Origin of the sequence: Anabaena sp. 54 (assembly GCF_017355725.1) — a bacterium.
Taxonomy (GTDB): domain Bacteria; phylum Cyanobacteriota; class Cyanobacteriia; order Cyanobacteriales; family Nostocaceae; genus Dolichospermum; species Dolichospermum heterosporum.
On sequence record NZ_JAAVWA010000007.1, the window covers coordinates 57,672 to 115,342 of the forward strand.

Below are 57,671 nucleotides of genomic sequence, written 5' to 3' on the forward strand. Positions count from 1 at the left end.
CTTTCCGTTCTGGCTAATAATCTGAGTAAGGGAGGAATTAACCAAATCCCCGCTACAACCGCACCAGCGGCAAATAAACCAATCTTTAGCAATGCCATCAGCACAGCAATGCCAATCACCTCTCCTGGTGCATGGAGGGCTGGTAAGACAGCTAACATTAGTCCCAGTGCTAAATCCTGGACAACCAACATCCCCAGCATCACCTGACCGTGAGGTGTTTCCGTCTCATTGCGTTCCATTAAGCACTTGAGAACCACCGCAGTGGAAGACAGAGACAAAATCGAACCCAAAAATACACCTTTAGCGGGTAAAGTTCCCCAAGCGCCAGTGACACCGCAGACCAAAACAGTGATGAGAATAGTGAGGATAATTTGTAAAGTACCACCTCCGAGAGCGATCGCTTTAACTTTCCTAAGTTCCGTTAAGGAAAACTCCACACCCAAAGCAAACAACAAAAACGCCACCCCAAACTGAGCCAAGGTTTCCACTTGGATAAGTTCCTTAATCAGTCGCAGTCCAGAAGGACCAACAACCATCCCACCAATGATATATCCCAGCAAAACAGGTTGTTTTAACAGCGCAGCTAATAGTCCACCGCAAGCTGCAACAGCAAACACCAAAACTAAATCAATAATTAAACGAAAATCTTCTTGCACCAGTTTTAATTAAGAACTATAAACAACCATATAGATTCAGCATACAAACTTTTAGCAATTTGCGGGGAGGGCTGCGATACAAGAAAATATAGCAGGGGGGCAGGGGGGGAGGATTTATTTAAGATTCCTCTGCGCCTCTGCGCCTCTGCGAGAGCAAAAAATCTAATTCAAGTACCCAAAAATCAGCCTAAAACCCGATAACCAATATCTCGGCGATAATACATTTCATCAAATTGAATGCTCTTTATACCTGCATAGGCTTGAGCTAAAGCTGCTTGAAAATCCTCACCCAAACCAGTGACATTTAACACCCTACCGCCATCTGTCACAACTTCCTGGACGGCATTTAACCTTGTCCCCGCGTGAAAAACCGTCGCCCCTACGGTCTGGGCTGCGGCAAAACCAGTAATTACCTTACCCTTAATATACTCTCCCGGATAACCACCAGAAGCAGCCACCACCGTCGCCGCTGCCCCTTGTTTCCAAGCAATCGGCGGCATATTTCCTAACCGCTGTTCTATACAAGCCAAAATTAAATCTTCCAAAGGTGTTTCTAGCATTGGTAAAATCACTTGGGTTTCTGGATCACCAAAGCGACAGTTAAATTCTAAAACCCGAAAATCCCCATCTGGTGAAATCATTAACCCCGCATACAAAATGCCTCGGTAGTCAATGCCCCTAGCCTGTAAGGCGTGAATAGTTCTTTCTAATACTTCTGTTTGTACCCGTGCCATTAACTGCGGTGTGGCTATTGGGGCGGGAGCATAAGCACCCATGCCCCCGGTATTGTCTCCTGTATCACCTTCACCAACACGCTTATGATCTTGAGCAGGTAATAATGGACGAATGGTTAAACCATCGGTGAGAGCTAAAATAGATACTTCTTGCCCGACTAAACATTCTTCAATGACAACGGAACTACCAGCAGATCCAAATTGTCCTTGAAAAATTGCCTCAATTGCTGCTTCAGCTTGGGCAATAGTTTCGGCAACTGTTACCCCCTTTCCAGCCGCTAAACCATCGGCTTTAATCACAATGGGCGCACCTGCGGATTGAATGTAAGCTTTTGCTGGGACTGCTTCTGTAAATACCGCAGATTTAGCTGTGGGAACTCCGGCTTCTGCCATTAAGGCTTTAGCCCAGGCTTTACTTGCTTCTATTTGCGCCCCTTCCTTATTTGGACCAAATACCATTAAGCCTTGATTTTGCAAATAATCAGTAATTCCCTGAGCTAAAGGTACTTCTGGTCCAACAATTACTAGAGGAATATCATTATTTACCGCATATTCGCTAATACCAGCAAAATCATCCACTGCTAAGGGCAAGTTTTTACAACCGGGCATAGTTGCAGTACCACCATTACCTGGTACACAGACCACTTGCTCGATTTGATCAGATTGCAGCAATTTCCACGCTAGAGCGTGTTCCCGTCCCCCATTCCCGATAACTAAAACTTTCACTTATTTCCTCGCGCGTAATCCAGCAACACGAGAATATATGATACCATCTTCACTTGTCCAAGCTGGTAATCTGGCTAGATTTAGGGTTTGTGTGCCAAAAGAGCGAACTGCTTGCAGCAGCACTTTGCGATCGCACAATCATAATCTAATAATATGCTCTTAGTTTTATCCTAGATGCTATTTATTAGATATGTTGTGATAAGCTTAAATTATAGAAAATCAATAATACTTTTGATATTTATAACTTTTAGCAATTTGCCTTTAGATTTTCTTAATAATTAATTGAGAATCTTTTCTATTTATCAACGAGGTTGCTATACTTTCAGCGATTTGCTATAATTTCAGAGAATTTCATAATTGGCTTACTATTGTCAATTTTGGATCTTTCAGAAGATGTTAGTCTCAAACCCTTTATTGACAGTAGTTTCAGAAATTAATTTCCCAGGCTAATACAAAACTTTACAAAAATTTTAGCCATAAATTTGCTCAGAAATGATCTAATTTGAGCGATAGTAAAAATTTACTATTGACAAATTGACAAATAAGTGATTAGTAACCTTTCAACGTTATTAATTTTAGTGATATGAAGTCAATATGAATCACTTTAACTTCGATATATGGTAGGGGTTTAGCACTACTCATTGGTGTCAACTTGGGTTACAGATGGCTTATTTGTTTGGCTTCCACACCCGCCAGGGAATAAATTCCCTGTCTCATAGCTCAAGTCCGTTAAAACGGACTAATGAATTTTCCTAGTATTTAGTCATCTAAAAGATGACTTTCGCTATTAGCAAGGAACTTGAGTTCCTTGCGGGATGAAGATTTTGCGTTAAGTTGACACCATTAAGCTTTTGCTTTACCCCTACCCACAAAATCAAATTATTAAGGCGTGTTGAGTATAGCATATTGCAATGACAATGACATTACGGTATTTGGTGAAAAAATCGCTATTTCTGGTAATAATTATAGCTAAACCCCGTCTAAGATGAAAACCATAGTTATTGAAAGTAGTGGGAGCATCTTGCTCCCTGCTGTTAAGTAGCGAGCAAGATGCTCGCATTACTTCAGGTTTCAAAATGGATGAGGTTTATAGCCGCCGGAACGTCCTAACTACCCTGTCTGGTGCTATACAGCACTTCCTGATGTTATGAACCTGAGTTCGATGTAAGAAAACCAGCTAAAAATGAGTATTCAAAAGGGTTAGAGGCTTTTCTGGAAAGAGCCTATATTCTCAATAAGCCTTAATTATTGAGAATTAATAGGAAACCAGCCTAGATTTAAGTAAATTTTCATAACAAAATCTAAATTTATATTACGAATACTATTTGAATACAAACTCAAAGTACCTCAGATTAGGGACAATAGAAGAGGTTTAATTAAAGAAAATTAATGATTATAACTCATGGAATTAGAAACTATTTTCTGTGAAATTGATGATTTTTGTACCTATTTTGAGCCAATGTTTCAAGCTCAACTTATCCCATCCCAAATAAAAAAAAGAATTAGACCCAGCCGATTATGTCTAAGTGAAATTATGACAATAATTGTGTATTTTCATCGCTCTAGTTACCGCAATTTTAAAGATTATTACCTGAAACATATCTTCAAATATTGCCAAGGTGAATTTCCCAATTTAGTGAGTTATCAAAGATTTGTTGAATTAATGCCAAATGCTTTAATTCCCTTGATGTATTATCTGAATACACGAAAAGGACTCAATACAGGTATAAGTTTTATTGATAGTACCTCTATTCCCATTTGTCATTCTAAAAGAGCCAAGACAAATAAGGTCTTTAAAGATTTAGCTGGCTGGGGGAAAAGTTCTATTTGTTGGTATTTTGGGTTTAAACTTCATTTGATTATTAATGATCAAGGAGAGTTACTTGCGTTTCAAATTACTCCTGGAAATACAGATGACCGAAAACCTGTTCCCACTTTGACTAAGAACTTATTTGGGAAAATATTTGGAGACAAAGGATATATTTCTCAAAAACTCTGGCTTGAACTTTGGTCTAATGGACTCAAATTAATCACTCCTTTCAAGAAAAATATGCGGAATAAGCTCTTGTCCCTGGAGGAGAAATTAATGCTCCGAAAACGCTCTTTAATTGAAACTGTTAATGACCAACTCAAAAATATTTCACAACTTGCTCATTCTCGACATCGAAGTGTTACTAATTTCATGGTTAATGTTGTTGCTGCAATAATAGCTTATACTTGGCAACCTAAAAAACCTTCTTTAAGATTTGATGAAAATGAAATTGAAACCTTACCAGTTTTATTAGCTTAATTACCAATTAAATATCAATATTACCTAATAGTAAATACATTTCAAAAAATTAATTTTTTGAGAACTTTTTGGCGTGGGCTTTAATTCTCAATAACCAATACTTATTGACAGAACTGTTGCTGTTACGTACTTTTAGACTTTTTATTTACATCGAACTCAGGTTTATGAGGTACGGTTTTTTATCGCCAAACCCGTAGGGGCGCAGGGTCTGCGCCCTCCATTGCATTTCATTAGAGCGAGAATTGGGGGTTTTTGGCAAGGAAAGGTTAATATTTTTGATGATTTTGATCCGATTAGTAGGTCGCGGTTCGCTATCGCACTAACTTAATTGAGATTTGATATGTTCAGAAATTTGTCTTTTATGGATTTTTTGTAAAATATCTTTGCGTAGTTCGCATAAGCCGAACCATTCAAAAAAATCCATTTCATCTCCTAAATTTCCTGAGTTAAATTGTTCTAAAAATTGTTCAGAAGTGAGTTGATATTTTTTCTCAAATTTATCTATATCTAAGTTATAGATAGCGAGTTTTTGACGATAACGAGTTAAAATTAAATTTAAAAGTTGTCCAATAATTCTATCTAATTCTGTGTTGTCGCTACAGTTTTCACCCAACAGTTCTAATTTTTCTAATGTATTCATAATTATATATATGTTTTTAGTGAAGTTTTTCTTGATTATACAGTATTCGAGGCAATAAATACCATATATAGGTGCGGCTCTTTTAGGAAGACAAAATACTACATCCGCTTAATATTGAATTTTAAATGTTTATTGATGATTTCTGAATTTTGCTAAGTAGGTTGGCGTTAAAAATTGTCGTTATGACAAGGGAACAGGGAAGAGGTTTTGGGAGATTTTACTTTTCTTTACACAGTTTGGTTTTATAATTTTGACCTACTTATATTATTCATAATGGCTGTATGATAAGTTTAAATTATAGAAAATCAATAATACTTTTGATATTTATAACTTTTAGCAATTTGCCTTTAGATTTTCTTAATAATTAATTGAGAATCTTTTCTATTTATCAACGAGGTTGCTATACTTTCAGCGATTTGCTATAATTTCAGAGAATTTCATAATTGGCTTACTATTGTCAATTTTGGATCTTTCAGAAGATGTTAGTCTCAAACCCTTTATTGACAGTAGTTTCAGAAATTAATTTCCCAGGCTAATACAAAACTTTACAAAAATTTTAGCCATAAATTTGCTCAGAAATGATCTAATTTGAGCGATCGCAAAAATTTCCTATTGACAAATTGACAAAGAAGTGATACATAACTTGTCACCCGTTAAGGGGTAAAGCAAGAGCTTCATTGGTGTCAACTTAACGTAAAACATCTATCCCGCAAAGAACTCAAGTTATCTCATTCCCAGTCAGAGACTGGGAATGAATTCTAGAAGGCTCTGACTTCAATGATATTAGAGGCAGAGCCTCATTAACTGCATTCCTAGTCAGAGACTAGGAACGAGATGTGGTAGGGATTTGAGATTAAGTTGACACCATTAAGCTTTTGCTTTAAGTAGTGAGACAAAATTAATTACACAATGTCATTGCGTTAGCGCAGCGTGGCGTTAGCCATATGGAACGAAGTGAAATGAAGCAATCATAACCCTTGCGATTGCTTCCCTTCGCTCGCAATGACTGTAAATATTTTTGTCTAATTACTTAAAACATTTAATACAACAATCATGACTTTTCAAACACCCTCTAAGGTAGTATTCAGGAGGCATTCAATGTTGTTAAACTTAACTAATTCATAATTATTTAGTTTCCTTTCTTTCCTTACCAGATAATATATCGTGCATCTTAACGACTGCACCAATTACAGCTATTGCTGGGGCAAGAAATCCTTTTGTTTCCACTTGTTTGACAATTGTTCCTAACTCACCAATTAATTCTTCCTGTTCTGTCCGAGTTCCCCAGCGAATTAAGGCAATGGGTGTATCTAAACTCAATCCAGCTAGGGTAAATTGTTCAATAATGTAGGGTAAATTATGAATACCCATATAAATTACTATAGTTTCCGAACCGTGAGCTATGGCTTGCCAATTTACCTGGGGTTTATACTTACCAGCGGATTCATGTCCAGTTACAAAGGTGACAGAAGAACTATAAAGCCGATGGGTTAAGGGTATACCAGCATAGGCCGCTGCGGCGATTCCTGATGTAATCCCTGGCACAACTTCCACGGAAATCCCTGCGGCTATTAATTCCGCCATTTCTTCCCCACCACGACCAAAGATAAAAGGATCACCACCTTTGAGGCGGACAACTATGGCATGATTTTCTGCTTTTTCAATGAGTAATTGGGTGGTGACTTCCTGTAACAGTGAATGTCTACCCATGCGTTTACCCGCGTTGATTTGTTCGGCTTGGGGGTTAATCATTTCCAGCACTTCTGGACTCACCAAAGCATCATAAATAACCACATCTGCACAAGCTAATAAACCTTTTCCTTTGAGAGTCATGAGTCCAGGATCTCCAGGACCTGCACCGACTAAATAGACTTTACCCAACAACTTTTTCCTCTTCTTTGATGAAATTCTCGATTAAATTCGCAAATTCTCGACTTGTTCCTAATGGTTGTGCGAGTTGAAAACTGACTGATGGAAATTGTAATTTTAGCGTTTCTACTGCCAGAGCGATCGCATCAGTTATCCCACCTGTAAATAAAAAATAGGGGAAAATCGCAATTCGTCCATAACCAGCAGCGATTAATTCTTGTACTCTGACTTCTAAACTGGGAGGGACAGACCAATAGGCTGTAACTGCGCCGACAGTAGCTGCTATACTTTCGACAGAGGTATGAGAACCAGCCCGTCGGCTACCATGAGCTAAAATAATGGATACATCTGCTTTAATCGTAGTCATTATCCCCGCGAAAAACTTTTCTAAACCAGGATAACTACCAATATAAGGACGCAATTCTATTATCATTCCTTCACTGATAGCCTGTTCTGCCAGGGCGATTTCTGCGGGAATATCAGTCATCACATGAAATCCCGGTAACAAAAATAGGGGAATAATTTGCAGCTTTTTACAGCCAAAAGCCTGAACAAGATGAGCAAAATCTTGAATTTGCAGATGTAAAGGTTGGATATTTGCCTCTAGGGTAGCAACTTCTACGAAATTTTCCCCTGGGGGTAATATCTCTCTTAACAGCCTAGCTAATTGCTGCATAGCCATATCTGGACGAGGATCACGACTCCCATGAGATACTAAAAGATAAGCGGTAATGTTGTTAAGTTGCATATTAGGTAAATCAAACAAAAGCCGCAGCGGGGACTGTAAAGATTAAATCACAATTCGCCCTATACTCTGACTTTGTTCAAAATTCATTCTTGTTATAGGAAGGATAAAAATCATGAATAAACTTCTTTTATATTTTGCATTAACAACAGGTACAGCGTTAACCCTCGGACTCACAGGAATCATTCCCTCTCAGGTGGCAAATTTAATGCCAATTGGCAGCAATCCTGCTTTAGCGCAAACAAATATTGATTTGAATGTTCTTAGAAGCAATGCTTTGTCTAAACATAACGTTTATCGAGCTATCCATCGTAGTCCCAATATGACAATTAGTAATTCTGCTAATAACACTGCTCAAACCTGGGCGCAATACTTAGCAGCCAATGGATTGCTTCAACACAGTGCAGCTAATCAGCGCAATAATGCTGGAGAAAACTTATATGTTTACTACACTACAGCCCCTTCGATAAGTTCAGACAGCCTGGCTAACACAGCAGTTCAGTCATGGTACGATGAAGTCAAAGCTTATAACTATAATAGTCCAGGTTTCTCTTCTGCTACCGGGCATTTTACCCAGGTTGTGTGGAAAAGTAGCACCCAGTTAGGTTGTGGTGCGGCAAGAGGCACTAAAACTATGAATGGGACTAAATTCAACGCTTTCTATGTGGTCTGTCATTATATACCCGCTGGTAACGTGCAAGGGCAGTTTCCCGCCAACGTTCTAAAACCGTAGGGAAAAAGTCATTTTTCTGTTTTCTATACTCAAAACGGTTGGGACATAAGTAGGTGAACACAATAAAACCAATCTATGTAAAGAAAAGTAAAATAGCCCAAACCCTCTTCACTCTTGCCTTTTGCATGAGTGCCTCTTGCCTTGCCATAACGACGATTTTCAATGCTAACCTACTTAGACTTTTGCAAAATTATGAAAAACTTAGTAGTTCGTCAAATTTATTTTGACGGGTAATGATCGGAAAAAACTTCTGTTCTTCCCTTCCCCCTGCCTCTCTTCTCCCCCTGCTTGTCTTCTATTGGCTTCCACACCCGCCAGGGAATGAATTCCCTGTCTGATAGCTCAAGTCCGTTAAAACGGACTAGTAAAGCAGTGCGAAAGTCAAAAGTCAAAACGAAGACAGTATAGGCTTTTGGACGATTGAGAATAGTTGGTTTATTTATGCCGTTGTGTACTAGTGTTTAGTCATCGAAAGACAACTTTTGCTATTAGCAGTTTTACGTTAAGTTGACACCAATGAGCATTGCTATACTAAACACGGGTGAGATTTAAATTGCCAAATGACAAAGAACCCAGATGTGTAGGGGTAAAGCAAGAGCTTCATTGGTGTCAACTTAATCTCAAATCCCTACCACATCTCGTTCCTAGTCTCTGACTAGGAATGCAGTTGATGAGGCTTTGCCTCTAATATTATTGAAGGCAGAGCCTTTTAGAATTCATTCCCAGTCAGAGACTGGGAATGAGGTGAAAAATTTCCGGGTTATTTAGTCATCAAAAGACAACTTCTGCTATTAGACTGGGAATTCATTCCCAGGCGGGCTACAGGTTTTACGTTAAGTTGACACCTATGAAGCTCTTGCTTTACCCCTACGTTTAGAATCAAACAATCAAGCCGTTTTGAGTATAAATCTCTACTAATTCTTGATTCCTAACTTTTGATTATTTGCAATTTACCATTTTTAACTAGTTTAAATTTTGTCCCTCGCCATTCAATAGTATTACCAAAAAATCCACAACACCAAATTATAAATCTCACTATATCCGCAACAGGAATCAGCCAAAAGAATTTTTTAGTAACTGCGTCATTGAGAAGTTTTACTCCTATTACCCAAGCCATAATTAATCGCATTAGCAAAGTGATGGAGAAAACCAAGCAAGAAAAAATAGAACCACTGCTAGTTATTAATAATAGTAAACTAGAAACTGTGCCGAAAGTAAATATTAAGCCGATATAACCCCAGGGACGAGAAACACGAATACAACGCGCCCAACGAATTTGGCGATTGATAGAATCTAATAAACTACTATATCCTAATCCGTGTTCGACGATGTAGTTAGATAATACTACTTTGTCACCTGCTTGGGTTGGTAAATAGCCGAGTTGATAATCATCTGCTAAATAATCAGCTACGGCGGCAAAACCGCCAATTTTTGCTAATGTGGTTTTACGCATGACAATGGTTGAACCCAAAGCGAATTTTATTCCCTCTAATTGTTTGCTAACTAAAATACCCGGTTGAAAGTCTGTGGCTGTACAAATAGCTTCTAAAATCGTGGCTATTCCTTCGGCTGTAGAACGGTATAAACAGGTGACAACACCGACTTTTTGATCTTGTAGTGGTTGAATAACTGTTTGCAAATATTCTGAACTGACACGAATATCACTGTCAGAAATGAGGAAAATATCATGTTTGGCGGTGGTAACAGCATTAGCTAAGTTACTAATTTTCAAATTAGCACCGATAATATGATCTTTCACCACTAAACTAATATCTATTTCTGGAAATTGTTGAATTAGTTTCTCAACTACTTCTATACTAGGGTCTGTGGAACTGCGGACACTAAAAATAATTTGATATTGGGGATAATCTTGTTGACAAAATGAAGCTAGGTTGGCGTAAGTCCCCTTATCAACACCACACAGGGGTTTAAGGATAGTGACAGGGGGATGGAAATCGGGGTTTATGGGAGGAGAGTCCCGCAAAAAAGCGATTCCTACGGAGCGCTTCGCTATCGCTGTATAAACCCCATAGGTGTAAAATAAAACGGCTGATAAACAAAAAATTAACATCAGGAATAGGAAATCAGGGAGTAAAACAACTGACAACTGACAACTGACAATTGACATAATGAATCTAATTTACTTTCTTTTGCGTTCTTCTTGGACAATGGTAGCAATAGCCATTATTACAGGTTTTTTCAGTGGTGGTAGTAGCGCGGGATTAATTGCCCTCATTAGTAGTGCTGCGAGTAAAAGCAATGCTGCACCTCTGACAACTATAGCCTGGGGTTTCGTCGGTTTAGTCACCGTGGCCTTAATTACCGGCGTGATTTCCCAAATCATGTTAATTCGCTTATCTCAAAATGCCGTTTTGCAATTAAGAATGCAGTTAAGTCGGCAAATATTAGCATCGGAATTAAGTCATTTAGAACAATTAGGAAATCCTCGCTTATTAGCCACTTTAACAGAAGATGTCCAAGCCGTAGCAAATGCTGTCTATGTCATTCCATTTTTATGTATTGATATGTCCATGGCTTTAGGATGTTTACTATATATAACTTGGCTATCTTGGTTAGTATTTATCATGGTTGTGCTTTTAATGTTAGTAGCTATTGGTAGTTGTAAATGGTTATTAGATAGAGGAGAAAAATTATTAGCTTTAGCCCGTGAAGATCAAGATGCCTTATTTAATAACTTTAGCACTATTACAGCCGGAATCAAAGAACTTAAACTCCACTATCAACGCCGACAATTTTTCCTCAGCAATCGTCTAGAAGCCACAGCCAGCAGATTTAGAAATCACAATGTTCAAGGTTTAACTTTATTTGCGACAACTACCAGTTGGGGTAAATTAATATTTTTCTTTGCTATTGGTTTTGTCCTCTTTATTTTACCGCATTTATTCGCTATTGATGCCGAAACCTTATCCGGTTATATTCTCACATTTACTTATTTAATGTTGCCGATGGATAATATTTCCAATAATTTGCCCCTCATTAGTAAAGCCAGCGTTGCTTTACAAAAAATCGAATCTTTAGGTTTATCTTTAGCCAGTCGGGCTGAAGTTGCCACTACACCTCCTAATTCTCTCACAAATTGGCACAGTTTACAACTCAGAAATATTACTCATACTTATTACACAGATAAAGAAGATAGTAGTTTTATTCTTGGTCCTATTAATCTTACCCTGTATCCTCAAGAATTAGTTTTTATTGTTGGTGGCAATGGTAGCGGTAAATCATCTTTAGCTAAATTAATTACTGGTTTATATATTCCTGATAATGGCGAAATTATCCTAGATCAAAATTTGATTACTGAAGCTAACCGCGAATGGTATCGTCAACATTTCTCGGTCATATTTTCTGACTTCTATTTATTTGAAGAACTCTTAGGATTAGCTAATAATAACTTAGATATTCAAGCCCAAAAATATTTAGAGAAATTGCAACTTGATCATAAAGTCAAAATCAAAAATGGGCAACTTTCCACCACAGCCCTTTCTCAAGGACAAAGAAAACGCCTCGCATTACTAACAGCATATTTAGAAAATCGGCAAATTTATCTATTTGATGAATGGGCTGCTGATCAAGATCCCTTGTTCAAAGATATATTCTATACTCAATTACTGCCAGAATTGAAAGCCCAGGGAAAAACAATTTTAGTAATTAGTCATGATGATCATTATTTTCATTTAGCCGATAGAATTATTAAATTAAACTATGGTAAAATTGAATTTGATAAACTTCCATAAACTTAAAAAATCAAGACCTACGCAAAATATCTCTCAAACCCTCTTTCTCTGCGTCCTCTGCGCCTCTGCGGTTCGTTTTCCCTAATAAATTAAAATTGTGAGGAATTAATCATGACAGAAGCTAAAAACGTACTGGGTACAAAATTAGAAATTTGCTGCACTTCTCCCATGACTGGATTTTACCGTGACGGGTTTTGTACCACAGGTGGACAAGATACGGGAATGCACGTCGTTTGCGCTCAAGTCACAGAGGAATTTTTGCAATATACTAAATCCCAAGGCAATGATTTGAGTACACCTGCACCTTATTTTAGTTTTCCCGGTTTAAAACCCGGTGATTGTTGGTGTTTATGCGCTGCAAGGTGGCAAGAAGCCCTAGAAGATGGTGTAGCACCTCCAGTGGTTTTAGAAGCTACCCATGCTAGGGCGTTAGAAGTTTGTAATTTAGCAGATTTACAAAAACATCGGGTAATTCGTAATTAGGAAAATGGTTAATAATTATTAGTAAAACCGATAACCCAACTGGGAATTAATTCCCAGTCTAATAGCAAAAGTCATCTAAAGATGACTAAAGAATAGAAAATTGTAAAATTGGGTAGGGGTTTAGCATTGCTAAACCCTTACAGCTATGATCTCAAACTAATACCCTTATTTACCGCCCTTTACGATTTCACAGCTTTCTAAGAGTTCCTTTAATTCGTTTTTACTATCATTGGCAGATTTAAAACCCACCATACTAGAAATTACACCCATACCGATGTTAAGATGGGTTTGTTCAATTTTGCCAGTGTAAAATAAAACGACGCTTGCAAATGGTAAAATTGCTGATGTTATACTAAAAACTCAGATCAAGGTAGCTATGAATCAGAAAGTAGAAGAAAAAATTTCAGATTTAATCAAGTGGTCAAAACAGGCATTTTCTGATCCTATAGCTGAAGATGCAATGAATAATGCCAGGAAAGCAGGGGAGGCTTTGTGTAAAGCAATAATTTTTAAGCATTATGGCAAAACTTTTGGTGAAGAAATTATCTTAGGAAAAAAGAAATATACAGGAACAGAAATTTCATCAAGAAATAGAGAATTAGATTTTAATGGACTAATTAATATCGTTATCCAAGAACAGGATACACAATACATAATAATTAAACATAAAACAACCCGCCATAAAATTAAATCTTATCTCGAAGTAATCAGAACTAATGGTAATACTGGTTCACATGATCCTAATGACCCAAGAGATACAATAGATAGTAATGATTTATCATTTACGAAATCGGCTATTCATAATTTAATCATTTGGCTTTTTAAAGATTATTTATGTATTGCTATTTCACCTGAATTAATACCATTTGTATCTCTATCTCACTCCACTATTACCACAGAATTTACAACTTTAATCGCAGATAAAACCGAAATATTTTGTGGTCGAGAATTTGTTTTTAATGCGATTAATCAATTCATCAACAATAACCAAAGTGGATATTTTACTATTCTTGGTGATGCGGGAATGGGTAAAAGTGCCATAGCTGCCAAATATATAGTAGATAATCCCGGTACAATTTGCTTTTTTAATATTCGTACAGATGGTACAAACCGCCCTGATCAATTCCTTAAATCAATTCGTCAACAATTAGTAAATAGGTTTAATTTACAAAATGCAGAAAATGATAATTTATCTACTTTATTAACTAAAGCTAGTGAAAAATTAGCTGATTCTGAAAAATTAGTTATTGTTATTGATGCTTTAGATGAAGTTAATCAAGAAGGTAATAGTAATTTGTTAAATTTACCGATGTATTTACCAGATAATGTTTACCTGATCCTGACCAGAAGACCTTATAATTCAGATGATAAAAGATTAACTCTTTCCCCCGATACTAAATATGTAGAATTGGATTTAAGGCAATATCAAGATAATAGTAAGGATGATATTAAAGCCTATATTTTAGAATTTATGGCTTTACCAAAATATCAACCACGTTTAGACAACTGGATAAATAAACAAAATGGACTTAGTAAGGTGCAATTTATTGATACTATTGCCGCTAAAAGTGAAAACAATTTCATGTATTTACGCTATGTGTTAGAAGCTATTGCAGATGGAGTTTATAAAGATGAAAAACTAGAAGAATTACCCGCAGGTTTACAGGGATATTATGAGAGTCATTGGCGCATTATGGGAATGACTAAGAAACCCTTACCCAAGGATAAAATTAAAATTATTTATGTCATGTGTGCTTTAAAAAGTGCTGTATCCCGTGAGATGATTGTGAAATATTCCCAGGAAGATAATCTGACAGTGCAGGAAGTTCTCAAAGATTGGACACAGTTTTTACAGGAACAAAAAACCTATCAACCGCCTCGTTATCGCTTTTATCATGAGAGTTTCCGCGATTTTTTACAACGTCAGGATATTGTGGAAGCTGCTGGGGTGAGTTTACCACAAATTAGCGCGGAAGTTGCTAAGAATATGGCTGAGGGATTAACATTATGAGCAACTTTCAGACTTCGTTTAATCAGAATTCAGAGGAAGCAAAAGAACAGTTTTTAGGTGAAATTCTTCGATTGTTATTAGAGGGTAAGCAATATGAAACACTGTGTAAAATATTGGGAAACTTCTACTTTATTCAAGCAAAAATTAATCATCCCTCATTTGGATTACAAGCACTAATTGAAGATTATGATTTACTAAATAAACCAGAATTAAGCAGTAATCCAAAATATGCGGAAACTATCAAAGCATTAAAATTAATTCCAAGTAGTTTTTTATGGTCAGCACCTATTATTTATGAAGACCCAAAGCAATTAAATGGGCAGTTATCAGCACGATTGGCATATTTTGATGCGCCAGAAATTAAACAGTTACTAGCACAAATAGCAGCAGATAAAAACATTAATTTATATAGTTTAATAGGTAGCTTAACTCCTCCTGGTGCTGGTGGATTAATTCGCACCCTAAAAGGTCATAGTGACTGGGTGAATGCAGTGGCTATCACCCCAGATGGGAAGACCGTCATTTCTGCCTCATCTGACAAAACCATCAAAATCTGGAATTTAGTCACAGGTAAACAAAAGTTGACTCTTTCTGGTCATAGTAACTGGGTGAATGCAGTGGCCATCACCCCAGATGGGAAGACAGTCATTTCTGGTTCTAGGGACAACACCATCAAAATCTGGGATTTAGTCACAGGTAAACAAAAGTTGACTCTTTCTGATAGTGACTCGGTGAATGCAGTGGCCATCACCCCAGATGGGAAGACAGTCATTTCTGGTTCTAGGGACAAAACCATCAAAATCTGGGATTTAGTCACAGGTGAAGAAAAGTTGACTCTTTCTGGTCATCGTTTCTATATGAATGCAGTAGCCATCACCCCAGATGGGAAGACAGTCATTTCTGCTTCATCTGACAAAACCATCAAAATCTGGGATTTAGTCACAGGTAAACAAAAGTTGACTCTTTCTGATAGCGACTCGGTGAATGCAGTGGCCATCACCCCAGATGGGAAGACAGTCATTTCTGGTTCTAGGGACAACACCATTAAAATCTGGGATTTAGTCACAGGTAAACAAAAGTTGACTCTTTCTGATAGTGACTCGGTGAATGCAGTGGCCATCACCCCAGATGGGAAGACAGTCATTTCTGGTTCTAGGGACAACACCATTAAAATCTGGGATTTAGTCACAGGTAAACAAAAGTTGACTCTTTCTGATAGTGACTCGGTGAATGCAGTGGCCATCACCCCAGATGGGAAGACAGTCATTTCTGGTTCTAGGGACAACACCATTAAAATCTGGGATTTAGTCACAGGTAAACAAAAGTTGACTCTTTCTGATAGTGACTCGGTGAATGCAGTGGCCATCACCCCAGATGGGAAGACAGTCATTTCTGGTTCTAGGGACAAAACCATCAAAATCTGGGATTTAGTCACAGGTGAAGAAAAGTTGACTCTTTCTGGTCATCGTTTCTATATGAATGCAGTGGCCATCACCCCAGATGGGAAGACAGTCATTTCTGGTTCTAGGGACAAAACCATCAAAATCTGGGATTTAGTCACAGGTGAAGAAAAGTTGACTCTTTCTGATAGTGACTCGGTGAATGCAGTGGCTATCACCCCAGATGGGAAGACAGTCATTTCTGGTTCATATGACAACACCATTAAAATCTGGGATTTAGTCACAGGTAAACAAAAGTTGACTCTTTCTGGTCATAGTAACTTGGTGAATGCAGTGGCTATCACCCCAGATGGGAAAACAGTCATTTCTGGTTCATATGACAACACCATTAAAATCTGGGATTTAGTCACAGGTAAACAAAAGTTGACTCTTTCTGATAGCGACTCGGTGAATGCAGTAGCCATCACCCCAGATGGGAAGACAGTCATTTCTGGTTCTAGGGACAACACCATTAAAATCTGGGATTTAGTCACAGGTAAACAAAAGTTGACTCTTTCTGGTCATCGTTTCTATATGAATGCAGTGGCTATCACCCCAGATGGGAAGACAGTCATTTCTGGTTCTAGGGACAAAACCATTAAAATCTGGGATTTAGTCACAGGTGAAGAAAAGTTGACTCTTTCTGATAGCGACTCGGTGAATGCAGTGGCCATCACCCCAGATGGGAAGACAGTCATTTCTGGTTCTAGGGACAAAACCATCAAAATCTGGGACTTAACAACCAGAAAGGAAATAGCAACCTTCACCGGAGAAAGTCCGATAAAATGCTGTGCAGTTGCTCCCGATGGGGTGACAATCGTAGCAGCGGAAGAATCAGGAAGGTTACATTTTCTGCGTTTGCAAGGAAAGGTGAGAGATGAATAGTTTATCTTTCTCTGCTTCAGCAAAGAGTGAAAATTTTGTTGGTCGTGATTTTATCTTCACTGCGATTAATAATTTTCTCCACCGTTACCCCAAGGGTTATTTCACCATTGTGGGTGTACCCGGTAGCGGTAAAAGTGCCATTCTTGCCCAATTTGTGCGCCAAAATCCCCATACTATTTATTACAATGCCCAAATTGCGGGTAAAAATCGAGTTGAGGCATTTTTTCCAGAGGTTTGTACACAGTTAAATTTATTGTTAGAGAATTTATCTAGCACCCCTCCCCAACCCTCCCCGCAAACGATGACAGAGACAGGATTTATCAATGCACATGAGGGAAGTTGGTTATTTTCTACTTTATTGCAACAAGTCAGCGAGAATTTACCAGATCAGAAAATAATTATTGTGATTGATGGTTTGGATGGAATTGATATAAATAGTCAAGCTGTAGGCACGAATTTATTTTATCTACCGCGATATTTACCGGATCAAATTTATTTTATTTTCGCTCGTCGTCCCTATCAAAAATCTCATTCTGGCTTGTTAATTGAAGCACCTTCACAGATTTTAGATTTAGCAGATTATCCGGTGGAAAATCGGCAGGATATTAAAGCATATATTCGGAAGAAACGAACCGCAGAGACGCAGAGTTCGCAGAGAAATATAATTGAATTAATTAATGAAAATGAAGATAATTTTATGTATGTGCAGCAGGTTTTAAAAGCTATGGCTGATGGTTTTTATTCTGTCAATAATTTTGAGCAAATTCCCCCATATTTAGAAACCTATTATCAACAACATTGGCAAAAGATGCAAGGTGATGGTTTATCTGATGTTGCGATGGATATTTTGCGGGTTTTAACTGCTGAAGAAACTCAACCAATGTCAACGGTAGCTATTAGTAAAATTATCAAGGCTGATGTTTTTGATGTGGCGGAAATTATGGAAACTTGGTTAGAATTTCTGCAAGAAATACACACAAATAAGGAAACTAAATATCAATTATATCATCACAGTTTCCGGTTATATCTTCATGATTACAGCACTTTGCGTAACATTTAAATACAATAATTAAAGGAATAATTTGCAAAATCAAGATGAAACCTGTCTCAGTCGCGCAAAGTGTTGTATATCATTTTAGTTTTCCCGGTTTAAAACCCGGTGATTGTTGGTGTTTATGCGCTGCAAGATGGCAAGAAGCTTTAGAAGATGGTGTTGCACCGACCGTAGTTTTAGAAGCTACTCATGCTAGGGCTTTAGAGGCTTGTAATTTAGCAGATTTGCAAAAACATCGGGTAGTTCGTAATTAGGAAAATGGTTAATAATTATTAGTATTTGTAGGGTGTGTTAGGCAAAGCCGTAACGCACACTAAACTTGATTAATGGTGTTGTACTCATTTGTAGATTTAAAAATTATTAACCTAGAAAGAATACCCACATCAAATACTGTTAAAATTGCTGATGCCAGGGCTATTTCACAGTCCGTTCGCTCATTTTTAACCCGCAAGATTTAATTAAGCCCTACAGGGCTTGTAATCCAGGCAATTCAATTGATTCAGGCATTTTCATCTCATATAGAGCTTTTGCCATTTTATGATTGATGCTATCCCTGTGCCTTAAATAATCACCTCTGGAAGCCTTCTGTGATGGTCATAAATTTTACCTATAATTAACGAATTACTTGAAAATCACCTGTTTCCTTTTGCATTAAGGCTTTAATTCCTCTTGTCTCTTCAAAATCAGCGAACGGACAGATTTCATTCTAGATTTAAGCAACGAATTTAGGTATTTCCAGCCATCGTGAGATAGAATCCCACCAAGCCCAAAATGGCGCATTCTCGTAAATACACAAAATGTCAGATTTTAGAATGAAATAGCCCTGATCGCTTAGGTTATCTAACTTTCTTGCTTATCTCCTCTATTTTTCGGTATTCCCCACCCGCTCTCTACGCCCACTCAAGTGCATACCGCTATAAGGTATTGTTAAGTAAGTTGTCAGTTGACAACCTACTTTTTACAGACTAAGATTATAGGTGTCTAGAATAATGGCAAATAAACAACATCCTAATAAAGAAATACAAGCTGCATTGGATTATGCGGTTACGAAAGGCTGGTCTGTAGAAGTAGGAGGTTCTCACGCTTGGGGTAAAATTTATTGCCCTTACAATGATTCTGAATGCAGATGTGGACAATTTTGTATCAATAGTATTTGGAGTACACCCAGAAATCCTACTAATCACGCAAAACTAATTCGGAAAGTAGTTGATAAGTGTATTCGTTTAGAGGAAAAACAACCGACTACTTCTAATTAAGGATAATGCAAAATGCAAGAATATGAATTCACTCTAAAATTCAAACTTCCCAACCCTGTTACTGATCCTGATATGTACATTGAAGTCCTTTATGAATCAGGCTGTGATGATGCAATTATTGGTATTGGTATGAAAGGTTTTATTGGACTTGATTTTATTCGTGAGGCATCATCTGCGTGTGAGGCGATATCCAGTGCAATAAAAGATGTAAGAAAAGCCATTCCACAAGCAGAACTTATAGAAGCTTCACCTGATTTTGTTGGTATAACGGATGTTGCAAAACTTATAGGATGTTCGAGACAAAATATCCAAAAATTACTATCAAAAAGTAATTCAAACCTTCCTTTAACTGTTTACGAAGGATCGCAATTGGTCTGGCATCTTTTTGAAATTCTTACTTGGTTGATTGAGTCTAAGGATTATAATATTGATCAATCTCTGTTAGAAATTGCTAAAACCACGAGGAATTTAAATTTTATCAAAGAGTCCAAAAAGTTAGATCATGAGATGCAAAAACAATTCCAAGAACTCGTTTTTTCTAACAATATGTAATATCTATGAAAATACTGACACCCGATGGAAAAACCGTGATTTCTGGTTCACTTGACAAGACTATCAAAATCTGGAATTTAGCAATAGGAAGAAAAAAGTTAACTCTACTATCAAAATCTGGGATTTGGGAACAGGAACAGAAAATTTCACCCTTAAAGGTCATAGTAACTCGGTAAATGCGATCACCATTACCCTCGATGGCAAAAGATGCAAGGTGATGGTTTATCTGATGTTGCGATGGATATATTGCGGGTTTTAACTGCTGAAGAAACTCAACCGATGTCAACGGTAGCTATTAGTCAAATTATCAAAGCTGATGTTTTTGATGTGGCGGAAATTATGGAAACTTGGTTAGAATTTCTGCAAGAAATACACACAAATAAGGAAACTAAATATCAATTATATCATCACAGTTTTCGGTTATATCTTCATGATTACAGCACTTTGCGTAACATTTAAATACAGGAATTAGAGTAATAATTTGAAAAATCAAGATGAAACCTGTCTTGTAAAGGGGGGAAACAATAAAAGTCCAGTTCCCTCCCCTTTACAAGGGGAGGGTTAGGGTGGGGTAAAAAATATTTGATACATCAACTATAACTTTTCAAACACCCTCTTAATAATTATTAGCAAATCTTGAAATAATTTGCTAATTAAAATCCATCATCCCCCCAAATTCTTCCATCATTCTTTCCAGTAGTTCTTCCATCATATCTTCCTGTACAGAACGGAGACTTTCTGGACCTGCGAGAAATTCTTTAATAGTGATCTTTTTATCTTTAAAGTCTTGAACAAAATCACGAATTTCCGCAACTATCTTAGTTTGAGATTGGATAGTTTCCAGCATTAATTCAATACAATCAATCCCTTGTTTAGCTGCTTTTTTGTAATCCGCAACCATTGATCCTTCCGGGGTATTTTTTGCTAACCGGAGTTCCTGTTTCAACTTCTCATATTGATTTTTGAGAATTTGATTGTGTTGTTCTATATTTTTACATCTGCGACTTAAATCATCTTCGCTATTATTATCAATTGTTTCTCCGACTTCATATTTACGTTCAATTTCCAAAAGTCGCGCTAAATCTCCATCTTGGTAAGCTTTATTAATTTCCTTCATTATTTCCGTGTGAGTCATTTGGGTTTCATTATCTTTAACCTTATCAGGGTGAAAGATTTCCGCTAACCGCAAAAATGTCTGTCGGATTTTTCTAGATTCATCTGTTCTCGCTACTGTGGGAGATTCTGAATCTTGTTCTGCTTCCCAAAATTGACGACGACGTTGATGATTTTCTTGAGAATCATTATCTTCAAATAGTTCATCTAATTCTTCATCATCATCTTCTTCTTCTTCAATAGGTTTATAACTAATAATTCCTCCCATTTGTAAACTTCTGTACAATGATTGGATATTTTTCTGGGTTTGTTTACCCATTTTTTTCGTAGTTAAAATTTCTGCAAATAAAGCATTAATTTCTGCATCTAATTCGGCCATTGTTTGCATATTTGGACTAACTCGATGAAATACCTCTGTCGCTAAAGAACGCATTTTTTCGACAAAGTTATTTAATTCTGTCCGCTTTTTCTTAATTTGCTTTAATAGAGATTGGTGTTCTTTCTCTAAACCCTGTAACTGGAGATGTAAGTCAGAAAGCGCGAGAGGAGTGACTGTAGTTGAGGATACTGTTTTTGTTTTGCGTGCCATAATAGTAGATGCAAGTAAAATCAGGGTATTTATCTGTGTTTATCCGCGTTTATCTGCGTTTAATTATTCTCGAAGATTCTACACAAATTCAATAAAAGTTAGAATGGACAACAACAGACGCTGCTAAGGAATGTGGATTAAATAAAATGCAGAAGTTGTGACAGGGGTATAGTAGACTAAAGAAGTAGGTATTAGGGAACAATATCGTGATAGAAATCTACTCTCCAATGCTAGAAAAGCAGATGCAAGATTACTATGAATCTCTATCGGAGAAAGACCGTAGGCGGTATGCAGCGATTGAAGCAAAAAAGCTTGGGTACGGGGGGATTGGATACATAAGTAAATTGTTGGGATGTAACTACAGAACAATCAATAGAGGGATGGAGGATCTGGAACAGCCGAGTAAAACCAGCAGTCCAAGAATTCGCCGTCCAGGAGGAGGAAGAAAAAAAGCACTGTTAACGATACCTGGAATCAATGAAGCATTCCTGACGGTAATAGAAACACACACAGCAGGTTCGCCAATGGACGAGGATATTAAATGGACAAACTTAACTCGTCAACAAATAGCAGACTTATTAGCCGAAAAAGGCATAAATATCAGTGTTACAGTTGTAGACCAATTACTCTGGGAACATAAATTTCGTAAACGCAAAGCAGTGAAAATGATTGCGTGTGGAAGTAGCGAAAATCGTAATGAGCAGTTTGAGAAGATTGAAAGCCTTAAAACCCAGTATTTTGCTGAGGGTAACCCAGTGATTAGTATGGACAGTAAAAAAAAGAGTTAATTGGCAATTTATATAGAGAAGGAAGTATTTATACTGATGCTCCAATCAAGGTATTAGACCACGACTTTCCATCTTTGGCAACAGGAATAGCAATTCCACATGGGTTATATGATTTAAAGGATAACATTGGTTTTATACAAATTGGTACTAGCCATGACACCAGCGAATTTGCCTGTGATTCAATCCGTTATTGGTGGAATAATTATGGCAAAAACCGCTACCAATTGGCTACCTCTATACTACTGTTATGTGATGGTGGTGGTAGCAACAGTTCTCGTTACTATGTATTCAAAGAAGCATTACAAGCTTTGGTGAATGAAATTGGAATTGAAATTCGCATTGCTCACTATCCTCCTTATACATCTAAGTACAATCCGATTGAGCATCGGCTGTTTCCACATCTAAGTCGGGCTTGTAAAGGTGTTATTTTCGACAGTGTTAACACTGTAGCTAAACTGATGGCAAAAGCTACTACTCAGAAAGGGTTACAGGTTTTTACGACCATCATTGATAAAGCCTACCAAACCGGTAAGAAAGTTGCTGAGGGTTTTAAAGAAACAATGGAGATTTTCTTTGATGATTTTTTGCCACAGTGGAACTATACTGCTAAACCACAACAACATTTAGAATTGTAAGTTATTTAATCCACATTCCTAAACAACATTATATTTTATATATTAATATTTATACAAAATTGTTAATTAAATTAACTGATTATAATTACTTAATTTAAAATCTTTCACAGTCAATAATTGACGCACTTCCTGACTCAATAAAGCCGCTAATTCTACTTCACCACCGTTATTTGTCTCAGTATTTACTAAAGCCGGATGAGAATAAATTTCTACCAATTCAGATTCTATTTGTGGTATCAAACCTAGTAAATATTTTTCACTCATGTCACCAGTTTGTAACAATCCATAAACTCTATCAGCAAATTTAATATTATTAGCTTTTAATAAACCCTCTCCATAACGGCGTAATTGTCCAAAAACAATAGACCAAACTATTTTAGTGAGTAAATTACGGTTATCAATTTTGAGGTTTTTGCTTAATTCTTCTGAAGGTAGACGAATAAATTTAATCTGAAATTCTGCGGCAAATTCTGTTAAAATATTCAAAATAACAGGATGTACATGAAGGTGTAAATGTCCATCAACATGAGCCAGATTTAAACCAGAATCCCGAAATTTTTCTAATTGAGCAGATATTTCTAATCGCAATTCTGCACGGGTAGCTTGATTGAATTGATAACTTAATCCTGCTTGGGTGGGATTACTGGAAAAGTTACCTTGAGAGTCTACTAAATGGGGAATTTGCGAAGGTGGTAAAACTGATTTACCACAAACTAAAACTAGATGTAACCCAACTGCTAACTGAGGATGATCTTTTGCCAGTGCGATCGCCTCTTGTGCAGCATCACCACTTACCATTAAACTAGTGCTAGTTAAAACGCCTTCCTCATGGGCTTGAATAATCGCTGCATTCACACCCTGGGAAAACCCGAAATCATCAGCATTAATAATTAAATAAGACATTGGTATATAGATAATTAGGATTAAAAATGTCAGAATCAGGATAACCAGGATTAAAGGATTAACAGGATTAATTAAAAAATTCTCAGAAGATAATTAAATCAAATCCTCAACATCCTAAAATCTTGTAAATCCTGATTCTGACGATTTACCTAGCTAAAGCTTGAGTCCGACGGTCATTCAAATAACCAAAGAACTCTTTACCTTCTCGCAAACGACGCACTAACATTTGTCTATCAGCCAGCATTTCCCGCACAATCGGAATAATTGCTTTCGGACGGAAGTAAAACTTGCGATACATTTGTTCAACCGAATCTTCAATTTCCGCACTCGAAAGACTGGGATATTGCAAAGTTGAAGTTTGAATACCGGAAGTTGCAACTAAAGACTCATTCGCAAACCAACCTTTTTCTCTGGCTTGTTCATACAACTCTGTACCAGGATAAGGTGCAGCAATAGAAACTTGAATTGTATGGGGACTTAATTCACAAGCAAAGCGAATTGTTTCTTCTACAGTTTCCTTAGTTTCTATTGGCAACCCGATAATAAAAGTCCCATGGACAGTAATACCAAGTTTGTGGCAATTCTTCATGAATTCTCGCGCCACTTCTAGCTTAATACCTTTTTTGATATTATTGAGAACTTCTTGATTGCCAGATTCAAAACCTACTAATAACAATCTTAAACCATTATCTCGTAAAGTTTTGAGAGTATCATAATCTAAGTTTGCACGGGCATTGCAACTCCAAGTTAAATTGAGTCGCTTCATATGTTTGCTAATTGCGATCGCTCGATGTTTATCAATGGTAAAAGTATCATCATCAAACATATACTCCCGCACCTTATCTCCAAAGAGAACCTTAGCCTCTTCCATTTCTCTGCCTACGGCATCGGGGCTTTTATGACGGTATAAATGTCCACCAATAGTTTGTGGCCACAAGCAAAAAGTACATTTTGCTGGACAACCCCGCCCAGTATAAAAAGAAATGTAAGGATGTTGCAAATAGCCAATAAAATACTTGCTAATATCCAAATCACGAGCATAAACAGGCAACACACTGGGCATAGCATCCCAATCATGAATCAAAGGACGTTCCTCAGTTTGGTGGATATTTCCCAACTTATCCCGGTAACTCAAACCCTTGATTTCATCCCAAGGTTTTCCTTCTGCTAATTCCTTACAGGTATAATCAAACTCATTGCGACAAACAAAATCAATTACTGGATTTTCTCGCAAAGTTGCCTCTGGTAAAACCGCAACGTGCGCCCCCACAAAGCCAATTTGTACATTGGGGTTTTGAGCTTTGATTGTTTCTGCACACTTAACATCATTAGCCAACGATGGTGTACTGGTGTGCATAATTACCAATTCATAATCCTTGGCAATTTTCAACACATCATCCACAGTTTGCCCATGAGGAGGTGCATCAACTAACCTACTGCCAGGAACTAAAGCCGCTGGTTGTGCTAACCAAGTGGGATACCAAAAAGAAGTAATTTCTCGTTTTGCTTGGTATCGCGCCCCCGCACCACCATCAAAACCATCAAAAGAAGGTGGACTCAAAAATAAAGTAGTTTTCATGAATATTTTTCTTGTCAGTTGTTAGTTGTTAAGTAGGTTGGCGTTGAAAATTGTTGTTATGGCAAGGCAAAAGGCAAGAGGCAAGAGGCAAGAGTGAAGAGGGTTTAGGCGATTTTACATTTCTTTACACAGTTTGGTTTTATTGTGTTCACCTACTTAGTTGTTAGTTGTTAGTTGTCAACTTAAGCCAACCAGGGAATGAATTCCCTGTCTAAAAGCTAAACTCGGTTAAAACCGACTACTTTGACATAAATAGAATAGTTTTTGATTTTGAGTTAACCAGAGTGCGTTTTAACGCACTTTAGCTTTTAGACCGGAACTTAAGTTCCGGGCGGATTTGTTCCCCATACCCTATTTCCTAACTAGCTTTAGCGTTCACACCCATGAGGTTTTCAATCAGGGAAACAACATCACTACGGCTGAGTTTTTCCTTACCACTAGCCAAAGCATCTAGAGTACCATGAGCCAAAGCCAAAGGAATTTGGCAAAATTGCAAAGCCGGTCCATTGGGCAGAGAGTTCGTATAGGCATCTGCTAAGATAAGATTGCGACGGGCATATTCTTGGAGATTGTCATTATCCCAACCTGCTGGGTAAAAATTGACCCCACGAGTGAGGTCTTCACCATTGTTACGCAGAATATTGACCGCTTGCAAACCCCTACCAAATCCTATGGCTTGAGTGCGGTTGCTTTGAGTTCCATCATACCAGTTCCATAAATCTGAGAGTAACAAGCCCACAGCACCAGCCACCCCAAAGGTATAACGGTCTAGATCCGCTTCTGTTTCTATTTTCCAATTTTTATCTGCCCAATAAGCCATTCTATCAGCCATTGCCGCTGTTGCATCCCAAATTCGCGGAGCAATACTTTCAGGTGCTAATATTGACCATTCTCTAATCCGTAAACTAACTTCTTGTAAAGAATTTTCGTAACCTTTAAACCCTACAGAGAAAGCATCCAGCGAAAAACCATCTACTCCAGCTTGCAATGTGAGGCTAATATTCTGCAACAGGCGTTTTTTAGTCTCGTTATCCAAGTTTGGATCATCTTCAATTTGGTCAATGGCACGCATACACAAGTATGCTGATGCCACTGCTTCTTGTAATCCTGATGGTAAAATACTAATTGGGATATAAAAAGTTCTACTAGTGTCTTTAAGGATTTGCAACGCATCTCCACGTAAATCCATTTTGTTCACTCCTGTCTTGATTTTCACACCACACCTAATTTCCGACTTTTCGATAATACTAGATTTAGTCTTTATTAAACCTTAAAAACCATAAACACTCTAGTATTCAATCTAGAAACACATAGTTAATCGTGTCATATTTAACACAATTTTCGAGCTTATCAGAAAAATGCCCAAAACCCTTAAAGGTGCGCCCCACTCAAGAGGACACACCTGTGCTACTTCTACGCCGTGCAGGCTATCAAATAAGGGACGTAGCCTAAAGCCAGGATTTATTTTGCACTGAGATTCTGTGTATATTGTATAATGAATGGTTATCGAAAACAAACAAAGTTTATTAACAAGATTAAATCAGTGCTAGTTCTAGAATACAAGGTTGGGCAATGCGTTGACTCATAAATCACGGTATAAATTCCGTACAAGAAACCAGAATTCAGCCATGCTGTTAAAGCACGGTTGGGATGAATGCTGGTCAGTCCAGGGGACAAGAAAAAACGTTTAACTTTTTTCCTTTAATCCTTGTTCTTGATCATTGTCAAATAATTCTAATAAACCAAATATCCCTACAAAAAATGTATAAGCTGCATATTTGATTGATGCTTGATTGCGAGCAGGTGCATAATAAGCAGCAATTAAGGCTTCGAGAAAATGAGCCAACAGCACAATATGAGTGATAATTAAAGCTGGAGTTAAGATTCTCGGTAGTTGACTGTTAGTGATTGATGTTTGGATATTCCATAATTCTAAGCCTACTGCACTGGTTGTGAGTGTAATGGATATAATTTTGAAGATGGGGAATAGTTTTTGTTTAATATCTTTTAAGTTCATGTTGTTTGATTTTTTTTTAGCCAAGAGTATTTTACATTTTATTGCATTAAATTATTCATTAATTCATCTATTCTTAAAAGTCCCTCAGTAATTTGTTGAACCCTATTTAATTCAGTTGCAGGATCTAGCATTTGACTAGTCATGTACGATGTAGCTGAAGAATGTGCAACAAGACCTCGTTTTTCTCCAAATGTATTCATGGTATTAAGCCAAGCAGTATTAGTATTTAAGTCATTACTATTTATTCCTATGGGTAATAGTAATGCTAAAATATTTTTTTCTTTTACTCCATGATTATTATCAATAACCTTCTTAAAGCTCTTGATAGCTGAATTTATTTTTTCAGTTATTTTCAATCGCTTGTCGTGATTATCTTGACTTACATTGTTGGGTTTGTTAAGTGTATCTGGTGGTTTATCCATAGTTAAATCAGAGAAACCAAGTAAACATATCAGAGTGCGAGAGGTTTTACCTGTACTATCCCAAGCTCCTTTAGCATCTAAAGCTATTTTCCAAGCTCTTTCTTCAAGATAATACTCAATTTCAGCATGAGCAAGAACTCTGTATGCAGCAGTTCTAGATAACTGACTCTCGGAATATGAACCTGTCGGGCTAATTTCAGGAATAAATTCGTCTTTTAGCCTGTTTAGCTGCGTTCTTAAAGTAATAAATTTATCAGATTCTGGCATATCTTATTAAGAACCTACCTCAAACCATTGAAAATAATCCGATTCCCATCTAGTTCAGGTAAATTAAAGTTTACTTCTAAAACTTTTTGTAGACTTTCACCCCACAACCTCAGACGATTGTAAATTTCAGGAATATTTTGTGTTCTGCGTTCAACAGCTTCTCTAAAATCACTGTTTGATGAACATAATTCCTGAAAAGCAACTTTAACTTTTTCTTGATGATCTTCAGCAGATTTCCTGATTATTTCATCTGAAAAGTAAAAAACCATCACATCTAAAATTGCTCGATTGAATTGGCTTTGATATTTATTATTTCTGCTCGACCATAAACGAGAGAAGTTTTTCTCTTCAAATATATTAATAGTTGTTTGTACTGCTTCTTCAAATTGATTAACTACATTTGTAATATCATTACATCTCTGATTATTAAGCCTTTCACAAGTCATGTCAAGAAATTCCTTAAGATTTCCCCGATAATCAGATAAAAAATAATGAAATCCTATATAACGTAATAGTAATTCAACATCACGCATCCGAGAATCAGGATTTGATGATTTAAATATCTTTCTCAGAGCCTTACTTTCAACTGATTGATCATCTAACCAATTGATAAAATCACCTGGATGTAATGCTTGTCTTAGCTCTTGAGGAGATAATGGAGTGCCTCCTATATTCAGCCGCAGAAAAATTTTATATAGTAAGTTTTCGTTAGGCCAATTCCTAATTAATACTGTACGAATAGTTTGGTTATCGAGAGCATTAAGTTCAGAACTCAAAAAGACATCATTTTTAAAATCTTCATATTTTTTGCCTATTAAATCACGTCTAAATTCTAGATTTCTTAAAGCAAAGGCATTGTTATTATTCGATATATTTTCATCACTTCCACCATAAAATTGCAGAATAGTTAACAATCGTTGTTTACCATCAAGAACAATAAATTTACCTTTTTCCTGACGATTAGCAGCTAATACTATTTGTGGAACTGGAAATCCAAGTACAAGTGATTCGATAAACCTACTTTTACGAGTGATATCCCAAGCGTCTCGTCTTTGAAATCTTGGATTTAGCTCTATATTACCCCGATCAAGTTGATTAAAGATTGTCTCTGTTGTCCAGTCACTACCAGAAACAACAATTTCTGGAATTTGCTTTAATTCAGGAATTAATCCACTCAGCGGCTCAAATTCAATTTCTTGATCTTCCTCTTCTTCAAATAAGATTACTTCTTCGTTAGGCATAGTTTTAGTCTGCATAAAGATTTGAATTTAAATATAATATATCATATTATTTCTTTAGATTCTAGATTTTATCAATTTTTACTTTAAGCTTTCAACGCTTCTTTCTCCAAAAATGCCAAATCAAAACCAAACCCCCCTCATAGATGCCTTAAAAGCCTGTACAAGCCGTTCTCATGCACCTTTTTACACCCCAGGACATAAACGCGGTGCGGGAATTTCGCCAATCTTAACCGATTTAATTGGTAAAGATATCTTTCGGGCTGACTTAACGGAATTAGCAGAGTTAGATAATTTATTCAAACCAGAAAGCGTAATTCTTGCAGCACAAGAACTAGCAGCGGAGGCTTTTGGGGCAGAGAAAACATGGTTTTTAGTTAATGGTTCTACCTGCGGAATTGAAGCCGCAATTCTTGCTAGTTGTAGAATGGGAGAAAAAATAATTCTGCCTAGAAATGTCCATTCTTCTGTTATTTCTGGATTGATTCTTTCGGGGGCAATTCCTATTTTTATAAATCCTGAATACGATGAAGATTTAGATATTGCATACAGCATTACACCAGAATCATTAAAAGCAGCATTAGCAAAACATCCAGATACAAAAGCAGTGCTGATAGTTTATCCTACTTATCATGGTGTTTGTGGAGATTTGCCAGCATTTATACACCTTACTCATCAATATAATATTCCTCTGATTGTAGACGAAGCACACGGCGCACATTTTCATTTTCACCCAGAATTACCCACGTCAGCTTTAAGCGCAGGTGCAGATTTAACTGTTCAATCAATTCATAAAACATTGGGAGCAATGACACAGGCATCAATGTTACATATTCAAGGTAAAAGAATTGATATTGATAGGGTTAATAAAGCCTTACAATTAGTGCAATCTACAAGTCCTAGTTTTATCCTTTTAGCTTCTCTCGATGCTGCACGTCAGCAAATGGCAATACATGGAAAAAAGCTCATGTCTCAAACTTTGGAATTAGGGAAAGCAGCCAGAACTCAAATTAATCAAATTCCTGGTTTATCTACTCCCCTTTCTCAAAAAGAAAAATCACCGGGATTTATAGATTTAGATAAAACTAGATTAACAGTTAATGTTAGTAAATTAGGATTTACTGGCTTTGCAGCCGAAGAAATTTTAGATGAGAAATTTAATGTAACTCCAGAATTTTCATCTTGGCAAAATATCACATTTATTATTAGCTTAGGAAATACAGAAACAGATATTCAAAATTTAATTAGATCTCTAAGTAATCTTACTCATGTTAATCCATTAAAAATTCAAAATTTATTGTGTAAACCCAAAAAAGATAACACAAGTAATATTATAGCTATTTCTCCCCGTGAGGCTTTTTTTGCTAATAGTGAAATCTTGCCTTTCGAGAAAGCTCAAAATCGGATTTGCGCGGAAATTATTTGCCCTTATCCTCCAGGAATTCCTGTATTAATGCCTGGAGAACTCATTACAGAATCAGCTTTAGAACATTTGCAAGAAATTCAAAAAATGGGTGGTTTTATCACTGGTTGTGCAGATGAAAGTTTGCAAACTTTAAAAGTTGTGAAAACATAAATCATTGAGTATAACTATCATAATCATAAGAATATTCTAGTGTTGAAATTATTCTAGCACTAAGATTTCGTGCTTATATAGAGTTAGCACTTTATATAAAAATTAAATAATTCCCGTGTTAGAAGCGTGCGTACTGATAACAATACTGTGTGGTTTTTTTGGCATCATCTTCAAAAAAAACTTGGTAATGAAAATTGTCTCAATGGATGTGATGAGTACGGGTGTGATTGCCTTTTATGTACTAATTGCATCACGAGAAGGATTATTTACTCCCATTATTTCCGAGGTAAAAAATATTGCTTATGCTGATCCTGTTCCCCAAGCAGTCATATTAACAGCGATAGTCATCGGTTTCTCGATACAGGCTTTGATGCTAGTTGGTGTGATGAAATTAGCACGGGATAATCCCACATTGGAAAGTAACGAGATTGAGAAAAATAATACACCATGAATACCATTACACTGGCTTGGATTGCTACCCCATTTTTTCTAGGGTTCATCATTTTTCTAGTCCCCAAACTTAACCGACATTTGACAATGTGGGGGACTATTGCTTCTGCTGCTTATGGGTTGCAGCTATTTATCGAACCATCACCCATCACCCTGAATTTACTGGATAGTTTCGGGATCACCTTAATAGCTGACCAGTTAAGCGGTTACTTTATTTTCACAAATGCCCTGGTAACGGCTGCTGTTGCCCTCTACTGCTGGCGCAGTGATAAAACGGCTTTTTTCTATGCCCAGATGATTATTGTGCATGGTAGCCTGAATGCTGCCTTTGTCTGTGCAGATTTCATTAGTTTATATGTGGCTTTAGAAGTAAGCGGTATTGCGGCTTTCTTATTGATTGCTTATTCTCGTAGCGATCGCTCAATTTGGGTAGGTTTACGGTATCTTTTTGTTAGTAATACTGCAATGTTGTTTTATCTGGTTGGTGCAGTGCTGGTTTATCAGACGCATCATTCCTTTAGTTTTGCCAGTTTAAAGGGATCACCACCAGAAGCACTAGCATTAATTTTTCTGGGATTATTAATCAAAGCGGGGATTTTTGTCTCCGGGTTATGGCTACCTTTAACTCATTCTGAATCAGAAACACCAGTTTCCGCATTGATGTCAGGAATTGTCGTTAAAGCCAGTGTTTTACCTTTATTACGTACTGCATTCGTTTCCGAAGAAATTGATACCATAGTCAGAATTTTTGCTGTGGGAACAGCTTTAATGGGTGTCTCCTATGCTGTCTTTGAAAAAGATACTAAGCGAATGTTGGCGTTTCACACAATTTCCCAATTAGGCTTTATTCTTGCTGCACCGGCTGTAGGTGGATTTTATGCCCTCACCCATGGATTAGTCAAGTCATCTTTATTTTTGATTGCGGGTTCTTTACCCAGTCGCAATTTTAAAGAACTGCAAAATAAACCCATTCATACTAATATTTGGATAGCCTTAGCGATCGCTAGTTTATCAATTTCTGGTTTACCTTTGTTGTCAGGTTTTGAGGCAAAAGTATTAACGACAAAAAATTTAGAATCTTGGCAATTTATACTGATGAATATTGCCGCAGTTGGTACAGCCATATCTTTTGCTAAATTTATTTTTCTCCCCCATGCAAAAGCAGAAGAAGAAGAAGAACAGAAAACAAAATCCGGTTTTTGGATATCAGTAATCTTTTTAATTACTGGATTATTTGTGGCAAATATTGTCTATCTTCCAGCTTATGAAATCACCAATATCACAAAAGCACTTTTAACTATTGCTGCGGGCTGGTTAGGATATCATTTCATTTTCAAGAAATTATCCATATCTCTACCTCGTGTATTTGAAGAATTTGAGCATTTAGTTGGTGTCATGAGTTTAACTTTAATCCTATTATTTTGGATGGCTTTCCCATGATTGGACATCTCATATTAAGACTAACAATTTGGTTATTACTCACTGCTAATGTGAGTTTAACAAATATTATCATCGGTGTAATTATTGCCTTAATTTTACCACGTGGTAAGTCATCACCAGAAAAATTAAAATCTTGGGTAAAGGTAATAATTAAGATCCTTATTGCGATTCCGGTAGCTTTTATGGAGGCATTTGAAATTATCTTCCGTCCCCATAACCAAGAAGAAATTATCATGGAGAAAGTCAAACTCAACAGATCACCTTTATTGATTTTCCTCGATATATTTCTGATTACCTTTACCCCCAAAACCATAGTTTTGAAGTACCACGAAGAAGGATGGTATGAAGTTCACCAAATTAAACCCAGGAAAAAACAAGCATGAACCTAGAAATAGTCTTAATAGCAATGATTTTGGCTTTACTTATTCCCATTTATGAAGCTTGGAAAAGTGATGATACCTGGCAGAAAATGTTAGCTTTTGGTAGCATTTCCAGTAAAGTAGCCATCATGATTCTTGTAATTTCCGTTTTGCGAGATGATTGGATGATTGGTGTAGTTGCAGCGATTATTTTGACAGTAGGAAATGCCGGCTTAATGTTATTAGCACATATCCTCAGAAGATTAGGTGAAGTATGATTAACCTTCTTAGTTATACCTGCATAAGTATTGGCATAGTTTTCTGGTTTTGGGGAACTTCTCATTTAGTCAGCAACAGATCAGTATTATTCAAATTACATGGACTTTCTGTTGCGGATACTTTAGGTTCAATGATGATTATTGTCGGACTACTACTGAAAATACCCAGTGAATGGCCATTACTTATTCTTGGCATTATTTCCTTAGCAATTTGGAATACTATGCTGGGTTATGTATTAGCATACTGTTCAACAGAAGAGGAAAAACATGAATGATACTTATCTCTATTTAATCATTGCTTTATTACCCTTAACTGCGGGGATGTTAGTAACTCAAACTAATCCCTATCATGCCTTAGTAATTCGTGGGGTACTCGGTGCAGTTGCAGCAATGGTAGATGCAGTTTTGGGTGCAGCAGATGTGGCTTTAACAGAAGCATTAATGGGAACAATGCTATCAATTACTCTCTATGCGATCGCAGTTCGTTCATCCTTAGTATTACGTCTTGGTGTCATGGAAGATCAGTCAATAGAAAAAAATCAAGACGGCAATTTTCAACAGCTTATGAGCGACTTTCGCCGCATTTTCAAGAAACATTATCTGCGTCTAGAACTCGTACCTTACACTACTAAAGAAAATTTACAACAGGCGTTAATAGAAAAAGAAATTCATGCTACCTGTGCGCCATTAGAAAAGTTTGTGGAAGCAGAAGAAACATACCAAACCGTGATTAGAGTGCAACGCATTTATAACATCATAAAAACCGAACTGTCATCACCAAAGACAGGTTTAAGATATTTCAATGTTTTAGATTCAGGGGAGCAAAATTTATGAAATTAGTTTACATTTTAGCCGGAATAGCTTTATTTGTAAAAATGCTGATTATGCCTAATTCCGAACTAAATTTACCAGATATTTCCATTGTGGAAACAGTGGTTAAAGAAAGTGGTGTTCCCAATGCAGTATCAGGGATTATTTTCAGAAATCGGCTATATGATACAATCTTTGAAGTTATTGTTTTTACTATAGCCATTCTCGGAGCTAATTTTTTATTAGCTAATGAAAAACCATCTTGCAGCATCTATCAATTTAAAGATCAACCATCAATAATATTAGCTCGTCTAGGGGCGACAATTGCGGCATTAGTGGGCATTGAATTAGCAATTAGGGGGCATTTGAGTCCGGGGGGTGGTTTTGCGGCTGGAGTCGCTGGAGGGACAGCAATCGGACTGATAGCAATTACCTCATCATACCAATGGATGCAGGACATTTACCAACAGTGGCACGCGGCTATGTGGGAAAAGATTTCGGTGTTAGTTTTCATTGTTTTATCAGTGATAACTTTGTCGGGATTTGAGTTACCACACGGTGAGTTAGGAATGCTTTTTAGTGGCGGAATTTTGCCAATATTAAATATCTTAGTTGCTGTTAAAGTGGCATTAGGTTCTTGGGCTGTGATTTTGATTTTTATTCGTTATCGGGGTTTGTTATAAAAAGTGGGAGTTTAAAGAATTAGCGATCGCACTTAAGTAGGTGAACACAATAAAACCAAACTGTGTAAAGAAATGTAAAATCGCCTAAACCCTCTTCACTCTTGCCTCTTGCCTTTTGCTTTGCCATAACGACAATTTTCAACGCCAACCTACTTAGGGACTTCCAAGAAATAAATTATCCTGATTAACGAACCACAGAGGCGCAGAGGACACAGAGGAATAAGGGTTTGAGAGATTTTTGCGTTAGGTGGTTGAGTATTTTTTTATTTGGAAGTCCCTTAGCTTGTGTTAACCTATCGCTTAACCTAATCTAGAAATCAATGCTAAAGTGCAATAATAGCTGGTACTTCTTCTTCAACTTCATAACCATTTGCTAATCTTTCTATCGCACCATCAATTAAATCTAAACCTTGTTGGACAGTTTCCATTAAACTTAACTTACCCCGTAAATCAGCCGCACCCATAAAGCCTTTTGCATACCAAGTCATGTGTTTACGAGCTTGACGGACTCCCCTATCTCCCTTGTATTCCCACAAAGCAAAAAGATGTTCTCTGGCACATTCTAAGCGTTGAATTGGGTTAGGTGGTGTTAATAATTCTCCAGTTTTTAAGAAATGATCAACCTCACCAACTAAAAAGGGATAACCTAAAGTTCCACGAGAACACATTACTCCATCTGCACCAGTTTGTTCTAAACATTTTACCGCAGCTTCCACAGAAAAAATATCCCCATTCCCAATTACAGGAATTGATAAAATATCCTTGACTTTAGCTATCCATTCCCACCGCGCATTACCATTATAACCTTGAGCGCGAGTGCGTCCATGCACGGTAATCATTTTTGCTCCCGCGTCTTCCATTCTTTTCGCAAAATCAAGAATAGTAATTTCCTGATCATTCCAACCAATGCGAGTTTTTACAGTTACAGGCACATCTACCGCTTTGACAACTTCCCGTACAATTGCTTCCGCAATTTCTGGTTGACGTAATAAAGAAGAACCGCCACCATTTTTAGTAATCTTATTCACAGGACATCCCATATTAATATCAACAGTATCTGCTCCTTCAGCAACTGCTTTTATGGCTGCTTCTGCTAAAAAATCGGGACGACAATCAAATAATTGAATACTAATTGGACGTTCGTTAGGATCTACTTCCATAATTATTGGTAATTGCTTAACATAATGTAAGCCTGTAGCATTTACCATTTCTGTATATAGCATAGATTCTGGGGCATAACGACGCACCAAACGCCGAAACACCAAATCAGTCACCCCGGACAAAGGAGACTGTAAAACACGGCTTTTAACCTCAAATGAGCCGATTTTTAGGGGTGTGGAAAGTCTAGCTTGGAGTTCAGGTGAAAGGGAAATCATGGTGATAAATAAATATAATGGTTAATTGGGGAATCGAAGACTAACCAAGGGTAGTTAATTGCAGTGTGGGTTTTTAAACCAGTAAATCCTAATGGACATAAATAAGATGACTATAAAAAATACTGAACATAAAGACCGTCTTCTTGTCTCTTACCTCTTGTGTGGGGCTGGTTTTTTGGGAATAGGTGGTTTACATCGCTTATATAATGGTAAAACGGCTACTGGTTTATTATGGTTCTTTACCTGTGGGTTCTTTTACTTGGGACAAATCTATGATTTATAGGAACAGCCGGTAAGCGTAAAACTCAGCGGCTTTAGCCCTGAGATATAAGCGGCTCGTGTGACTTTAGTCACAGTCATCTTTCTTGATATTGCCATACATATTTCTACCCACTCTTTCAATTAACTCACTGACGCTGATCTCCAGTGAATTAGAAGCCTTGATTAAATTTTCCCAAGCAGTATTAGTCACCATTATATTTCGGTGCTTCTTCAGTTCTTCATAAAAGACTGGCTGATTTTTTGTTCTTTTAATTCCTTTACCTGTTGACTTCATTAGAATATATGTATATACTAAGTTAAGTCTAGCATATCAAGGTGGTGATTGTAAATTGCTAACAAATTATGTATATAAAATCCGCCCCAATATTAGCCAGTCCAATAAAATGGATAACTGGCTAGATATGCTCCGGTCTACTTACAATTGGAGTTTGGCTGACAGAATAGCTCAATACAACCAGCAGTTTATTCAAGGTGACTATTGCGATATTAGGACTAAAGCAGAAGCTTGTCCATTAACTTGCTTTGTTAGTAAAAATGGAGCAAGTGGAGAGCCGTGGAAAGATGCTAAAACTGACAAGGATGGCAAACTCAAAAACCCTCGACGCAGTGCTGGTGATATTCAAATAACGGCATTACCATATCTAAAAAAAGCTAGACCTTGGTTTGCTGAGATTGATTCTACAGTCCTACAGCAAAACGTCAAACGCCTTGACACTGCCTATAAAAACTTCTTTGAAGGGAGAGGTTTTCCCAAGTTTAAAAACCGTAGTAATTTTACCTCTTTTACTTACCAGATGGGCGTAAAAGTTCAAGGTAATAAAATTTATCTCCCTAAATTGGGATGGATGCGGTTTTTTAATTCTCGCCTAATACCAACAGGTTTTACTATCAAAGCTGCCACATTAAGAAAGCGTCAAGATGGTTGGTATGTTTCAATTAGGATTGAAGATAAAACCATACCAGACTATGTAAAAAAACCGCTAAACGAAGTTAATTCTATTCTTGGTTGTGACTTAGGAATAACTAAACTTGTCCATCTCTCTGACAGACATCAAATTGATAATCCTAGATTCTCAACTAATAAAAAAGCTAGACGCACTTTAAAAATCAGACAGCGACGGATTAATCGTAAAGTCAAGGGGAGTAAAAATCGTAAAAAAGAAGCTAATAAAGTAGGACGGTTTCACAAAAAGATTACAGATAAAAGGACTGCTTATCAATGGAATGTTGCTAAAACAATAGTTTCTAGAAAGGTTGATGCTATTGCCTTAGAAGATTTAAACATCTCTGGAATGTTAACACGTTGCCAGGTGAAAACTGATGAAAAAACTGGGAGATTTTTAAAGAATGGGCAATCAAGAAAGAAGGGGTTAAACCGTTCTATCTCTGACGCAAGTTGGAGTGATTTGATTTTAAAAATTGAGTATCTCGCTGTGAAGCAAGGAAAAGTTGTCATTAAAATCAATCCTAAATACTCCAGTCAAGAATGCAGAAATTGTGGGCATACTGATAAATCAAACCGTGATGGTGAGAAATTCATTTGTACTGAATGTGGGTATCACGAACACGCCGATATTGGTGCTGCCAAAACAATTAGAGATAGAGCTTTCAAAACTTGTATTGAGCGAAGTCGAAATATAGTACGTGGGGACTCCGCGAAACTTGCTGTTTAACAGCTAAACGCCCAAAAGATGAGCCAGTGCGGTATTGGGGTCTCTCCAAGTAAAGCAACTAGCAGTATCAGCACGCACTTTTGTGCAAACGTGTTGAGTTTGGGAACCTGTGCAAACAGGATATTAGGATTGCAAAATTTTAAGAATCTCAGTGGCTTCAGCCCTGAGAGTGTCAATAATTACCTCAGTCACACTAAAAATCTGTTGTAGGGTGCGTCAGATATCAATAATCTGTTTCTTGGCAGGATTTATGCAAGTCTGACGCACCCTACCAATGTGCCAGTTGCGTAAGTCCTGTAGGATTGCAATGACTCATTTAGATTATGAATGAGTTACTTTGTTTTTTGTGACTTTGCTTCAGATAAATTCATATCACACAAGTCAATCAACTTACAAATATCACAACTAGGAGAACGGGCTTTACAGACAGCCCGACCATGATAAATTAATCTAATTGACCAATTTTCCCAGTCTGGTTGGGGTAATAACTTCATTAGATCCTTTTCAATTCCCACAGGTTCAGTATTTTTTGTCAATCCCAAACGCTGACTTAAGCGCTTTACGTGAGTATCTACAGTTACTCCAGCATTAATACCATAAGCATGGGCTAAAACCACATTTGCAGTTTTCCGGGCTACTCCTGGAAGCTTTAATAAGTCTTCCATTTTGTTGGGAACAACAGAGTTAAAATCCTGAACAATCATTAGACAAGCGCCTTGAATATTCTTGGCTTTATTACGATAAAAACCTGTCGAACGTACCAATTCTTCTAACTCTGTTAAATCTGCATTTGCTAGACTTTCCGCGTCAGGAAATTTGCCAAATAATCCTGGCGTTACTTTATTTACCCTTTCATCTGTACATTGAGCGGAAAGAATAGTTGCTACTAATAATTGTACAGGGGTGGCATAATCTAGGGAGCAAGTTGCGTCTGGATAAAGATGCTGGATACGGGAAAGAATTTCTAAAGCCCGTTGTTTTTCGGTTAATGATTTGCGAGTCACATCAGCAATTTTAAATTTAGAATTATTATTTTGGTGTAGTGTAGGGGTTTAGCAATGCTCATTGGTGTCAACTTAAGTTAGAAATGGCTTATCTGTTTGCTGCCACACCCGCCCTGAAATGAATTTCAGGGCTAATAGCCAAAGTTTACTAAAGTAAACTGAGGATTTAGACAATTCTTAGTCATCTTGAGATGACTTTTGCTATTAGACTGGGAATTCATTCCCAGGCGGGCTATGGGTTTTACTTAAGTTAGAAATGGCTTATCTGTTTGCTGCCACACCCGCCCTGAAATGAATTTCAGGTCTAATAGCCAAAGTTTACTAAAGTAAACTGAGGATTTAGACAATTCTTAGTCATCTTGAGATGACTTTTGCTATTAGACTGGGAATTCATTCCCAGGCGGGCTATGGGTTTTACTTAAGTTAGAAATGGCTTATCTGTTTGCTGCCACACCCGCCCTGAAATGAATTTCAGGTCTAATAGCCAAAGTTTACTAAAGTAAACTGAGGATTTAGACAATTCTTAGTCATCTTGAGATGACTTTTGCTATTAGACTGGGAATTCATTCCCAGGCGGGCTATGGGTTTTACTTAAGTTAGAAATGGCTTATCTGTTTGCTGCCACACCCGCCCTGAAATGAATTTCAGGGCTAATAGCCAAAGTTTACTAAAGTAAACTGAGGATTTAGACAATTCTTAGTCATCTTGAGATGACTTTTGCTATTAGACTGGGAATTCATTCCCAGGCGGGCTATGGGTTTTACTTAAGTTAGAAATGGCTTATCTGTTTGCTGCCACACCCGCCCTGAAATGAATTTCAGGGCTAATAGCCAAAGTTTACTAAAGTAAACTGAGGATTTAGACAATTCTTAGTCATCTTGAGATGACTTTTGCTATTAGACTGGGAATTCATTCCCAGGCGGGCTATGGGTTTTACTTAAGTTAGAAATGGCTTATCTGTTTGCTGCCACACCCGCCCTGAAATGAATTTCAGGGCTAATAGCCAAAGTTTACTAAAGTAAACTGAGGATTTAGACAATTCTTAGTCATCTTGAGATGACTTTTGCTATTAGACTGGGAATTCATTCCCAGGCGGGCTATGGGTTTTACGTTAAGTTGACACATATCAGCTTTTGCTTTAAGTAGGTGAACAGAAAAATTTAAAGGTATATAACGGTATGTAAAGTTGTCTCAATGCGAGATTCTGATTGGGTTTCAGCCATTTTACAAAACGCAATACCCCTCATTTTTATTTTGTTTACCTACTTACCCCTACAATTCCTATTGAGAATAGCTGGAGTTACAATTTTTGAAACAATTGTTGTACCCATTCTAGCTGGGATGTTAATTGGGTTGTTTCTTTGACAATTAGGAAAATACCTAATCCTAAAAGTAACACTAAGCCAGTTTGCATCACACCTTCTTGAATTTTGTTAGGTAAAGGCTTACCAAATAATCCTTCAATGAGTAAAAATGCTAATTGTCCACCATCTAAAGCGGGAAGAGGCAAAATATTAATAATTGCCAAGTTAATACTAATAATTGCCGCAAAAGAAAATAAATTAGTGCTATCACTAGCTGCTAATTGTGCGCCAATTTGGACGATTTTCACAGGTCCAGAAACTTGTCCCACCGTTTGCCCAAAATTAGTAATTAACTGCCCAAAACCTTGAAATGTTCCCACAACTAACTGTTGGAAGCGATTGGCAGCAACTTTGATAATCTCGACAATATCTTGAGGACGACGATAAATTGCTTTACCATTTGGACCCAATTCAATTCCTACCACACCTTTACCATCAGCACCTTGTTTGGGTGTTAGTTTCAGGTTGGTTTGTTGGGTTTCGTGTTGAATTTTCAGGTCAATTTCTTGATTAGGGTGGGTTTGGATTTCCTTGGTTAATAATGTGGTTGCATCTTTACCTAGTGGAATTTCTTGACCATTCACAGCTATAATAATGTCTCCTTCCCGAATCCCTGCTTGATAAGCGACGGATTGTTCGTTTACAGGTTTGACAAGTACACCTGCTTGATACTGAAATTCTTGGGGTATACCAACGATTCCCAGTTGTAAAGCCAACATTAAATACGCAAAGATTAAATTGGCGATTACACCAGCACTAATGACTATAGCACGGTCTAAAACTGGGCGGTTACGCAGCAAGTTCGGGTCATTGGGGGGAATTTCGCTATCTGGATCATCATCGGGAAAGCCGACAAAGCCACCCAAAGGGAAGGCACGGATAGTGTATTCTGTTTCTGATCCTTGGTACTTTAAAAGAATCGGACCAAAACCCAAGGAGAAGCGGTTAGCATAAATGCCTTGAGAACGGGCGGCTATGAAATGTCCCAACTCATGTACTAAGATCAAAATAGCCAAGACTGCGATCGCTGCTAAAACTGACATAGAGCAAATTAATCAAAATATTCGGATATATATTCTTATTCTAGTTTGGGAATGGGCAGACAGAACCCATTTCCTGTATTAGTTTTGTCTCAGTTGGGCTATCCTTGCCCAGATAATGCAGTTACGTTACTTTTTTGATATAATCATGGGCTGCAAATATGATATGGTGTGATCCACTTGAATGGAGTATAAAAATTAGGTCAAAAGCCATATATCACGGTACTCTTATGGTTAAACATAGCTAACTCACTCTACAATTTTATAGGCGGGTAAGTAGGTGAACACAATAAAACCAATCTGTGTAAAGAAAAGTAAAATCGCCCAAACCCTCTTCACTCTTGCCTCTTGCCTGTTGCCTTGCCATAACGACGATTTTCAATGCTAACCTACTTAAATTATGATTCAAGCTTTACCTCAAACTAAATTAGTCAGCTTTGAAGAGTTTACAGAGTGGTATCCAAATACAGGAGTCCGCTATGAATTACATGATGGAGTAATTGTAGAAATGACACCACCCGTAGGAGATCATGAAGAAATTGTTGGATTTTTAGCTACACAAATTACATTAGAGTTTAGTCGGCTAAAACTTCCTTATTTCATCCCCAAAACAGCTTTAATCAAATCAGCAAACAGCAAATCAGCATACTTACCAGACATAATACTGTTAAATCGGTCTAATCTCGTCAATGAACCTTTGTGGAAAAAACAGTCTACTATTAGTGAATCTGCGTCTGTTCCTCTTGTGGTGGAAATTGTCAGTACAAATTGGCGTGATGATTACCACAAAAAACTGGCTGATTATGAACAAATGGGGATTGTTGAATATTGGATTGTTGATTATGCTGCTTTAGGTGGTAGAGCATTTATTGGCAATCCCAAACAACCAACTATTTCTATTTATCACCTAATAGATGAAGAATATCAAGTTAGTCAGTTTAGAGATAATGACCTGATAATATCACCAAGTTGGCCAGAGTTAAATTTAACTGCTAATCAAATTTTTAAAGCCGGTGTTTAGATGACAATCACAAAAAAGCAATTACCCAATTTCTGGAAATTTCCCAAAAATCCTAGCCTCTCCCAGCGATTAATGCAGATTGGGTTGGGTATGACTCTATTTTTCATCTTTTTAGCCTTTTTTGCTCCTGTTTTTCAAGGTTGGGGGTGGTTGCAAAACCCGAAGGAATTTCTTGCTAACCCTATTCATGAAGCACCTTCGGCTAAACATTGGTTTGGCACAAGTCGTTTAGGCTATGATGTCTTTTCTCGCAGTGTGTTTGGTGTGCAAGCGGCATTGCAAGTTGTGACTTTAGCAACATCTTTGAGTATGATTATTGGTGTGCCGTTGGGAATGGTTAGCGGTTATTTGGGAGGAAAATTAGATAAAGCTCTATTGTTTCTAATGGATAGTATTTATACACTGCCAGGATTGCTACTGTCAGTAACATTGGCTTTTGTCGTGGGGAGAGGTATCTTAAATGCAGCGATCGCCATTAGTATAGCCTACATTCCCCAATATTATCGCGTCGTTCGTAACCACACCGTTAGCGTCAAAACTGAAGTGTACATCGAAGCTGCACAAGCAATGGGGGCTTCTACCTGGGTTGTCTTATCTCGGTATCTATTTTTCAATGTTATTCAAAGCGTCCCCGTCCTCTTTACCCTCAACGCCGCAGATGCCATCTTAGTCTTAGGCGGTTTAGGATTTTTAGGTTTAGGATTACCCGAAGAAGTACCGGAATGGGGATATGATTTAAAACAAGCTCTAGAAGCACTACCTACAGGCATTTGGTGGACTACCTTATTTCCTGGTTTAGCAATGACAACTTTAGTTGTAGGGTTATCACTACTTGGTGAAGGCTTAAATGAATTTGTCAATCCTCGTCTGAGAAGAGAAAATAGGCAATAGTCATTGGTCATTGGTTATTGGTCATTGGCAAAAAATAACTAATGACAACCAACAACTAACAACTAACAACTAACAACTAACAACTAACAACCAACAACTAACAACTAACAACTAACAACTGACAACCTGAGAGAGTTTTGTGAACGATAATATTACTTTAATTGCGGCTGCTACAGGTGGATTCATGATTTCTGTAGCTTTATCTGGTATTTTAAAAGGCGCACCCATCACAGATTGGCAACAAGCACACAAAACTTCATACCCAATTGCAAATGTGCAAGTTATGAAAAAGGGTAATGGGTAATTGGTAATGGGTAATTGGTAATTGGTAATTGGGAAAAATAACAACTGACAACGAACAACTGACAACTAACTAATGACAAAACAAGTAATTGGAATTGACTTAGGGGGGACTGCGATTAAGTTGGGACGATTTACAGCAGATGGTAATTGTTTACAATCTTTATCTGTGGATACTCCCCAACCGGCAACACCAGAGGCTGTATTATCTACAATAGTAGATGCGATCGCCGAAATTGACCCCAATAATGAAAGTATCGCCATTGGTTTGGGTACTCCGGGTCCTGCTGATGCTACGGGACGCATTGCCAAAGTTGCCATTAATCTCGTAGGATGGCATGATGTCCCCTTAGCAGATTGGTTAGAAGCCAAAACGGGTAAACCAACAATTTTGGCAAATGACGCTAACTGTGCAGGTTTAGGAGAAGCTTGGTTAGGTGCAGGTCGAAATTTCCCCAATTTGATTTTACTAACTTTGGGAACTGGCGTTGGTGGGGCAATTATTCTTGATGGTAAATTGTTTGTCGGACATCAAGGTGCAGCAGCAGAATTAGGTTTAATTACCTTAAATCCTGATGGATCGATGTGTAATAGTGGCAATCAAGGTTCATTAGAACAACATACTTCCATATCTGCTATCCGTCGCCGCACAGGCAAAGAACCAGCAGAATTAGGCGCACTTGCCCAAACCGGAAATCCAGAAGCCTTGACTTTTTGGCAAGAATATGGTAAAGACTTAGGAATTGGATTAACGAGTTTATTATATGTGCTAACACCCCAAGCCATTATTATTGGTGGTGGTGTAAGTGCAAGTTTTGAGTTTTTCTTACCGTCATTAACAGCAGAAATCGAAAAACGAGTTTTACCAACTTCCCGCGCAGGTTTGCAAATTCTCCCCGCAGAATTAGGAAATACAGCGGGAATGGTAGGCGCTGCTAAATTAGCATTAACAATTAGACAAATATGCGTATCCTAAAACCTTTGTAGAGACGTTCCATGGAACGTCTCTACATTATTTCTCGGAGATGTCTATTAAATAATGGGACAGAGTTAATTATACAACTGAATTTTTCTGTTCCCTGTTCCCTGTTCCCTGTTCCCTGTTCCCTGTCCCCGTGGCGTAGCACCTGTCACCTATCCTATTAAGAAACTTGTACAGGCTTAGGTGTAGCAGTTGCAGAATGGGATTGAGAAATGGCAGCGGTCATAAATCCTTTGAATAAAGGATGAGGTGCATTAGGGCGAGATTGAAATTCAGGGTGAAATTGACAAGCGATAAAGAAGGGATGTTTGGGATATTCGACAATTTCCACTAATCTACCATCTGGAGATGTGCCACTCACTAAGTAACCAGAATCTAATAATTGACTGCGGTAAACATTGTTGAACTCGTAACGGTGACGGTGGCGTTCGTAAATGACTTCTTCTTGATAAAGTTGGAAAGCTAGAGTGTTGGGAAGTACCCGACAAGGATATAACCCTAAGCGCATTGTTCCGCCTAAATCTACCACATCCTGTTGTTCTGGTAACAGGTTAATAACTGGATTGTCCGTATATGGGTCAAATTCGGCACTATTGGCATTAGATAAGCCTTCGACATTTCTCGCCCATTCAATCACGGAACACTGCATTCCTAAGCATAAACCTAAAAAGGGAATTTGGCGATCGCGTGCGTATTTAATCGCGGCAATTTTCCCGTCTATCCCTCGACTACCAAAGCCGCCAGGAACGATGATACCATCAACACCTGATAGATAGTTTTCTGGTGGTTCATTTTCCAAAACTTCCGAGTTTACCCACCGCAGACGCAAATCACCATGAGTTGCAATAGCCGCATGACGTAAAGACTCAACCACAGAAAGGTAGGCATCACCTAACCGCACATATTTACCAACAATGGCGATTTCGACGGTGTGTTGAGGATTATACATCCGGTCTACCATCGTTTCCCATTGTGTCATATTGGGTTGACGTTGTTCCATTTGCAGTAAGTTGAGAACTTGTTCGGCTAATCCTTCCCGTTCTAAAATTACTGGGACTTCATAGATACTACGGGCATCTGGACTGGTAATAACACATTCTACAGGGACATCACAAAACTCTGATAACTTTTGTTTCAAGCCCACAGGAATGGGGCGATCGCTCCGACATACTAAAATATCTGGTTGAATGCCAATGGATCTCAATTCTTTCACAGAATGTTGAGTAGGCTTGGTTTTCATCTCTCCCGCCGCCGCAATCCAAGGCAACAAAGTAACGTGCATATATAACACATTACGCTTTCCTACTTCCTTTCGCAGTTGGCGAATTGCTTCTAAAAAAGGCAGTGATTCAATATCACCTACAGTCCCACCAATTTCCGTAATCACGGCGGAGGGATTAGTTTCTTTAGCAACTCTGAGAATTCTGTCTTTGATTTCATTGGTAATGTGAGGAATTACCTGAACAGTGCCGCCATTGTAGTCGCCTCGGCGTTCCTTGTTAATAACTGACTGATAAATTAAGCCAGTAGTAACACTGTTTAATCGAGACATAGAAGTATCAGTAAAGCGCTCGTAATGTCCCAAATCCAAATCTGTTTCTGCACCGTCTTGGGTGACAAAAACTTCCCCATGTTGAAAAGGACTCATTGTGCCTGGATCAACGTTAATATAGGGATCGAGTTTAAGAATCGAAACCGAATAATCCCGCGATTTAAGCAAACGTCCCAGACTTGCTGCTACAATGCCCTTACCAATACTGGAAACAACGCCCCCAGTTACAAAGATAAACTTAGTCATAGTATTTTCAATTTCTAGCAACTCTTAATAGATTTTGTTCCCGAAGGAGAATTTGTGTAGACAATGTTGGAGGCTTGTATGCAGGATGAATTTTACCCGATTGAATTCTCTTGTTTGAGACCAATTTATTGCCACTTTTGCATTCATATTTGATTCCATCTTGGCTATTGTGCCACAGTCTCTATCCTCAAATCTTCTGTGTTTGTCCATGAAAAAACTCTTAGGGTTAGTATTATTTAATTTCTTAGTCACCTCCTCAGTTGCATTAGCACAAGAACCACTTTTAGTAGTTTTTCCCCCTACAAACTACCAAACCAGCACAGAAAAAATATTTTTTATCGGTACAGCCCCCCCCAAAGGTCAGGTTTTAATTAATGGTAAGCTGATTAACCGTAGCAAAGCTGGGCATTTTTCCCCTAGTTTTCCCTTGCAGTTAGGGGAAAATATATTTAAAGTCCGTTACCAAAATCAAGAACGAGAGATTAAGATCATCAGGGTGTCTACTCAACCTGAGTTACCCCAAGGTTTAGGCTTTGCTAAGGATTCCTTGACTCCTGCTGCTGATATTGCCAGATTACCAGGAGAATTAATTTGTTTTAGTGCAGTTGCACCACCTCAAGCTACTGTCTGGGTGAATCTGGTAAATCAAAATATTGCCCTTTTACCCCAACCTTCCCAGGCACAATTACCTCCAAATTCAAGTGTCTTGACGGGGTTAAATCAGCCTAATCTTTCTAGTCTTACCAAATACCAAGGTTGTACAACAGTCACAAATGCTGCTGATTTAGGAAAACCTCAATTTAATTTACAAATTAATGATCAAAGAATAACTCAAACTGGTTTAGGCAAAATCGAAATTCTGTCCCCGACACAGTTACCAGTTGCAGAAATTGCATCAGAATCAGGCGTTACTCGCACGGGATCTAGTACCGATTATTCACGACTTACACCATTGCCAAAGGGAACTATGGCGAGTGTTACGGGTAAGAACGGTGAATGGTTGCGCTTAGACTATGGGGCTTGGATTAATAGCAAGGAAACTAAAATTATATCAGGTGCGGTTGCACCACAGACGGTGATTCGGAGTGTGGGTTATCGGCAATTAGCTGAAGCGACGGAGATTCGTTTCCCTTTAGAAACTGCTGTGCCGGTGAGTGTGGAACAGGGAAATAATGCTTTCACTCTTACCCTTTACAATACCATTGCCCAAACAGACACAATTCGCCTAGATGATAATCGCCTAATTTCTCGCCTAGATTGGCAACAGGTAAGTCCCACACAGATCAAATATACTTTTAACCTCAAAAACCTCCAACAGTGGGGCTATAAGCTGAGATATGACAATACAACTTTGGTTTTAACCTTACGTCATCAACCCTATCTTGAAAATAGCAAACGCTTACCTCTATATGGCATCAAAATTGTACTTGATCCAGGACATGGTGGTAAAGAATCTGGCGCTAGTGGTCCAACTGGGTATTTAGAAAAAGATGTGAATTTGATCATTTCTCAATTGCTGCGAGATGAGTTGGTGAAGCGCGGCGCTAAGGTGGTGATGACGCGGGATGATGATCGAGATGTGTCTTTGGTGGAACGTCAGACGATAATTAATAAACAAGAACCTGCGATCGCTCTTTCTATTCATCATAACTCTTTACCAGATAATGGTGATGCGGAAAAAACCAAAGGCTTTGGTACTTTTTGGTATCATCCTCAATCACACAGCCTTGCAATATTTTTACAAAATTATGTAGTTAAAAACCTTCGTAAACCTGCCTATGGTGTGTTTTGGAATAATTTAGCCCTGACTCGTCCCCATGCTGCACCGGCGGTATTATTAGAGTTAGGTTTTATGAGTAGTCCTTATGAGTTTGAGGAAATAGTTAATCCCCAAGCACAGAAGAAAATGGCTAATATTTTAGCTGACGGGATAACTGAATGGTTTAAAACGGTGAAAGAATAAGAATCAGATCCCCGACTTCTTAGAGAAGTCGGGGATCTAAATATCACTAAGTTTCAAAATGTCGTCGAAAACGGTTATCAATGTTATTAGTTTTTTGCTGATTACAAATTAAGCAGAGAGTTTGTAAATTACTAATATCGTTTCTTCCCCCACGAGATAAGGGGATAATATGATCAATACTGAGTTGAGTTTCTTGGGAGATTTTACCGCAGCTTTGACATTGATATTTGTCTCTTTGGAAAACGTAGGTTCTGACTTCTGGGGGTATAGGAATGCGTGGGGTTTTGTTCATGTTTTGGTTTCGCGCAAAGGCGCAGAGTCACAGAGGAAAGAAGATGAGGTTATGTAGCATCATTGATCATTCGTCGTAAGTCGTCAAGGTAGTTATTCACTCCCCCCCCTCTAAAATTATCGAAACCCTTGATCTCTCGTTAAAGATAGGGGGGGGTGTGAACAGTTACTCGTCAAGGGGTGATTCTGGTTCTTTGATTTCTTCAATTTCTGGTTCATCAGGACAAAACTGGAGAGTAACTTTGATTCTAAGTTTTCCTTTTTGCCAATTTTTACCAGGTTGTAAAATGAAACAACAATATCACCTTGTTTATCATTTAAAATTTGAAACTTCTCTTTCATCTCTCCTCCTCTTTGCGCCTCTGCGTGAAAAAAAATGCAGCAAAACGTTACTCAAGAAAATCAATAAATTCTTGAATTTATGCAGCTTGATTAAATGTTGGTTGTGGCAGAGTTTCACCTGTTGCTTGATAAGCGATTACTAATGATTCTAAAGCCTCAATTCCATTATTAACTGCTTCTTGATAAGTGTCTCCATGTGTACGCCAAATTTGTCCAGGAAAGTCAGGAAACCCTACTAAAAAACAGTTATCTTCTTCTGACCATTGAATTATCATTTGATATTTAAGATTAATCATTATCTGTTTCACCTTCTATTTTCTTAATAGCTTGTTGCACCTCTTTTTCTTGATACCTTTTAGCATCTGCACTATCTTTACCAGAAACAGTTACTTTTCCATTATATAATGGGTGTATCCAGTTTGTGTGACTTCCTTTACCAGGAATTTCTGTAAACCCTGCTTGATAAAGCATTTGTTTTAGTTCTCGAATTTTTTTAGGCATTTATTTAATATTTTGTCTGAATCAGGATTTCCAGGATTTGAGGATTTACAGGATGTAGTTTGGTGTTTGTATTTTTAGAATAAAATTTTCATTCTTTACTATCTTCACTAATCATACTAATAAATATATCATCAATTATTAATCTTAAAATAAATTAACTTTTTAGAAAATCCTGATTCTGACAATTAATAATCCTGTCAATCCTTAAATCCTGGATATCCTGATTCTGACAATTAAGTAAAATCGCATCCACACAAACAAATTCTATCTGTGTGGACTAATTTATTTATGATGTAGCTTCGTTTATCTTACGTCGTAAATCATCAAGAGGTGATTCAGGTTCTTTGATTTCTGTGTGTTCTTCTTCAACATAAAATTCAATGCTAAGTTTAAATCTCAATTTTCCTTTCTTCCAAGATTTATAACCTAAGTTTAGCATTTTAACCTCCATACCTTCCTTGAAGCATTCAGTATTATAATGTCTGTCTTGTAAATAATGAATTTTTTGTCTTCGTAATGCTTCCCATAAAGAACTTAAAAAGTTTGTATCACTCCCTATAAATTCAAATGCTTGTTTCAATTTATTAACTTTGTAAGTTAAATCATTACATTCAATCACATCATCATCATTGCATTCTATCAACTTAAAATTATCTTCCATCTCTTTCTTCCTTTGCGTCTTTGCGCCTTTGCGTGAGAAAACTCCTATTAGGTGAACACAAACCCCGTATTCACCCAACACATTATACCTCTTCCTCCCCAATTATCGGCAGTAAATGTTCATACAACTGCATCGCTTGTAAACAGCCATTAATTCCCGCAACTGCTGTATTATACTCCTCAATTTTCCCCTCAACCTGACTCAACAAACGTTGATTATTAGCAATCTTTTCCTCAGCTTCTTGTTGCAATGTTTTCTCTAAATAAGCCCGCGCATAAGTATATTGTTGTAATATCTCATCTGCTTGTTTTTCCACCATTGGTAACAACTGAATTTTAATACTTTGGTTGATGGTTTGACGGAAAGATTGACGAATACTGTAAGAAACTTTCGGTTCAAAATCTAACTTTAATAATTGTCTAATTGCAGGTTCAGCGTCAACTATACTTTCTGCGTCGTAACCTTGCGAAGTTTGTTCTAATACTTGTCGAAATTGATAGATAGAAAATGTGCCTTCGTTATAAAATCTGGGACTTTCTCTGACAAAGCGATCGCAGTTCTGATTTACTCTCTCCTCCTTCTTGTTGAATAATTGCTGTACAACCTTGATGCAATAAATCAACTACATCTGGTTTATGGATATTCTCTACGGTATTAAATCCCAATTGCTGACATAAAAATACCGCTTGTTCTTGAATTTCTGCTTCACTCAAAAAGGTTAAAACAACTCTTTCTGAATCTACAGGTGCATATTCAATTTTACATTCTGTACCAGTCGCGTGTCCTTCTGCACTAAGTAGGTGAGCGTTGAAAATTGTCGTTATGGCAAGGCAAAAGGCAAGAGGCAAGAGGCAAGAGTGAAAAGGGTTTGGGCGATTTTACATTTCTTTACACAGTTTGGTTTTATTGTGTTCACCTACTTATATAATAATTCCCTCTCTAATAGGGCATTAATCAACATGGATTTACCCGCACTAAAAGTACCAGCAAAGACAATTTCAAACTTTGGACAAACTGCTTTATCCAAAGAAATTTGCACAGATGTAATATCTTGAGAACGCAAAGCTGATTCTTGCTGTAGAAGTTGGAGAATAGATTCAACTTGTGCTTGCAATTGCTGGCACTGGGGCATTAAACTGGACATAAAAAGTAGTAATCAAGGTGCATAAGTATTGTAATACTACTTATTGCCATTTAGCTACATTATCCCCAATGCACCACGAGTCACACCTAATTGGTTTTGTAGCTTCAATTCTCTCCACAGTTGCGAACCGATGATTTCTCCTTGGAGTAATTTCTGATAGCTATGTATGGTTTTTTCCACTTGTTCCGGTGTTTCGCTGACAAATTCAATCCGTAAGTGCTGTAAACCCAATGAAATCAGCCGTTGTACGTATTCTGCTCCGGTTTGTGCCGTTGCGTTATATACTGTATTTCTACATCCTGCGTCTGCTTTGAGAATGTGTTCACTACCTACCCTGTCTCTGATTGTAACCGCTTGTATATCGCAAGGTCTACCACAATTGGTGTAATCTGTTCCTTCAGATAGAAAAGCGCAAAATACACAATGTTCCATGTGAAACATAGGGATATGTTGATGAATTGTGACTTCAAAATTTTGTGCTGGGTAATTGGTAATTAGATCTTCGAGTTGATTAATATTTAAGTCGTAAGATGCTGTTAATCGTTCTAAATTAAAGCGGTTTTTAAAGTAATCTGCGGTTAAAGGGTTAGCAATATTTAAGGAAAAGTCACCAACACATCTTTCATTCGCAAAATATTCTAATTGGTCATAATTTCTAATTAAATAACCATCAGCTTGGGAAGCAAGAACTTGTTTTAAAATCCAGGTTTCTCCAGGTTTGGTTATCCGGGGTGGTGCGACAAAAATACTAATTTCTTCCTGTTTTGATTCTCGCACTATTTTTACTGCTTCTTTATAATTGCGAGGATCTTCAAATTCGCAATATATGGTTTTGATATCTGTTGTTAATACTGCTTTTAATTGTTCGATGTTTCTCACCAAAACAATCAGGGAAGGGGAAGCAGGAATTGGTGTAGATTTAGAACTAATTAAATCTTGCCATTTTCCGTGATGATTTAATTCCCAAAGTTTGGGTCTACTTCTTAATTCCTCTAATTTGCTAACTATTTCCCGACGCATTCGGTTTAACTCACTCACAGGTAACATAATATTACCGTTGAGATTATTTATAAAAGTATCTAAATGGAAAGGTGTATTTCCTAACCTGCCAAATTGTTCTTTTAATCTTTCTGTAGAGAGGGGTTTTGTATGTGCCTCAGCTATTAATATTTCTGATTCTACTTGCACTATATTCCAAGATTGATCACGGGATATAGCTATTAGTTTTTCGCCAATCTCTCCATGTACTTCGATATTAATCGGTCTGGTAAATTGGGGATGTTCTCCAGTATAACTTTGACGGATTTGTTTATCCAATTCTGGATCATTTGTCTTCCAAACTTTATCACCTATATGGATATTATGGAAATTTAAATCATTTCTGCCAAAAGTTAAGATGACATCCTGACCATTAGGAATAACTGCATATATTCGTCCCCCTTCTTCCTTCCTTTCTGGGTGTCCGCAATCAAAAACAATCCCATCTCCGGGTTTAACAGGTGCTTCTAGCTTTATTGTTATTTCGGCATTTCTAATTCGGGTAACTTCTCCCAAATAAACACCGCGTTTTTTGCCAAATCTCCCATGTACCAATTCTTGATTATTAATTCCCTCAAACCAACCTGTATATAATCCGCGAGAAAATGCCATTTCTAACTTATATTGGTCTTTCTTTCGACTAGAAAACGTCTCTACATTTGTTTCTAATAGTTGATTTAAAGCTTGACGATAAACGCGAGTTACATTAGCAACATATTCCGGTGCTTTCAACCGTCCTTCAATTTTCAAAGAAGTCACTCCAGATTTTACTAACTCTGGTAAAACGTCTAAACCTGCTAAATCTTGAGGACTTAATAAATATTTGCGATCGCCTAAATTCACAACTTCCCCATCTGCAATTAAATCATAAGGCATTCTACAAGCTTGAGCGCATTCTCCCCGATTTGCAGAACGTCCTCCTAGTGATTCACTGGTTAAACATTGTCCAGAATATGCGACACACAAAGCACCGTGAACAAAAACCTCTAAAGGTAAGGAAGTATTTTTTTGAGATATTTGTTGTTGAATTTTATTAATTTCAGAAATCGAACATTCTCTTGCCAAAACTACCAATTGACAACCCAAAGATTTAGCAAATTCTACCCCCGCAGCACTGGTAATAGTCATTTGGGTCGAAGCATGAATCGGAAAGTCAGGGGAAAGATGACGAATCAACCGACAAATACCCACATCCTGCACGATGACAGCATCAACACCAGCAGAAATGATAGTTTTGAGGTATTGCTGTGCTTCCGTTAGTTCCTGGGGAAAAATCAAGGTATTCAGAGTGATATAACCTTTGACTCCCCGCAGGTGCAAAAATTCCATTAATTCGGGTAAATCTGCTTCTGTGAAATTCTCAGCCCTCATTCTCGCGTTAAACTTTTCTAAACCAAAGTAAATCGCATCCGCACCATTTTCTACTGCGGCTTGAGCGCATTCCCAGTTACCCGCAGGTGCTAGGAGTTCGGGGATTTTGAGGGTAGGGGTGGAGATGCTTGTCATTTTGGTTAAGTCAAGGTTATGTCAGCTTATAGATTGTACCTAAATTGAGGGAAAGTTGCCTACAAACTAGAAGTTAGACCCACACGGAAAGTAAAACCAGGACTATATATCCGATTCACTCGTTCATATTGTTCACCGAGAAGATTTTCTAAGTAAAAAGTTAATCCCAAGTTTTTATTTACAGGAATCCGTCCACTCAAATCTAAATTAAAGAAAGACGGGGCAAAATCTGTACTTTTTTCTCCTGCTCCAGAATTATTAAAAACAGAACGACGAGTACCGCTATTATAAGTAGCATATAAATTACCTTGCCATCCATCCTTTTGATAACCAATTCCGGTTTGTAGTGAAGAATAGGGAATTAAGCCTAATTGTAACCCCTTTTCTGTGCCTGTTTTGATTTGAGCATCTGTATAAGTATAGTTAATAAAAGTTGACCATGCACTGGCAATTTTTAATTGCAATGCTGCTTCTAAACCATTGGTATCTACTAAACCAATATTTTCCCATCTGCCATTAATTACGCCCAAACGATTATCTAAACTATTACCGAAATACGTAAATTGTCCTAACAAGTTTGCAGACAATCTCACATCTATTCCCGCAGTCCAAGTAGAACCTGTTTCTGGTTTTAAATCGGGGTTAGGATTCCAATTATGAACCGTATCAAAAACATATAATTGATCTAACCCTGGATTGCGCTGCGCCCCTGCCCAACTTCCACGCACTGCAATAGCTGGATTAACTGCATAACGTAACCCAACACTAGGATTAAAATAACTCCCAAATTGACTATCAAAGTTTTGTCTTACCCCTAAATCTGCTTGCAAAGCATCGCTAAGTTGCCAAATATTGACAGCAAATAAAGCTGTATTAAATGTACTTCTATCTTCCCTTTCATTTTTAGCAATTCTTGCTGGATCTGTACTCAAAACATCGCCAATTAAATCAGTATTTTTTAAATCTAATCCCCAACGTAATTGATTATTCGGGGTAATTTTCCATTCATGATCTATCCTAGCTTTTAATTGTTGTGTATCTAAAATTCCGGTTCGGTAAAATCTCGCTCCCGTTGGTCCGTATGTGCTAAAATAATCTCGGTTGTAACCCAATGTAGTTGTTAAATGAGAATTTTCTCCCTTACCAAGTCGAGTTTTCCAAGATAATCCAACATTCAAACCATCATGATCTAATCGGTCTCTTTGTAAAGGAAACCCAAAATAAATTAACCCCCGACGACTACTAAGAGTAGTTACATCTAAATTCAAGGAGTTTTTAGGATCTAAATCTACACCTATGCTACCAAAATAAGTGCTGGTAGCTGTATCTGCATTAAATAAATATCCTTGAGAATCACGATTTGCCGCACCAATAGGAACGCGGTAACGATTATCTATAAAGAACCTTTCAAAGCTAAAATTGTATTTGACTTTATTCGTTGCCCCACTATAAGTTACCTGTTGATTATTTAAGTTCAATGAGCCAAATTCTGCACTAGCATTTAATTTTGGCTTGCCATAACCTTCTTTGGTAATGATATTGACAACTCCGCCAAAGGCTGAAGAACCATATAGAGAAGCAGCCGTACCGCTATATAATTCGACTCGTTCAATAGCCTCTATCGGAAGACTATTTAAATCAGTTGCACCATGATATGTACTGATATTACTATTAATTGGTCTACCATTAATCAGGAATACAGATTGATTAATTGAAGCTCCTCGATAGTATGTACCTGTGTGAATATCTGCACCATGTCCAACATCATTGATAGCAAAACCGGGCATTCTTTTTAAAACATCAGCAACACTCGTTGCCCCCTGTTTTTGAATTTCTTCTTGTTCAATTACATAAGTGGGAGTAGATTCAGGGAGAACATCTTTTTCCCCAATGGTGTCTATGGAAATATCTGCATCGTCTGTAGGAGTTAAATCTGTTTCTGGAGCGGGTTCTGACTTAACTTCTACTGTTGGTTGTTGGGTTAATAATTGAGCATTTGTGGCGGTTAATTCAATTTCACTTAAACTAGGAATATCTAAATTGACTGCATTTTGATTATTTTCATTATCAGCCGCTACAGCAGGAAATGCTACCAGTAAACTTAGTAAATAAACTGGTAGGAAACAATTCTTAGTCATATTTTTGGACTCACACCCGGTAATAACAATCACTAATTTCCATTTTCCCTATAAATAGAAATTGTGTCAAAAGACAAGCTGTCATACTTATACTCATAAAGACTCAGATTTAAAAGGATGAAGTCCAAATTTATCTGCGTTTATCTGCGTCCATCTTCTTCCATCTGCGGTTAATTATTTCTTCTTGTACTTCAAAATATAGTGGTTATCGCTAGAATTCAATAAAATAGAGGGCGCAGACCCTGCGCCCCTACAGACTAAATTTCAGCGATCGCTCGTTCAATTAAACGTCGTGCTAAAGTCTGAGTTCCTGTGTGTTCATAGTAATTTGTAGACACATCTATAAATGCTGCTAGATAATCTAGCTTGTCATCAGCAATTTGTGTGAAAGATTGCAAATTACTAATTACTTTTTGTGGAGTTAGATTATGGCTGTTCACAAGTCCACTCATCCAACCGCTAACTGATTGAAAACTGTTACCGATAAAGTCGAGTTTACCAGAATCGCTATTGCCAGGAATAGTATTTTTGATGCTTTGGAAAGTCTGGTTTTGGTTTAAATCCTGGGGACTCATTCGACTAATCCCAGATAAGGCTTTGTTAATAAAATCTGGTCCAAGGGGTATTAAACCATCAACACAAACTAATGCCACCATGCGGATAAGTGACTCACCACCATACTCACCTAAAGAGCCGACAAAATCGCCGATACTATCTCCAGGAATGCCATTAATTTGACAAAAGGCGACGACTTCAGCTACTAATTTCAGGGTTAAGTCAATGGTTTGAGCTTTATCTGGTTTGGGAGTCAGAGAGTTTAAAAAACCGAGCATGGGAATGTTTTCCCCAATTTTGTTAGCCAAAGCTGCTGCACCCAAAGCCTTATCTGCACCATCAACAGTTTGATAAAGCCAGAGGGCGGTTTGATATCCTTGGGATTTATCGTTAAATAAATAAATTGCTCTTTCGCCAATTTGTTGAATTAAGTCTTCGTCAGTCTCCCCGGTAACAGTTTTAATGGTATTCACAAAACCAACTGTATTTTCCCATTCTCCAGGAGCAACAAAATCTAAAGCGTTCAACATGGAAACAGTCAAATTACTGGTTGGTAGTTCGTCAACTAGCTGCTGAATTGGTTTACTCACAAAATTCTCCTTATGTATGTTTTGTATTAACGTCGGTTGTTAGTTAGGGAAGCGATTAAACTATTTCAACGTTGCTAAACCATCAAGATTAAATTTTTCTATCCAAGCTGCGCGATCGCTCGCAGTAAATGATGGACTTTTAGAAATCACCTTCACTTGGTACTTATTCACTAGCACAGAAGTTTGAGTATTACCAACTTTTACTGCGGGATAACCACCTATTTTTTCGGTGCTATTAG

At 37.6% G+C, this 57,671-nt stretch carries 55 protein-coding genes and 5 pseudogenes (2 of these 60 cut by a window edge); 28 read left to right on the top strand and 32 right to left on the bottom strand.

All coding sequences use genetic code 11. The features are described from left to right. The 4 genes from HEQ36_RS09970 to HEQ36_RS09985 form a co-directional block, all read right to left on the bottom strand. Positions 1-656: the beginning of a cation:proton antiporter gene (locus tag HEQ36_RS09970; RefSeq protein ID WP_168636952.1), read on the bottom strand. The gene continues 1,357 nt to the left of window position 1, outside the view; 656 of the gene's 2,013 nt are visible here — the first part of the coding sequence; it begins with the start codon at positions 654-656; the stop codon falls past the left edge of the window. A 182-nt stretch (positions 657-838) separates the two neighbouring features. Further along, complete coding sequence (gene purD, locus HEQ36_RS09975) at positions 839-2,116, bottom strand: phosphoribosylamine--glycine ligase (RefSeq protein ID WP_168636951.1); 1,278 nt, start codon at positions 2,114-2,116, stop codon at positions 839-841. After that, positions 2,117-2,239, bottom strand: coding sequence for a hypothetical protein (locus HEQ36_RS09980; RefSeq protein ID WP_267902207.1), 123 nt, complete (start codon positions 2,237-2,239; stop codon positions 2,117-2,119). Between the two features lie 751 nt (positions 2,240-2,990). Beyond that, a complete protein-coding gene (locus HEQ36_RS09985) occupies positions 2,991-3,176 on the bottom strand; it encodes a hypothetical protein (protein WP_290707543.1) in 186 nt (61 codons plus the stop codon). Positions 3,177-3,518: 342 nt separating this feature from the next. Between HEQ36_RS09985 and HEQ36_RS09990 the strand changes: the two genes are divergently transcribed. Beyond that, positions 3,519-4,406 (top strand): IS982 family transposase, encoded by an 888-nt coding sequence (locus tag HEQ36_RS09990; protein WP_053540817.1) that lies wholly within the window; start codon positions 3,519-3,521, stop codon positions 4,404-4,406. A gap of 319 nt (positions 4,407-4,725) precedes the next feature. On the opposite strand, the gene HEQ36_RS09995 is transcribed toward HEQ36_RS09990, so the two are convergent. The 3 genes from HEQ36_RS09995 to HEQ36_RS10005 form a co-directional block, all read right to left on the bottom strand. After that, positions 4,726-5,046 (bottom strand): hypothetical protein, encoded by a 321-nt coding sequence (locus HEQ36_RS09995; RefSeq protein WP_053539433.1) that lies wholly within the window; start codon positions 5,044-5,046, stop codon positions 4,726-4,728. 1,125 nt (positions 5,047-6,171) lie between these two features. Continuing rightward, complete coding sequence (gene cobA, locus HEQ36_RS10000; protein ID WP_205748621.1) at positions 6,172-6,927, bottom strand: uroporphyrinogen-III C-methyltransferase; 756 nt, start codon at positions 6,925-6,927, stop codon at positions 6,172-6,174. Next, complete coding sequence (locus HEQ36_RS10005) at positions 6,920-7,663, bottom strand: sirohydrochlorin chelatase (RefSeq protein WP_053539431.1); 744 nt, start codon at positions 7,661-7,663, stop codon at positions 6,920-6,922. Before HEQ36_RS10005 ends, cobA begins: the two co-directional genes overlap by 8 nt. 112 nt (positions 7,664-7,775) lie before the next feature. On the opposite strand from HEQ36_RS10005, the gene HEQ36_RS10010 reads away from it, so the two are divergent. Next, complete coding sequence (locus HEQ36_RS10010) at positions 7,776-8,393, top strand: CAP family protein (RefSeq protein WP_168636949.1); 618 nt, start codon at positions 7,776-7,778, stop codon at positions 8,391-8,393. A 928-nt stretch (positions 8,394-9,321) separates the two neighbouring features. On the opposite strand, the gene hpnI is transcribed toward HEQ36_RS10010, so the two are convergent. Beyond that, positions 9,322-10,521 (bottom strand): bacteriohopanetetrol glucosamine biosynthesis glycosyltransferase HpnI, encoded by a 1,200-nt coding sequence (hpnI, locus tag HEQ36_RS10015; protein WP_053539429.1) that lies wholly within the window; start codon positions 10,519-10,521, stop codon positions 9,322-9,324. Position 10,522: 1 nt separating this feature from the next. On the opposite strand from hpnI, the gene HEQ36_RS10020 reads away from it, so the two are divergent. The 10 genes and pseudogenes from HEQ36_RS10020 (at position 10,523) to HEQ36_RS10065 (ending at position 20,284) form a co-directional block, all read left to right on the top strand. Beyond that, positions 10,523-12,145, top strand: coding sequence for a cyclic peptide export ABC transporter (locus HEQ36_RS10020; RefSeq protein ID WP_168636948.1), 1,623 nt, complete (start codon positions 10,523-10,525; stop codon positions 12,143-12,145). Positions 12,146-12,256: 111 nt separating this feature from the next. Continuing rightward, a complete protein-coding gene (locus tag HEQ36_RS10025; protein WP_168636947.1) occupies positions 12,257-12,628 on the top strand; it encodes a DUF2237 domain-containing protein in 372 nt (123 codons plus the stop codon). A 376-nt stretch (positions 12,629-13,004) separates the two neighbouring features. Next, positions 13,005-14,639 carry an ATP-binding protein gene (locus HEQ36_RS10030; protein WP_205748620.1) on the top strand — a complete coding sequence of 545 codons (1,635 nt, stop codon included), beginning with the start codon at positions 13,005-13,007 and terminating at the stop codon, positions 14,637-14,639. After that, positions 14,636-16,963 carry a WD40 repeat domain-containing protein gene (locus tag HEQ36_RS10035; protein ID WP_290707553.1) on the top strand — a complete coding sequence of 776 codons (2,328 nt, stop codon included), beginning with the start codon at positions 14,636-14,638 and terminating at the stop codon, positions 16,961-16,963. The genes HEQ36_RS10030 and HEQ36_RS10035 overlap by 4 nt, the downstream gene beginning before the upstream one ends. Next, positions 16,956-18,023, top strand: a complete 1,068-nt coding sequence (locus tag HEQ36_RS10040; protein ID WP_168636945.1) for an ATP-binding protein — start codon at positions 16,956-16,958, stop codon at positions 18,021-18,023. The genes HEQ36_RS10035 and HEQ36_RS10040 overlap by 8 nt, the downstream gene beginning before the upstream one ends. 74 nt (positions 18,024-18,097) lie before the next feature. Then, positions 18,098-18,271: pseudogene (locus HEQ36_RS10045) on the top strand (DUF2237 family protein); the annotation flags it as partial. Positions 18,272-19,006: 735 nt separating this feature from the next. Continuing rightward, positions 19,007-19,273: a hypothetical protein gene (locus HEQ36_RS10050; RefSeq protein WP_168636944.1), complete on the top strand. Its 267-nt coding sequence runs from the start codon at positions 19,007-19,009 to the stop codon at positions 19,271-19,273. A 12-nt stretch (positions 19,274-19,285) separates the two neighbouring features. After that, positions 19,286-19,825: a hypothetical protein gene (locus HEQ36_RS10055; RefSeq protein ID WP_053539423.1), complete on the top strand. Its 540-nt coding sequence runs from the start codon at positions 19,286-19,288 to the stop codon at positions 19,823-19,825. Between the two features lie 5 nt (positions 19,826-19,830). Continuing rightward, a complete protein-coding gene (locus HEQ36_RS10060; protein WP_168636943.1) occupies positions 19,831-20,001 on the top strand; it encodes a hypothetical protein in 171 nt (56 codons plus the stop codon). Between the two features lie 31 nt (positions 20,002-20,032). Continuing rightward, entirely contained in the window at positions 20,033-20,284 is a 252-nt protein-coding gene (locus tag HEQ36_RS10065) for a hypothetical protein (RefSeq protein WP_053539422.1), read from the top strand. Positions 20,285-20,474: 190 nt separating this feature from the next. On the opposite strand, the gene HEQ36_RS10070 is transcribed toward HEQ36_RS10065, so the two are convergent. Next, the gene (locus HEQ36_RS10070) at positions 20,475-21,527 is read right to left on the bottom strand and encodes a J domain-containing protein (protein ID WP_168636942.1); all 1,053 of its coding nucleotides are present in this window, start codon (positions 21,525-21,527) and stop codon (positions 20,475-20,477) included. A gap of 524 nt (positions 21,528-22,051) precedes the next feature. Between HEQ36_RS10070 and HEQ36_RS10075 the strand changes: the two are divergent. After that, a pseudogene (locus HEQ36_RS10075) lies at positions 22,052-22,950 on the top strand (ISAzo13 family transposase). A gap of 66 nt (positions 22,951-23,016) precedes the next feature. Here HEQ36_RS10075 and hpnK read toward each other — a convergent pair. The 6 genes from hpnK to HEQ36_RS10105 all read right to left on the bottom strand — a co-directional run bounded on the left by hpnK (position 23,017) and on the right by HEQ36_RS10105 (position 29,394). After that, complete coding sequence (hpnK, locus tag HEQ36_RS10080; RefSeq protein WP_053539420.1) at positions 23,017-23,853, bottom strand: hopanoid biosynthesis-associated protein HpnK; 837 nt, start codon at positions 23,851-23,853, stop codon at positions 23,017-23,019. Positions 23,854-23,998: 145 nt separating this feature from the next. Continuing rightward, complete coding sequence (gene hpnJ, locus HEQ36_RS10085) at positions 23,999-25,432, bottom strand: hopanoid biosynthesis associated radical SAM protein HpnJ (RefSeq protein WP_168636941.1); 1,434 nt, start codon at positions 25,430-25,432, stop codon at positions 23,999-24,001. A gap of 358 nt (positions 25,433-25,790) precedes the next feature. Then, complete coding sequence (locus HEQ36_RS10090) at positions 25,791-26,621, bottom strand: squalene/phytoene synthase family protein (RefSeq protein ID WP_168636940.1); 831 nt, start codon at positions 26,619-26,621, stop codon at positions 25,791-25,793. Between the two features lie 498 nt (positions 26,622-27,119). Next, a complete protein-coding gene (locus HEQ36_RS10095; RefSeq protein ID WP_168636939.1) occupies positions 27,120-27,449 on the bottom strand; it encodes a hypothetical protein in 330 nt (109 codons plus the stop codon). A 38-nt stretch (positions 27,450-27,487) separates the two neighbouring features. Then, entirely contained in the window at positions 27,488-28,138 is a 651-nt protein-coding gene (locus HEQ36_RS10100; protein ID WP_039201260.1) for a HEPN domain-containing protein, read from the bottom strand. Positions 28,139-28,152: 14 nt separating this feature from the next. Continuing rightward, entirely contained in the window at positions 28,153-29,394 is a 1,242-nt protein-coding gene (locus HEQ36_RS10105; protein ID WP_039201261.1) for a DUF262 domain-containing protein, read from the bottom strand. A 97-nt stretch (positions 29,395-29,491) separates the two neighbouring features. Between HEQ36_RS10105 and HEQ36_RS10110 the strand changes: the two genes are divergently transcribed. From HEQ36_RS10110 to HEQ36_RS10145, 8 genes are all read left to right on the top strand, one after another. After that, positions 29,492-30,952 carry an aminotransferase class I/II-fold pyridoxal phosphate-dependent enzyme gene (locus HEQ36_RS10110; protein WP_168636938.1) on the top strand — a complete coding sequence of 487 codons (1,461 nt, stop codon included), beginning with the start codon at positions 29,492-29,494 and terminating at the stop codon, positions 30,950-30,952. 115 nt (positions 30,953-31,067) lie between these two features. Next, positions 31,068-31,403: a cation:proton antiporter subunit C gene (locus HEQ36_RS10115; RefSeq protein WP_039201263.1), complete on the top strand. Its 336-nt coding sequence runs from the start codon at positions 31,068-31,070 to the stop codon at positions 31,401-31,403. Continuing rightward, the gene (locus HEQ36_RS10120) at positions 31,400-32,842 is read left to right on the top strand and encodes a cation:proton antiporter (RefSeq protein ID WP_168636937.1); all 1,443 of its coding nucleotides are present in this window, start codon (positions 31,400-31,402) and stop codon (positions 32,840-32,842) included. Before HEQ36_RS10115 ends, HEQ36_RS10120 begins: the two co-directional genes overlap by 4 nt. Next, positions 32,839-33,225, top strand: a complete 387-nt coding sequence (locus tag HEQ36_RS10125) for a Na+/H+ antiporter subunit E (protein ID WP_039201717.1) — start codon at positions 32,839-32,841, stop codon at positions 33,223-33,225. Before HEQ36_RS10120 ends, HEQ36_RS10125 begins: the two co-directional genes overlap by 4 nt. Then, positions 33,222-33,479, top strand: a complete 258-nt coding sequence (locus tag HEQ36_RS10130; protein WP_053539415.1) for a hypothetical protein — start codon at positions 33,222-33,224, stop codon at positions 33,477-33,479. Before HEQ36_RS10125 ends, HEQ36_RS10130 begins: the two co-directional genes overlap by 4 nt. Beyond that, positions 33,476-33,754: a monovalent cation/H(+) antiporter subunit G gene (locus tag HEQ36_RS10135; RefSeq protein WP_039201719.1), complete on the top strand. Its 279-nt coding sequence runs from the start codon at positions 33,476-33,478 to the stop codon at positions 33,752-33,754. Before HEQ36_RS10130 ends, HEQ36_RS10135 begins: the two co-directional genes overlap by 4 nt. Further along, positions 33,747-34,313, top strand: coding sequence for a DUF4040 domain-containing protein (locus HEQ36_RS10140; RefSeq protein ID WP_168636936.1), 567 nt, complete (start codon positions 33,747-33,749; stop codon positions 34,311-34,313). The genes HEQ36_RS10135 and HEQ36_RS10140 overlap by 8 nt, the downstream gene beginning before the upstream one ends. Then, complete coding sequence (locus tag HEQ36_RS10145; protein ID WP_015083250.1) at positions 34,310-34,972, top strand: Na(+)/H(+) antiporter subunit B; 663 nt, start codon at positions 34,310-34,312, stop codon at positions 34,970-34,972. Before HEQ36_RS10140 ends, HEQ36_RS10145 begins: the two co-directional genes overlap by 4 nt. A 323-nt stretch (positions 34,973-35,295) precedes the next feature. On the opposite strand, the gene dusB is transcribed toward HEQ36_RS10145, so the two are convergent. Continuing rightward, positions 35,296-36,348: a tRNA dihydrouridine synthase DusB gene (dusB, locus tag HEQ36_RS10150; protein ID WP_039201721.1), complete on the bottom strand. Its 1,053-nt coding sequence runs from the start codon at positions 36,346-36,348 to the stop codon at positions 35,296-35,298. A 106-nt stretch (positions 36,349-36,454) separates the two neighbouring features. Between dusB and HEQ36_RS10155 the strand changes: the two are divergent. Then, positions 36,455-36,628: pseudogene (locus HEQ36_RS10155) on the top strand (NINE protein); the annotation flags it as partial. A 66-nt stretch (positions 36,629-36,694) separates the two neighbouring features. Here the strand turns inward: HEQ36_RS10155 and HEQ36_RS10160 are convergent. Then, positions 36,695-36,904, bottom strand: a complete 210-nt coding sequence (locus HEQ36_RS10160; RefSeq protein WP_168467377.1) for a hypothetical protein — start codon at positions 36,902-36,904, stop codon at positions 36,695-36,697. A gap of 55 nt (positions 36,905-36,959) precedes the next feature. Here HEQ36_RS10160 and HEQ36_RS10165 point away from each other — a divergent pair, with 55 nt between their 5' ends. Beyond that, positions 36,960-38,303, top strand: coding sequence for a transposase (locus HEQ36_RS10165; RefSeq protein WP_267902206.1), 1,344 nt, complete (start codon positions 36,960-36,962; stop codon positions 38,301-38,303). Between the two features lie 332 nt (positions 38,304-38,635). On the opposite strand, the gene nth is transcribed toward HEQ36_RS10165, so the two are convergent. Next, positions 38,636-39,307: an endonuclease III gene (gene nth / locus HEQ36_RS10170; protein ID WP_290707566.1), complete on the bottom strand. Its 672-nt coding sequence runs from the start codon at positions 39,305-39,307 to the stop codon at positions 38,636-38,638. Positions 39,308-40,607: 1,300 nt separating this feature from the next. Beyond that, positions 40,608-41,714 carry an RIP metalloprotease RseP gene (gene rseP, locus HEQ36_RS10175; RefSeq protein ID WP_053539411.1) on the bottom strand — a complete coding sequence of 369 codons (1,107 nt, stop codon included), beginning with the start codon at positions 41,712-41,714 and terminating at the stop codon, positions 40,608-40,610. Between the two features lie 397 nt (positions 41,715-42,111). Here rseP and HEQ36_RS10180 point away from each other — a divergent pair, with 397 nt between their 5' ends. The 4 genes from HEQ36_RS10180 to HEQ36_RS10195 all read left to right on the top strand — a co-directional run bounded on the left by HEQ36_RS10180 (position 42,112) and on the right by HEQ36_RS10195 (position 44,899). Next, entirely contained in the window at positions 42,112-42,732 is a 621-nt protein-coding gene (locus HEQ36_RS10180) for a Uma2 family endonuclease (RefSeq protein WP_053539410.1), read from the top strand. Next, positions 42,733-43,623, top strand: a complete 891-nt coding sequence (locus HEQ36_RS10185) for an ABC transporter permease (RefSeq protein ID WP_168636935.1) — start codon at positions 42,733-42,735, stop codon at positions 43,621-43,623. 139 nt (positions 43,624-43,762) lie between these two features. Next, positions 43,763-43,927, top strand: coding sequence for a hypothetical protein (locus HEQ36_RS10190; RefSeq protein WP_168465168.1), 165 nt, complete (start codon positions 43,763-43,765; stop codon positions 43,925-43,927). Between the two features lie 72 nt (positions 43,928-43,999). Continuing rightward, positions 44,000-44,899, top strand: coding sequence for an ROK family protein (locus tag HEQ36_RS10195; protein ID WP_168636934.1), 900 nt, complete (start codon positions 44,000-44,002; stop codon positions 44,897-44,899). Between the two features lie 166 nt (positions 44,900-45,065). Here HEQ36_RS10195 and HEQ36_RS10200 read toward each other — a convergent pair whose 3' ends face one another. Then, positions 45,066-46,703 carry a CTP synthase gene (locus tag HEQ36_RS10200; RefSeq protein ID WP_053539407.1) on the bottom strand — a complete coding sequence of 546 codons (1,638 nt, stop codon included), beginning with the start codon at positions 46,701-46,703 and terminating at the stop codon, positions 45,066-45,068. Between the two features lie 208 nt (positions 46,704-46,911). On the opposite strand from HEQ36_RS10200, the gene HEQ36_RS10205 reads away from it, so the two are divergent. Beyond that, on the top strand, positions 46,912-48,666 hold the full coding sequence (locus tag HEQ36_RS10205; protein WP_168636933.1) for an N-acetylmuramoyl-L-alanine amidase: 1,755 nt from the start codon (positions 46,912-46,914) through the stop codon (positions 48,664-48,666). A gap of 46 nt (positions 48,667-48,712) precedes the next feature. Here HEQ36_RS10205 and HEQ36_RS10210 read toward each other — a convergent pair whose 3' ends face one another. The 12 genes and pseudogenes from HEQ36_RS10210 to HEQ36_RS10265 all read right to left on the bottom strand — a co-directional run. Next, positions 48,713-48,958, bottom strand: a complete 246-nt coding sequence (locus tag HEQ36_RS10210; RefSeq protein WP_053539405.1) for an HNH endonuclease — start codon at positions 48,956-48,958, stop codon at positions 48,713-48,715. 165 nt (positions 48,959-49,123) lie between these two features. Beyond that, positions 49,124-49,246, bottom strand: a complete 123-nt coding sequence (locus HEQ36_RS10215) for a KGK domain-containing protein (RefSeq protein ID WP_081424369.1) — start codon at positions 49,244-49,246, stop codon at positions 49,124-49,126. 130 nt (positions 49,247-49,376) lie between these two features. After that, complete coding sequence (locus HEQ36_RS10220; protein ID WP_053539403.1) at positions 49,377-49,595, bottom strand: type II toxin-antitoxin system HicB family antitoxin; 219 nt, start codon at positions 49,593-49,595, stop codon at positions 49,377-49,379. After that, positions 49,588-49,800, bottom strand: a complete 213-nt coding sequence (locus HEQ36_RS10225; RefSeq protein ID WP_168636932.1) for a type II toxin-antitoxin system HicA family toxin — start codon at positions 49,798-49,800, stop codon at positions 49,588-49,590. The genes HEQ36_RS10220 and HEQ36_RS10225 overlap by 8 nt, the downstream gene beginning before the upstream one ends. Positions 49,801-50,086: 286 nt before the next feature. After that, positions 50,087-50,542 carry a KGK domain-containing protein gene (locus HEQ36_RS10230; RefSeq protein WP_290707574.1) on the bottom strand — a complete coding sequence of 152 codons (456 nt, stop codon included), beginning with the start codon at positions 50,540-50,542 and terminating at the stop codon, positions 50,087-50,089. A 1-nt stretch (position 50,543) separates the two neighbouring features. After that, positions 50,544-51,017: pseudogene (locus HEQ36_RS10235) on the bottom strand (dynamin family protein); the annotation flags it as partial. Beyond that, positions 50,980-51,309: a hypothetical protein gene (locus tag HEQ36_RS10240; RefSeq protein WP_168636931.1), complete on the bottom strand. Its 330-nt coding sequence runs from the start codon at positions 51,307-51,309 to the stop codon at positions 50,980-50,982. The pseudogene HEQ36_RS10235 and the gene HEQ36_RS10240, both read right to left, overlap by 38 nt. Positions 51,310-51,383: 74 nt before the next feature. Then, positions 51,384-51,605, bottom strand: a pseudogene (locus HEQ36_RS10245) (hypothetical protein); the annotation flags it as partial. A 54-nt stretch (positions 51,606-51,659) separates the two neighbouring features. Continuing rightward, positions 51,660-54,149, bottom strand: a complete 2,490-nt coding sequence (locus HEQ36_RS10250) for a U32 family peptidase (RefSeq protein WP_168636930.1) — start codon at positions 54,147-54,149, stop codon at positions 51,660-51,662. A gap of 59 nt (positions 54,150-54,208) precedes the next feature. After that, on the bottom strand, positions 54,209-56,287 hold the full coding sequence (locus HEQ36_RS10255; RefSeq protein WP_168636929.1) for a TonB-dependent receptor: 2,079 nt from the start codon (positions 56,285-56,287) through the stop codon (positions 54,209-54,211). A gap of 257 nt (positions 56,288-56,544) precedes the next feature. Further along, entirely contained in the window at positions 56,545-57,432 is an 888-nt protein-coding gene (locus HEQ36_RS10260) for a hypothetical protein (protein ID WP_168636928.1), read from the bottom strand. A gap of 60 nt (positions 57,433-57,492) precedes the next feature. After that, a protein-coding gene (locus HEQ36_RS10265) for a hypothetical protein (RefSeq protein ID WP_168636927.1) crosses the window boundary here: on the bottom strand, positions 57,493-57,671 show its final stretch. 331 nt of this gene lie beyond the right edge of the window; 179 of the gene's 510 nt are visible here — the last part of the coding sequence; its start codon lies beyond the right edge, outside the window; it ends in the stop codon at positions 57,493-57,495.

What these genes read in the sequence shown, in the direction of transcription:
- HEQ36_RS09985 (WP_290707543.1), bottom strand. Translation starts at nt 3,176, where the DNA reads ATGCGAGCATCTTGCTCGCTACTTAACAGCAGGGAGCAAGATGCTCCC.
- HEQ36_RS09990 (WP_053540817.1), top strand. Translation starts at nt 3,519, where the DNA reads ATGGAATTAGAAACTATTTTCTGTGAAATTGATGATTTTTGTACCTAT.
- HEQ36_RS09995 (WP_053539433.1), bottom strand. Translation starts at nt 5,046, where the DNA reads ATGAATACATTAGAAAAATTAGAACTGTTGGGTGAAAACTGTAGCGAC.
- HEQ36_RS10005 (WP_053539431.1), bottom strand. Translation starts at nt 7,663, where the DNA reads ATGCAACTTAACAACATTACCGCTTATCTTTTAGTATCTCATGGGAGT.
- HEQ36_RS10010 (WP_168636949.1), top strand. Translation starts at nt 7,776, where the DNA reads ATGAATAAACTTCTTTTATATTTTGCATTAACAACAGGTACAGCGTTA.
- hpnI (WP_053539429.1), bottom strand. Translation starts at nt 10,521, where the DNA reads ATGTCAATTGTCAGTTGTCAGTTGTCAGTTGTTTTACTCCCTGATTTC.
- HEQ36_RS10020 (WP_168636948.1), top strand. Translation starts at nt 10,523, where the DNA reads ATGAATCTAATTTACTTTCTTTTGCGTTCTTCTTGGACAATGGTAGCA.
- HEQ36_RS10025 (WP_168636947.1), top strand. Translation starts at nt 12,257, where the DNA reads ATGACAGAAGCTAAAAACGTACTGGGTACAAAATTAGAAATTTGCTGC.
- HEQ36_RS10030 (WP_205748620.1), top strand. Translation starts at nt 13,005, where the DNA reads ATGAATCAGAAAGTAGAAGAAAAAATTTCAGATTTAATCAAGTGGTCA.
- HEQ36_RS10035 (WP_290707553.1), top strand. Translation starts at nt 14,636, where the DNA reads ATGAGCAACTTTCAGACTTCGTTTAATCAGAATTCAGAGGAAGCAAAA.
- HEQ36_RS10040 (WP_168636945.1), top strand. Translation starts at nt 16,956, where the DNA reads ATGAATAGTTTATCTTTCTCTGCTTCAGCAAAGAGTGAAAATTTTGTT.
- HEQ36_RS10050 (WP_168636944.1), top strand. Translation starts at nt 19,007, where the DNA reads ATGGCAAATAAACAACATCCTAATAAAGAAATACAAGCTGCATTGGAT.
- HEQ36_RS10055 (WP_053539423.1), top strand. Translation starts at nt 19,286, where the DNA reads ATGCAAGAATATGAATTCACTCTAAAATTCAAACTTCCCAACCCTGTT.
- HEQ36_RS10060 (WP_168636943.1), top strand. Translation starts at nt 19,831, where the DNA reads ATGAAAATACTGACACCCGATGGAAAAACCGTGATTTCTGGTTCACTT.
- HEQ36_RS10065 (WP_053539422.1), top strand. Translation starts at nt 20,033, where the DNA reads ATGCAAGGTGATGGTTTATCTGATGTTGCGATGGATATATTGCGGGTT.
- HEQ36_RS10070 (WP_168636942.1), bottom strand. Translation starts at nt 21,527, where the DNA reads ATGGCACGCAAAACAAAAACAGTATCCTCAACTACAGTCACTCCTCTC.
- hpnK (WP_053539420.1), bottom strand. Translation starts at nt 23,853, where the DNA reads ATGTCTTATTTAATTATTAATGCTGATGATTTCGGGTTTTCCCAGGGT.
- hpnJ (WP_168636941.1), bottom strand. Translation starts at nt 25,432, where the DNA reads ATGAAAACTACTTTATTTTTGAGTCCACCTTCTTTTGATGGTTTTGAT.
- HEQ36_RS10090 (WP_168636940.1), bottom strand. Translation starts at nt 26,621, where the DNA reads ATGGATTTACGTGGAGATGCGTTGCAAATCCTTAAAGACACTAGTAGA.
- HEQ36_RS10095 (WP_168636939.1), bottom strand. Translation starts at nt 27,449, where the DNA reads ATGAACTTAAAAGATATTAAACAAAAACTATTCCCCATCTTCAAAATT.
- HEQ36_RS10100 (WP_039201260.1), bottom strand. Translation starts at nt 28,138, where the DNA reads ATGCCAGAATCTGATAAATTTATTACTTTAAGAACGCAGCTAAACAGG.
- HEQ36_RS10105 (WP_039201261.1), bottom strand. Translation starts at nt 29,394, where the DNA reads ATGCAGACTAAAACTATGCCTAACGAAGAAGTAATCTTATTTGAAGAA.
- HEQ36_RS10110 (WP_168636938.1), top strand. Translation starts at nt 29,492, where the DNA reads ATGCCAAATCAAAACCAAACCCCCCTCATAGATGCCTTAAAAGCCTGT.
- HEQ36_RS10120 (WP_168636937.1), top strand. Translation starts at nt 31,400, where the DNA reads ATGAATACCATTACACTGGCTTGGATTGCTACCCCATTTTTTCTAGGG.
- HEQ36_RS10125 (WP_039201717.1), top strand. Translation starts at nt 32,839, where the DNA reads ATGATTGGACATCTCATATTAAGACTAACAATTTGGTTATTACTCACT.
- HEQ36_RS10130 (WP_053539415.1), top strand. Translation starts at nt 33,222, where the DNA reads ATGAACCTAGAAATAGTCTTAATAGCAATGATTTTGGCTTTACTTATT.
- HEQ36_RS10135 (WP_039201719.1), top strand. Translation starts at nt 33,476, where the DNA reads ATGATTAACCTTCTTAGTTATACCTGCATAAGTATTGGCATAGTTTTC.
- HEQ36_RS10140 (WP_168636936.1), top strand. Translation starts at nt 33,747, where the DNA reads ATGAATGATACTTATCTCTATTTAATCATTGCTTTATTACCCTTAACT.
- HEQ36_RS10145 (WP_015083250.1), top strand. Translation starts at nt 34,310, where the DNA reads ATGAAATTAGTTTACATTTTAGCCGGAATAGCTTTATTTGTAAAAATG.
- dusB (WP_039201721.1), bottom strand. Translation starts at nt 36,348, where the DNA reads ATGATTTCCCTTTCACCTGAACTCCAAGCTAGACTTTCCACACCCCTA.
- HEQ36_RS10160 (WP_168467377.1), bottom strand. Translation starts at nt 36,904, where the DNA reads ATGAAGTCAACAGGTAAAGGAATTAAAAGAACAAAAAATCAGCCAGTC.
- rseP (WP_053539411.1), bottom strand. Translation starts at nt 41,714, where the DNA reads ATGTCAGTTTTAGCAGCGATCGCAGTCTTGGCTATTTTGATCTTAGTA.
- HEQ36_RS10180 (WP_053539410.1), top strand. Translation starts at nt 42,112, where the DNA reads ATGATTCAAGCTTTACCTCAAACTAAATTAGTCAGCTTTGAAGAGTTT.
- HEQ36_RS10185 (WP_168636935.1), top strand. Translation starts at nt 42,733, where the DNA reads ATGACAATCACAAAAAAGCAATTACCCAATTTCTGGAAATTTCCCAAA.
- HEQ36_RS10195 (WP_168636934.1), top strand. Translation starts at nt 44,000, where the DNA reads ATGACAAAACAAGTAATTGGAATTGACTTAGGGGGGACTGCGATTAAG.
- HEQ36_RS10200 (WP_053539407.1), bottom strand. Translation starts at nt 46,703, where the DNA reads ATGACTAAGTTTATCTTTGTAACTGGGGGCGTTGTTTCCAGTATTGGT.
- HEQ36_RS10205 (WP_168636933.1), top strand. Translation starts at nt 46,912, where the DNA reads ATGAAAAAACTCTTAGGGTTAGTATTATTTAATTTCTTAGTCACCTCC.
- HEQ36_RS10210 (WP_053539405.1), bottom strand. Translation starts at nt 48,958, where the DNA reads ATGAACAAAACCCCACGCATTCCTATACCCCCAGAAGTCAGAACCTAC.
- HEQ36_RS10220 (WP_053539403.1), bottom strand. Translation starts at nt 49,595, where the DNA reads ATGATTAATCTTAAATATCAAATGATAATTCAATGGTCAGAAGAAGAT.
- HEQ36_RS10225 (WP_168636932.1), bottom strand. Translation starts at nt 49,800, where the DNA reads ATGCCTAAAAAAATTCGAGAACTAAAACAAATGCTTTATCAAGCAGGG.
- HEQ36_RS10250 (WP_168636930.1), bottom strand. Translation starts at nt 54,149, where the DNA reads ATGACAAGCATCTCCACCCCTACCCTCAAAATCCCCGAACTCCTAGCA.
- HEQ36_RS10255 (WP_168636929.1), bottom strand. Translation starts at nt 56,287, where the DNA reads ATGACTAAGAATTGTTTCCTACCAGTTTATTTACTAAGTTTACTGGTA.